This is a genomic window from Halalkalibacter sp. HAAS-P014 (assembly GCF_056619965.1).
In genome coordinates, this window is record NZ_JBWQTV010000013.1 from 1 (window position 1) to 57,671 (window position 57,671).

Sequence of the window (57,671 nt, forward strand, 5' to 3'; positions counted from 1 at the left end):
TACGACCGTTTTAGAAGTCGAATTCTCCTTCATCATCAATTCAAGAATATCGGAAAAGGAATTGGGTGAGGTCGGCAGACTCATCGTCGGCCAACCCCAACATTTGACTTAGAACCTTTTTTTGTTGGGATGGGGGTCAGACACTCCTTTAGTACGGTAAAGTTAAGAAGGTGGGGTGGTTCCATTTTGTGTTTGCTCATTTGCTTGGAGCCAACGTTTCTGCTCAAGTTGGACATATTGCTGGTAATTGGAATTGGGATTGTTGTTGAAGTACTTGAGGATGCTCTCAGTAGTGATATGTTTGCTTGCCTTGTTTGAAACAAAGGCAAGGTAAGAGCTCCACCGGTATTGTTCGGGAGATTCAACCATAAAAGCTTTAACGGGGTTTAAGTGAATGTAGCGACTTACCTCTAACATGTGCGTTACAGATTTGATATGTTCTGCAAAATAACGCCCTTGGAAAAGGTGGCCAGTAAGGTTGTATTTGCGATTAAAATACATGGCGTAACGGGAGTTTAATGATTTCATGAAATGTTTAGGTGGGTCGTCGATCGTTTCGAGGAGCAGATGAACATGATTTGTCATGAGGCAATAAGAATGCAGGGTAAAGGGGTACTTCTGTTTCGTCTCTTCTAGGATTGTGAGGTACATCAAATAATCTCTTGTATCAAGAAACAGGTTATCCTTACGATTCCCACGACTTGTAATGTGGAAAATGTCACCTGGAGACCAGTGACGGTTCTTTCGAGGCATATGTTCACCTCCTTTGCTATTAGGTGACTATAATATTCGAGGCTACAGGAGGAAATTCCTGCTGGGGTCAGACACCTCTTTAGTATAGTAAAGGAGTGTCTGACCCCTCATGCTGTTCTACATTGTGTTACACTTGAGAGGGCCGAACGTAATAGGCCCTTTTTCTAATTGCATAAATTCATTTACATATTGGAGTGTTAAAGATGAGAAACAGAATGATTTGGATGCTTGCAATGCTCGCGATAATTGTAGGCTGCCAGCAGGAACAGGCAGATGAAATGACTATTGAACAACAAGATGAAGAAATTGAGTCAGAAATCATCCAACAAGAAGCTCAAGAACCTGCACCTGAACCCGAGCCAATTGAAACAACAATTACGATCGGATCTGTTGGCGATGTACTTCTTCATGAGCGTGTATACGTACCGGCAGAAGTTGAAGATGGAAAATATGATTTTATGCCGATGTTAGAAAAAGTCGGGCCACTGCTTAAAGCACCTGATTTTTTAATGGCGAATCAAGAGTCGATGCCAGGTGGGGTCGAGATTGGTTTATCAACATATCCATCATTTAACAGTCCACAAGAAATCGTAACAGACCTACAAACACTAGGGGTGGATATGGTGATAGGCGCTAACAATCATACGATTGACCGAGGCGTAGCAGCTGTGGAGAGCGCATTGAATTTTTATGATGAGATTGATATGGATTATGTAGGAGTGTATCGTGATACAGCTGATCGCGAAACGGATCGAATTGTCACAGTTGATGATATCGATTTAGGCGTTTTAGCGTATACATACGGAACAAATGGGATCCCAATTCCTGAAGGCCATGAAGACATCGTTGCGTTGATTGATCCTGAGAGAATGATTAAGGATGTAGAGAGCCTTCGCGAAAAGGTGGATATCGTCATTGTTCATATGCATTGGGGCGATGAATACAGTCAAGAACCCAATGAACAGCAGAAGGAACTGGCCCAGCTGCTATCAGAAGCTGGAACAGACATTATCTTCGGCCACCACCCTCATGTACTTCAACCAATTGAACTATTAGAACAAGAGGATGGACAAGAGACGGTGGTGTTCTATTCTTTAGGGAATTTCTTCTCAGGGCAAAATTTTGAGTATACCGATATAGGCGGAGTAGGGACTGTTGAAGTTACAAAAACTATTGATGGAGAGAAAACGACGATCGAAATACACTCGCCAGAAATTGAGCCGACCTTAGTGGTGCTAGAAGACGGCGTTTACAGTGTTATGCCAATGGAAGAATCAGAAGGCTCGCTTATCAATGATGTAACCGTCGATGAAACACGCGAACACATTTCGCAATACCTACAGTAAGCTAATGGGGGGTCAGACACCTCGCTGTTCCTTTACAGCGTTAAAGAGGTGTCTGACCCCAAATGAAAGGAAGCTAACATATGGAAGTTGCCATTTACTTATTCATCCTTTTTATTGGCATTTTTGGTGGCCTCATTCTGAACATAATCACAAGTATATGGTGTTATCGAGATTCAATCCGACGAGGGAATAGTAAGGAGTATAGCTTGCTTTGGTTGATAGCAACATTATTCTTTCCTTTCGTTGGCTTTATTGTCTACTTGTTTCTCCGTAAGTAGAAAGTGGAGGTGTCTGACCCCACTGCGCTGCTTTATAGAATAAAAGGAGGGACAGTCCCCTCTGTAATGCACTGCCTTACTAAAGAGGGGACTGTCCCCATATAAGAACTCCAATCAAAAAAAAGCGCTTGTCCTATAGACAATGCGCTTAAAATTCCGTGAAAATCACTTAACCTTTTTTAGTTCACTGTTAAATATTTTTATATAATACGTCCCGTGATCATCTTTCAGAAGCTTAATCCCTAGCAATGCAAATGGTGTCCAAATTGTTTTTAACTTGATTATTGGCAAAGTACTCACTCCTTCATTTAGATATGAAAATGGACTAGTCAATATCAGCAAAAAGGTAATAGACCGGTAAAACAATGAACGCCAATAACATATAAATTGTAACACTATATAGGTAGTTTATTTCGTCAAAAATCAACGAAAACCTTCTAAAACGAACAAATAGCTCTACATGATTCAATAGTAAAATTTCATATTTTCACAATGTTTTAAGAAACGGGTACTGATCCCGACTTTATCCAGCCGAAAATGAAGCTTAATGTGAGGTGGTAGAAGCACCCTTAGCGTTTCTTTTATAATGTTGTCTTCGATTTCCATATCAACAGTAAAGAGACCCTACCATTTCCGGCAGAGTCGCTAAGCTTCAACCTTTTTTCTCCTATCAAACAAATAAACAATAACCAATACTAAAAAAGCTCCTACCGAATCAATCAGCACATCCGAAACTAACCCAGAGCGTTCCGGTATAAATGATTGGTGCCACTCATCAATTGCACCATAAAAAGTTGCTAACCCCCACGCGATGATGTACCGATATTTCCTTCCTTCCAAAGCAAGCCAAAAAAACAATGCCAACACACCAAACGCAACTAAGTGGACTGATTTCCGTACGTAATAATTTAAAAGTTCAGAGTCGAATAAGGGGTTCTGCAGTATTTCTTCGGTTGAATCACCAGTAAAAAAAGGTTGGCGTGTTGCAATGGCAATCCCGATGCACCATGCAATGGCAATCCACCACCAGAATGTCGTTTTTTTCATGTTATCACCCAAAACCGATTATACATGATTCTGGTTGATCCGGAATTAATAAATTGGCCAAGTACAGAATACGATGGTTATAAAGCTTGTTTAAAGGGGGGATTTTTCTGTATAAAAGAGGGCCCTCAAAACAGCTGCTCCTGTTAATTGGGGTTGTGGTTGGAATTGGATTGCTTTTCTTATTGCTTAGTCCATCTGATTCAAAAAAAGCCCAAAAGGTAGTAGACCAATTTTACAGCTACGAACAAAATGCCCAATTCTCATCGGCATGGGAATTGTTTCATCCACAAATGCAGGAGAGGGTTGCAAGAGGGAGGTACATTGAAAACCGTGGGAGGTTCATTGGAACAGATGGATACGCATACACAGTCAGCAAGGCAAGTAGAGTACAGGACTGGAAAATGACAGAGGATTCGGAACCATTTGAAGATGTCTACAAAGTCACCGTGAATAAAGAGATTCGCGACATGCAAAACGGCAACTATCGCCTCGAACAAGACATCTACGTAGCCGAAGAAGACGAAACAGGAGAACTGAAAATCCTCTGGGACTTTACAGAGTAACTGAGGGACAGTCCCTCCTTTATCACAGCACAGCGCCAGTGAGGTGTCAGACCCCTCTTTATTACAGCACAGCACCACAGAGGTGTCAGACCCTGCCATTGACCTCGCCATAAGTATTTTCCTCCTATATGTGGTAACCTATGACAAGAGCTCCATTTGACCACGGATAACGTATGGTAAGGAGGATACTTATGCAAGTTCTGAAGTCTTCAACGTTCTGGAAAATGTATTTGAATTTATTTATCATTTTCATGCTATTATTCATATCCATTTTTACTATTTCGCAGCAAGCTCTGCCGGAAATATCGCGCGCCCATTTTCAAGAAGTAACCGATGCTGAGACTGAGGCCACAGCTGATAAGCTTATGAGTTTGGCCGGTGAATATATAAAAAGGGGACATGAACTGCAAAGTGTACTAGAGGGCCGTGACATGGAGACGATCATTGATACAATTCAAAGTCATGTATCGATATCGCCTTTAGTTGATGCCGGTCTCCTTGTCGATCAAGAGGGCTCAGTCACTTATATGTACCCGTTTGACACGAATGAAGTGGACCCTAATTATATTCGCGAGAACCTACCAGAAATTCTAACGATAACGGATGTATCAATCGCCTCCGGTGTGACTGTCGAAACTCAAAGCCCTTATTTTGGAGTTGCGATCCCACTATTGGATGAACAAGGCGAGGTGGAAAGCACCTTATACCTTGGAAGTTTTACAAAAGAAAACATGGTTATGTCGGCAATTCTTAATAGCAATGACCTCGGTGTTGGTGGTTATTCGTCAGTGATTGGCGAAAGTGGGGTTATCATCGCTCATCGCAATCCGGAGCGAATCGGAGAGTTAGCTGCTCCGGCTATAGTAGAAAAATTTTTAAAAGAAGAATCAGGATACGATGAATATATAAATAACGAAAACATTCCAGCATATGTCTCGTACCAGTATCTACCAGACCTAGAATGGGGAGTTCTCGCTCAAGTCCCTGTAAGCAGTACATTTGAACAACTGCATGCATTTGAAAAATCGATCTTCAAAATGGCGATATTCACTTGGCTCGCACTAACAGTTGCGACGTACTTCTATGCAAAGCGTGCCTTTAAGCCGTTAAAACGTCTATATTACACGGTTGATCAAATCGCAAGCGGGAACTATCAGGAAAAATTAGACGTCAATATAAAAGGGCATCCAGAGATGACTAGATTACTGGTTCGTTTTAATGAGATGATTGAACATCTCCAACAATCAAGGGAAAAAATTGAGTACCAAGCTTATCATGATGCGTTAACTGGTCTAGTGAACCGTTATAAAATTGAGGAAGAGTTGAAAACAGCAATTGGAAACGCTGAAAATATGAATCAGCCGTTAGCATTGATGTTTCTCGATTTGGACCGATTCAAAGTCATCAATGATACAGTAGGACATCAAATTGGGGACCTTCTTTTAAAAGAAACGGCTAATAGGCTAAAGCAATGCGTTCGAAAAAATGATATCGTTGCGCGCCAAGGTGGAGATGAATTTATGATCTTGCTTGAAGGAGCAGGTGAAGAAGAGGCAGCCAAAGTAGCTCAAAAGATTATCGATTGTCTCACGCCACCATTTCTTATTGCTGACCAAGAATTTTTCACTTCGCCAAGCATTGGGATTAGCATGTATCCAAAAGATGGTGAAACAATGGAGAGTATTATCAAACATGCTGATACGGCGATGTACCTTGCTAAAGAGCGAGGGAAAAACAATTACCAATTTTATAAGATGAATCCGACTGAAATTTTAAACCGAAAATACAAACTCGAAAACGGGTTGCGCCGTGCGATCGAAAAAAAGGAATTTCTTCTTCATTACCAGCCACAAATCGATTTGAATACTGGGCACTTGCTGGGATTGGAAGCGCTCATTCGTTGGGAGCATCCCGAATTAGGAATGGTTTCACCGATTGAGTTTATCCCACTTGCTGAAGAGACGGGCATGATTAATGAAATGGGAAAATGGGCGATAGCAGAGGCATGTTCTCAAAATAAAAAATGGCAACAGATGGGTTTGCCAAAAGTTACTGTTGCGGTCAATATATCACCCGTGCAATTCCGGGATCCAAATTTAGTTGAAAATTTAATGAAAATAGTGCAAAAAACGGGGCTAGAACCGGAGTATCTTGAGTTAGAAATTACCGAAAGTACTGTGCATAGCTTTATAGACACAATGGAAAAACTGCGCACAATCAAGGAATATGGAGTTAAAGTATCGATTGATGACTTTGGGACAGGCTATTCATCGCTAAGCGCAATCGATAATATGCCGGTTGATACGATCAAAATTGACCGGTCCTTCATTGCTCATATTATGTCAAACCCGAATAAAGCAGCGATTGTCAAAACGATCATTGATTTGGGACGTAACTTAAACTTTGAAATCGTGGCTGAAGGAATTGAGAGCCAAGAGCAAGTCGAATTCTTAAAAGCACACCGTTGTCACATCGGCCAAGGCTACTATTTCAATCCACCGATCTCACCTGAAGACATCCAAAAGATCTATACCATTTGAGGCTGTCTCTCTCGCGTAAGAGGGGGGCAGTGTATTAAGTAGACACAACAGCCTCCTAACCGTTGGAAGGAGGCTGTTGTCTTGTAATAACTACTCTATAATCCCCATAAACGCAGCTGACAAAATGAAAATATACATTAAAAATCCAAATACCGTTATTTTGAAAATCCCTCTAGTGAATGTAGATTTACTTCTAAGGAAATTCTTCAGGAAAATAGAATTCTTGAATATGTAATCCCTAATGATAAGTGAAGTGATGGCTATCAAAAAGAAAATAAAGTATTGAGCCATGAATCTCACCTCCAAGTTTCTAAAATAGTAAGTTGTATTTGGGGAAATTCCATTATTCCCCGAGAAATATGTCGAAGAAAGCGAGTTAAATAAAACCACAAGCCTTACGCTTTAACGCAGTAAAGAGGGGACTGTCCCCCCTTTACTGCGTTAAATTACGAAACGTTCTGTGATAGATGGTGAAAAGTATAAGTGTTCTTTCCTTGTTCTTTCGCGTTGTACATGGCGAGATCTGCTTTCTTGATTATCTCATCAACATCCTCACTGTCGGTTGGAAATAAACTTATTCCTATGCTTGCTGTAACGGTAAGTTTATGGGATTCGATATAAATCGGCTCTGAGGTTTCGTCGATGATGCGTTGGGCTATTTTGGATGCGCTCTCAGATGATGTATTCTCCAGTATAATGATAAATTCATCGCCACCAAGTCTCCCAACAATATCCTCTTCACGAACACTTTGTTTCAGTTTAGATGCGACTTCTTGTAATAATAGATCTCCACAATCGTGTCCAACTGTATCATTTACATCTTTGAACCCATCTAAATCAATAAACATGACGGCTCCTTGCTTCTCGTTGTGGTGTGATTGAGTCAGGGCTCTGTTTACATATTCAGTAATCATGTACCTGTTTGGTAGCCCTGTTAAATTATCATGATATGCTATATATTTGATTTTATCTTCCAGTTGCTTGCGCTCTGAAATATCATTAAATATTGTTAAAACAGCTTCCTGTCCTTCGAATACAATCGCAATTCCAGTTGCTTCAACCATTAAAACGGATCCATCTAACCGTATAATTCTTTTTTCTAAATACTTCGGGTTTGTAGAATTTGTATGAGGAATATCGTGATGTATGTAAAGGTCTTTAAGAGCAGTTTTGGCAGCTTCTATAACTCTCATCTGATCATCTGGATGAATCAGATCTAACGCTGATTTTTTAAGTAATTCTTCGGTATATTTTGCACCACAAACATTTACTGCAGCTTTATTAACGTAAAGAATTTTGTTTTCTCTATGAATGACGATCGGTTCTGGAAAGAAGTCTAGTATTTGGCGATATCCCTCGCGATCTTTGTTGATTTCACACTCAATTGCTTTCAGTTCAGAAATGTCATAGACTACTCCAATGAGCTTAACAACTTGTCCAACTTCATTAAATATTGGTTTTCCTTTACTTTGAATCCATTTGGTTTCCCCATCAGGATGAATCGTTCGCCATTCATGCATGCCAGCTTCTCCAGTTACTAACTTATTCCAAAAAGTTATAACACTTTCTTTATCCTCTGGATGAGCAGACTCTATCCATAAGTGGTAATTTTCCGAAAAATCGTCAACGCCATATCCAAAAGAATTCTCAATCCCTTTTGATACGGTTACTTGCTTAGTGATGAGATCATTAGACCAAAGCATAATATCAGCATGATTAAAAATGTCTTCTATCATTTGATAGTTATGAGTTAACGTTTGTTCTTTCTGTTTTAGCTCGTTTTTTAAGAAATGAGCTTTGTCATACTGTTTCCCAGCCCAAAAAGCAATGGCCAGTATGATCGGCAGACCGATAATCTCAATCGAACTGATATAACCATCCTTTACGAAATAATAGGTGATGTAGATAGAATTGATCATGAGAACAATAAAACATGTTGCGATTCTTCCTGTATACTTCATAGCTGCCCAGCACCCTTTACATGAAGATTTGAAATATTTTAATTGTAGGTAAATTTTACCACAAGCAAGAATAATAGAACAGAAAAATGATAGGGAGGGGTCAGACACTCCGTTATTACTGCAACGTCCTAAAGAGGTGGCAGTCCCCCTATCAATGCAGTGAAGCGCCAAAGGAGTGTCAGTCCCCTCATCAACACAATAAAGCGCCAAAGCGGTGCCCACCCCCATCAATGTGATTTTCCTCTGAAAATATGATACTCTCTATATAGAGAGAGTACATGCAATTCATGGGGAGGATTTAGTATGCGTGCGTTTTTAATGATCTTACTGCTTTCGATCTTCGTTGTCGGTTGTTCGCAGAACACATCAGAAGAAATTGATGAACCGGTAGAAACTCCTGATAATGAAGACATAACAGAGGAAGATACAAATGGTGACTCTGATGAAGAAACGACTGATACCAAACCAGGGGACGAAACCAATAACAATGAAACGAATAGCGACGAAACAAATAACGATGAGCCTGTAGAAGCACCTGCAGACGATTCTGCAGAAAAACCTAGTAATGGAGCTGGTGAAGACAGCAACAGTAACCCAGGGAACAACTCTGATTCCACAAAATCAGACGATGAGCCAAATCCAGCCGATGAGCTACCAGCGAATCTATCATTAAATGAAGAAGAAGCAATTGCTAGAGTGATAGACTATCTGAACGTCTATAATGAAGAAGAAGTGAGAGTTGTCGTGGACCGTGAAGAAAATGGCAAATACATTGTACAAGTCTTTGATGTAGTCGGAGGAAACGGAACAGGCCACTCAGCAACAAGAGGCTGGTATTCAGTAGATAAATCAACAGGCGAAGTAAAAGAACTCTTCTAATAAAGCAAAAGGTAATTCCATAAAAAAGTAGTTTCAAATAGCCACAGTGGATCTTCGAGATCACTGTGGCTATTTAACATGAAAAATCCTTCTCCACACCACCAACCACTCCATAACCCCTCTCATTCTCCTAGGAAAAAATAACTCCAATCTCCAATCCCGAATTGACCCAACTCGCATTACACCGTAAACACCGTCATAAATATGTAAAAATCTATAACAAAGTCTTGAAATTAACTGGTAATAGTAATAATATACTAGGGGCAAGTAACCATATTTTGGAGTCTATAAAAAGAGGTGGAAGGAGCTTAACAGATGGGGAAGAAATTTTATTTATTCTTCATTCTTCTAGTTGCATTGGTTGGTTGTACAAACCAAACGAGCGCTGATGATATCGATGAAAAACTAGCATTAGCTGAAAATTACCTACTAGAAGAAAATTATGAAGAAGCAATCCTTGTTTACCAAGAAATTATTGAGATCGACCCTAAAATCGAGCAAGCTTATTTAGGGTTATCCGATGCCTATGTACATATCGGTAACGGAGAATTAGCAGAAGAAACATTATTAAACGGGATACAAGCAGTAGATAACAAAAATAACTTACGAGTACATTTATCTACATACTACATTACTACTGAAAGATTCATAGAAGCTGAAGAAGTCTTGCTTGCTGTCTTAGAGGAAGATGAGGACTATGAGCAGGCTTATGAAAATTTAATTACGATTTACCGAGTGCAAGATGATACAGACAAACTAATTAATATTTTAGAAGTCCTTGTCGAAAAAGAAACAGACAAGCCAAATCATTATACGCTCCTTGCAGATGCCTATGTAAAAACGGATCAAACTGATCGAGTGCTTCCATTAGTTGTGACGTCTCTAGAATTAGATGTCAATCATTTTGATGCGTTTGATTTACTAGAAGCAGTCTATGACGATGACTGGGAATCACTGCTTGCTGAAGGGGAATTACTTCTTGAAGAGGACCCAGAAAGTACAGTTGGGTTAATGCTAAGCTTCTACGGCTTGTATCAAACAGGCGAACTAGAGGAAGCTGTCGCACTTTATGAGCAAATTGCTGGTGAAACAAACAGTGAAAAAATAACAGCATTAACAGCGCTCGCTTATCTAGATTTAGGAGATGAGGAGAAAGCAGCAGAATTAATTGCGACGATTGATCTTGATCAAGCTGAACATCCAAATCTACTAAAAGATTTAGTTGTTTACTTTAAAGAAACAGGCGATATCGAGCAAGCAACTCTATTAGCGGAAAGAGCACTTGAATACGATGAGAATGCTTATGTTTTCTATGAGCTTTTATATGAATTAACAGGTGACGAAGTCTATTTGGACAGACTTAGAGCGATGAACATTGATGTGTCACACTTGTTTGCTACTGAAGAGGAAGAGGCTGCTGAACCAGCAGTACCAGCTGAACCACAAGAAGAAGCTGCGCCTGTAGTGACTGCTCAATCTAGCACAACGATTACTGAACAGCTGACTACACAGCCAGAAACGAGTACACCGGCAGCACAACCAGCATCGCAACCGACACCAAGCGCACCGACAACGAACGAGTCAGCAACACCATCTGAACCGGCTCCGCAGCCAGCACCAAGTTCGTCAGCACCATCAGAGCCAGTGCCGAGTCAACCAGCACCACAACCGCAACCGACTCAGCCGGCACCAACGCCACAGCCTGAGCCTGAGCCTGAAAATAACGAAACGGCTGTTCAATTTAATGATTCAAGGCTTGAGCAACAAGTACGAGCAAGCTTAAATAAACCTCAAGGTACGATTACGGAGGAAGATTTAACACAGTTAACGAGCCTAAATCTGAACAACCAACAAATCACGGATTTAAAAGGGCTTGAGCACGCGACGCAATTGGAGACGTTAATTGTCACCTCTAATCACATTAGCGACGTTAGTCCGATAGCGAATTTACAAAACTTGAAGACGGTCGATTTAACGAATAACCAGACAAATAACATTAAAGGGTTGGAGTCACTAACATTGGCCTCGCAAGTACTGTTAGTTAATGTCGAAATGAACAGCGCCCTGATGGCATCCGTTGACACATTAAAAGATGCCGGAGTGACCGTATTTCACGAGCCTTATTCCGAGTTAGGCCCGTTTCCAAACGCAATTGATCTATCAAAAGCTGAGAGTATTACGATCTATGAAAATACCGGCACAATCTATGAAAGAACATACACGATTTCTGAATTAGTAAAAGGCGTAACGTTTAGAGTACCGTCTGGAATCGGGGAAACGTACAAATTCCATGTTGATTTAACTAACAACACCTTTACTTCTACTGCCATTAGCAGTTACGACAGCCACCCACTGAACAATATTTCGGCTGTACGATTAAACGGTTTAACAGGCTATGTTGGCGATGAGTTTTGGGCAACAAAAGTTGTATATAAAACGGAGGGCTATAATGCTTCGACACCTCCGGAAAATATGTTAGGTTCTGATCCAACCACGTTCCCTAGTTATTACACAATGACAGAGGACAAAGACACGGTCATCACCGTCATCTTTGAAGCACCAAAAGTCAAAGAAGAAGACGCTCCTGAAGAACCGGAAGATACAGAATCTGAAGAATCAGTTGAAGAACCAGCCGACGAAGAATCTAAGGAAGAGCCGGTAAAAGACGACACTGATGAACCAGCAAAAGAGGAAGACGAAACAAAGGCAGAAGAACCAGCAACTGAGGAAGAAGACACAACAACAGACGAATCAGCAAAAGAACAAGACTCTGATGAACTAGTAAAAGAAGAGTCCGAAGAAGAATCTGTTAAAGAAAGTGATGAATCTCAAGCTGAAGAGACAACACCAGAAGCTGACAAAGATGAAACAGAATCCACGAAAAAAGAAGAAGATGACATGGACATAGATGACGCTCCTGAATCTTTAGAACCAACAGAAGACGAAGATCTTGAAGAACCAACCGAGGAATTGATCGAAGAAGATGAATTGGAAGAATAATTCAGGATCCAAGTAAATACAGGTAACAATGGCTCCATTTACTACGTGCCTTGAGAGGATAAGCTAGACCTCTCAAGGCTCTAACAAATTTTACAGCGAATAAGACCATTAATTACGAGGGGTGGAACTATGGAAAAAATCAGCATCGTACTAGCAGATCAGGATACGGATTATATTGAACTGCTTAGTAATTACATAAAAAGCTCTGAATACGAAGAAAAAGTAAATGTACATACATTTTCTCAAAAGGAACCATTACAGAAGAATGTCTCCAGCCAGGAACGTACCAATATTTTGCTTGCCTCAACGAGCATGCTCCCTCAAGACATAGATGATGACAAAATTGATATTGTGATCGAGTTGAGCGAGGATGCTGATGCCAGTAAAGAAACATCCACGCAGAAGATCTTCAAGTATCAACCACTCAATCAATTCTTTTCCCAAGTGTTAACGATGTACGATGAGCGCCCGATTAAAAAGTCCACAAAAGTGATCTCCGTCTACTCCGCTGCAGGAGGTACTGGAAAAACAACATTTGCCTACAATCTTGCAAGAGAAATGGCTGACGAGATGGATATCTTTTATGTAAACTTAGAGTTGGTTAATTCAGCGCGTTTGTTCCTGAAAGAGAAGAAAGAAGGCCGTTTAGCCGATTACATAAAATCGGAAGAGAAATTGGAAACGTTAGCAATCAAAGATCAAAAAACAGGGTTCTCCTACTTACCTGTACACCCTAGCGCAGCCGAAATGAGAGATGTTTCCGGCGAAGAGGTAGAAGCATTACTGACGAAGGTGAAAAAGACGGGAACATTCGATTACATTATTGTTGATTTGGAAAGTTCGCTTGATGAGAGAATTGTCACGACATTAAAAAATAGTGAGCGCGTGTTTTGGCTTGTGAACAATGATGTACAGAGCTTCCATAAAACAAGCTACCTGCTCAAGGAACTTGGATCCTTGTTAGAAGATAAGAGTTTTTCAGAAAGAGTTAGCATTTTGTTAAATCGCTTTACAGGCGAAGGTGGAGAACTGATTGATGAGTATAAGTTGGATGTAAAAGCGTTCTTGCCGTATGTGCCTGAGTGGAAGCAAGTGAAAAGCGCTAGTGAACTAGATTCGGTACCTGTTTTCAATAAGTATATTGTCAGTATTTACAAAGCTCATTTTGCTAAATAGAGCATCTACGAAAGAATTCATTTAGGAGGGACTTACTTTGACTACAATCTATGATCTTCGCTGCGATTTTGAAAATAAAGATGGTATGGCCTTAACACGTGCTGGTGAAAGTGCGCTAAAAAGCAGTGATTTAGCACCAATTCAAGTAAATATGCTAAAGGCCAATACGATTGAAAATCTTCTTCCATTAAAAGTAGAGGAAGCTGATCAACAAGTGAAGCTTTCCTATACAACATCAGCAAAAAAACCTCTTACAAAGGCGTTAAAAGAGAAAAAGCTAACCCTTGAAGAGTACTTTGCCCTTTTAGAAACGGTTGTATCAGTAGTGGAAAGCAGCAACATTTACATGTTAAAAGAGAAAAATTATATTCTTCATGAAGATTTTATTTTTATCGGAAACGGTTATAACGATGTTTCGTTAGCATATGTACCAGTGAAGGAACTAGCTAAGAAGCCTTCGGTAAAAAGTGAATTGCGCGAATTGATTGTGAAGCTCGTCGGCCATATTACCGAATTAAAAGGCAATGGCATTCAGCTATTATTCACATACATTCACGGTCCTGAATTTGATTTAGGCCAGTTAAAAAAAATTCTTGGAACACTAACAGCGCCAAAAGCGACACAAAAGCAAGCACCACAGGCATCGCAGCAGCCGAAACAGCCAATTATACAAAAAACACCGGTGCAACCAAAACAGCCAAGCGTACAACCAACTCCGGCAAAAAATGTCGTGCCACCGAAGCCAGAAGCAAAAAAGCCATTGCCAAAGCAGCCTAGTCAAGCACCGGCAGAAACGATTAAAATTACACCAAACCATGTTGACCAAAACGAGGCAGCATCAAAAAAGGGCAAAGAAGATTCAAATCCTTTGCAAAGCGCTACCTCTTTGCCCTCAAGCGAGCGAAACACGCCGTCAAAGCCCAAAGAGGCGACGAACAACCAATCGCCGAAACAGCCGTATTTAGAAATAAAACGTGAGGACCGAGTCGAACAAATTAAACTTGCTCATTTCCCATTTGTAATTGGCCGCATCCCGAAAAATGTACAGTATGTGGAAGATACATACGGCGTATCGCGACAGCATTTGGAAATTTCAAAGGCGAAAGAGGGTTATGGCATTAGGGATTTAGGGTCTCGAAACGGCACAAGGCTGAACCAACAACTTATTAAAGAAAACACCGTTCAACCTGTTAAAGCAGGAGACACGATCAAAATCGGAAAAGCGATTTACACGTTTAAACTAGGGTAAGGCATGGAGAACAATTGGGAGTATGGATTATCTACCCATACAGGATCAGTCAAAAAAGTGAATGAGGACCACTCCTTTCTAAGGTTTGCCCGTGATGATGATGGATATGAAGCGGCGCTCGTCATTGTTGCCGATGGAATGGGAGGGTACCAAGCAGGAGACGTTGCAAGCCAGCTTGTCGTTGACCGTCTCGATCAGTGGTGGGGCGAAAGAATCGGGACAATTTTAAAGCTGCGCTACCCATTCAAGAATATGGCAGCTGAGGTCGAGCAGATTTTACATGAAACGAACAAAGAATTAATTGAGCATGGTACTGATGACAAGAGCAAAATGGGCACAACCGTATCGCTGCTCATTTTGTATAAAAGTCACTACCTCATTTGCCATATTGGGGACAGCCGTATTTACCGACTTGCTCGCAAAACGACTCTCGAACAGCTAACGGAAGATCATTCGTGGGTGGAGCAGCAGGTCAAGCTTGGACTTCTAACAAAGGAGCAAGCAGCAACACACCCACGCAGGCATATGTTGCTACAATGTCTTGGCATTGAAAATGGCATCACTCCATTTATTAAAGAAGGCACATATGAAAAAGGTGACTTGTTTTTGCTCTGCAGTGACGGATTTTACACGCTATTTGAGGAACAGGAAGTCGTCTCACAGCTTGCTGATTTGAAAAATACGTACGGCGAACTGCAACAGGTGAGTGATCAATTAGTCACACTAGCGAACGCAAGAGGTGCAGTCGATAACATTACCTTAACGTTGATCGAGCCGAAACAGCTGGTCCGAGCGAAAGGTTGGCGGGTGTTATGGACCAACTTGTTTAAAAAGTAAATACGATTTTAGAAGAAAACGTAGAGGTTGCCATCGCACTTGATTTACTGACTAGGAGAAGCCCGGTCAGTAATGTAAGAGGCAGCCTCTTTTTCTTCTTAGACCACTGAAAAAGGGTGCTAGATTCAGGAAGGCCATGGTTCCACACGCCGTGCGCTTTTTGAGAAGTTCGTTCAAAAAGCTTAAAAGAAACGGCGGCTTCACACATGGCTTAGTTGCCTCTTTTCTCCTAGTCTTATCGACCGTATTATAGTAAAATTTTATGTGCTACTGAATAAAAATGTAAAAAATTATGGTGTCGGTTTGCTGTGAATTGGAGGTAAACGATGTGGATAAAACGAAAAAAACATGGATGACGATGTATGCAGTAATCCTGTCTATTTCAATAGGATTAATAGCATTCGGTATTTATTTAATGCAAAAGGAATATTTTATTATTACGGAGGCGCAAGCAAGTGGCGCAACGGTTGCAATCACCCAAGCCGATAGTCATACATATAAACCGATTCTGAATGAAAGTAGTTCGATTGATTCAATGATTAACAGTGGAAAAAAGCTCTATTACATAGCAAGAGACAGCGATTACATTGAGCTTATCTCAGCTGATTTGAGTGAACAGCAAGTAAACGTCGAGCTCAGTATGACAGAAAGATCTCTTAACATCGATCAACTTATTCCACTGAATGAACAAAAAGTCGCGTTGCTTGAGCACCTTGCTAAAATCAGCGCGAGTGATGTGGATCAAGTTTCACTCTTAGATCTCCATGAAAGCTCACAGCAATTGCTCATCACGCGTGGTTCCTATGTCGAATGGCACGACCCCAAAGGCGAAAGACAGCAGCAATTTGTTCCTGGTGTTATCGTGGATGGTGCCATTGACGCTGAAAAAGAGCGATTCTATACACTTGTAAGGAGAGACGGACATTATTTTCTTTATCATTCAACAAGTGAGGAGCCGTTTGAACTAGCACTAAGAGGAACGCTGAAAAAGGCGTTTTATTTAGCTGATTTACAGTTATATTTTGTTTGGACGGAAGAAGAAGTGGTTACCGTTGATGTTCATACAGCTACCGTCACCCCTGTTGAACAGTTGAACGGAGTTGATAGCATCGAACAAGTGTTAACGAGCTCGCTTTTGTTACTAAACCGAGGACGAGAAATTGCAATCTATGACGTGTCTTCACGAGCTTTCTTTGAAATCGGAACATTTTCAGATGTGACGAAGATTGATGCGTCTGGCCATAATCAAATTGCGATTGCATCAAAAGACGGATCAGGTGAGACGGTTCTGACGATTTTTGATCTGAGCCATATGTTTGTCAGCCATGAAGAGAAAATCGATGGAGACATTACCTCAATGTCTTGGCACGATCGCAATAAATTGATAGTAACGGTTCAAGAAAAGGATGAGATGTACCGCGCCTACCAGCTACATATCAAAGAGGATTTCAGTTTTGAACCAATCTTTGAAAGTCCAAATGAAATTAGAGCATTTTCACCATAGATTGTAAATCAAAACGTAAAGGAGAGTAACCGAAATGAATTACCTTTGGCTGTATTCTAATGGATTGTACGTCTTTGGAGTCGGTATCTTATTGTTTTTGATTTGCAATCTAGTTTTAGTATGGGTGATTGCTAGATCATTAAAAAAGAAAAAAGAAGACGTCCAACCAGAAGAACAAACGAATCAAATAAACGAACACGCAGCTCCAACCGAGGCCGAAGCTGCGCCCAGGGAATTTGAACAAACAAACCAAACGCAAGAATGGCAGTCGGAAACGGAGCTTATAAATGGGGAACAAATTCTGGCTGAAGAAAAAGTAACAGCAGAAACGGTGCTCTTAGGTAAGGAGCAACCTCCGTCTGAAGCAGAAAGACCTGCAGAAACAGTACTCTTAGACCAAAAACAACCTCAGACTAAAACAAAAACCACCGAAGAAACCGTGCTCCTAAACACAAGCAAGCAGCACCCAGCCACACAATCAGACATGGCCGAAACGCAACTGCTTGGTACGGAAAAAGAAGACAGCGCGACTGAGTTGCTAGATGTTGAAAATATCACTCAGCCTCTTCAAGACGACACCGAGCTTTTAATAAACGCTGGAGAGCAAACAGAGCTTTTATCAAACAACGAAGAGACGGAGCTTCTCGTGAAAAAACAAGATCGCCATATCACCAAACGGAGGAAAGAGAACGATGATTAATGTTAATGAAGTGTTAGATAACAAGTACAAAATCCTTCAGGTGTTAGGGAAGGGAGGAATGGGGAGCGTCTTCCTTGCTGAAAACTTGAAAGTCGGAAACCTCTGGGCGATTAAGGCGATTGATTTGACGATTAATACCGAAATCAATCTCTTGGCTGAGCCGGAAATGCTCAAACGCTTAAAACACCCGAATCTCCCGCGCATCGTTGATATTATTCAACAGGACGATATTTTGTATATCGTTGAGGACTATTTTGAGGGTGACACGCTACAAACGCTAATTAGTGCTACCGATTATTGTACAGAAGAGAACGTGATTAAGTGGGCAAAGCAGCTTTGTGATATTTTAATCTACCTTCATACCTTGTCGCCGAAAATTATTTACCGTGATATGAAGCCGGGCAATATCATCATTGACCGCAATTTGGATGCGAAGCTAATTGACTTCGGGGTTGCACGTGAGTACAAGGAGGGGCAAAGTACCGATACAACAATGATCGGAACAAAAGGCTATGCCGCACCGGAGCAATACGGCACGAACCAAACCGATGAGCGCACCGATATTTATTCATTAGGGGTCACACTCTACCATGCGATCACAGGTAAAGGGCCGAACGAACCTCCGTATGAACTCGTGCCGGTACGACAGTTGAGCCCGTCTCTTTCAGAAGGAATTGAAACGATTCTATTAAAATGTACGCGCAACGAACCAGAGGATCGCTATCAATCAGGAGAAGAGTTGCTTGATGCGCTAGAAAACATTCATAAGCTGAACAAAGCTTATCGGCAAAAGCGCAGAAACCGTCGATTGTTGATGGCCGGGGTTACAGTGGCCATTTTAGGTGGGGGCTTTGCAGCGAATGAAGTGATCCAGCTGCAAGCGTCTGAACGAGAAGGACGCTATTTAGGGTATTTAGAGGAAGGGTTCGATTACTACAACGAGGAAAACTATGATGCTGCCGAAGAGGCGTTTCTTATGGCACAAGAAATCAACGAAACGGAAGAGCTCTACATCAATCAAGCGAAGGTCTTTCTTGCTAGAGGAGAAGATGAGCAAGTGATTGAGTACCTTCAGGAAAAAGTGATCAATGAGGGGATTCTTCAAAACAATAATGAAGTCCACTATTTAATGGGGACGGCGTTTTTTAACGATGAAGATTATGAGAAGGCGATTTGGAATTTTACCGAGGCTTTAAAAGGCAACACCGAAAGTCTCGGTACCAACTTGCAAAATGTGTACCGTGATCTCGCCGTCAGCTACGGACGGGTCGGCGATTATGAACAAGCTGAAAGCATTTTAGCAGACCTAACAGCAGGAAGCCATGATGATCAAGCTGCCCATTATGTAAAAGGTGAGCTGATGTTCGTTCAACAACGCTACGACGAGGCGCTTCATGAGCTGGCAAGAGCGTACCAATTAGAGCCAGATAATACGAGGTTTATGATGAGTTTAGCCGATACCTATTTGCGTCTGGTACGCCAAGGTGTTGGTGAAGAGACGGAAGCCTATTATGAGCAGGCCATTGAGTTACTGGATGAAGCTGAGCAGCATGATCCGAATAACATCACCGTTTTAAATGCAGCCGGGCAAACGTACTATGATTTCGGACTTTACTATGAAAATCGTAATCAAATGAATCAGGCTGAAAGAATGTTTGAAGGGGCCGTGACCTCTTTCCGGAAGCTGCTTGACTTAGGAGTTCAAGATATTAATGTCCTGATTAACCAAGGGATTCTCTATGATAAGCTCGGCGACATGACTGAAGCAGAAGACTACTACTTACGCGCACTTGAGCAAAATGAACAGCATTCCCGGGGAAATCTCGTATATGGCCTCTTCCTTTTAAAGAAGCAAAACTATGAAACGGCCTATCAACATTTCCAAAAAACCGTCGAAGCAGATGACAACCCAGGAGAAGTAAGTGTCGCACAAGAACGCATGAACGAACTACGTCAAAAAGGCTGGATAGTGCACTGAAAAAGGTGCGACTTTCACCTTTTTCAGTGCACTAAAAGCCATGAGCGCAGCCGCCGTATCTTTTAAGCTTTTTGAGCGACCTTCTCAAAAAGCGCACGGCGAGAGGAGCCATGGCCATCCTGAGATTACCCGAATCTTCCTGGAGACTTCAGAAGAAGGGTTTTCGAGACCACTGAAAAAGGTACGATTTTCACCTTTTTCAGTTAGCTAAAAGCCATGTGCGCAGCCGCCGTAATCTTTTAAGCTTTTTTGAGCGAACTTCTCAAAAAGCGCACGGCGAGAGGAGCCATGGCCATCCTGAGATTACTTAGATCTTCGAAAGTAAACTCATAGAAGTGCAATGGCTTCGCACGTTACGCGCCTTTCTATGAGAAAACCATTCATAGAAAGGCTTTCAAAAGAGGGTAACGGCTACGCTCATTGCCTAAGACCACTGAAAAAGGGAAAAGCGTCCTTTTTCAGTGAACTAAAAGGAGGGGCTATATGAAAATCGCCAGAAAATGGCTTGTGCTTGCTAGTGTTTTGCTACTGGCAGCTTGTAAATCTGTTGCTTCAAGTGAAGTGATCGCTGATCAGTTGGCGCTTGGGGCGAAGTATTTATTAGAGGAAAACTATGAAGAAGCGATTTTAGCGTATCAAGACTTGATCGAAATTGATGAGAATATTACAGAGGCCTATATCGGGATGTCGCGTGCTTACGTGCTGCAAGGCGACTACGATCGTTCAGAAGAAACAGTTCGGCAAGGGATTGAAGCAATTGAGGACGACGCCTCGCTAAAGATTCAATTAGCAGAAATTTATGAGGTTCAGGAAAAGTATGAAGAAGCAAAAGACGTCTACATGGCGTTGATTGAAGAAGATCAGTACGGCAGCGCTTATAATCAATTAGCTGGCTTGTATAGGAAACAAGGCGAGATTGAGGAAATTTATACATTTTTAGAATCAGAAAGTCAAAGCGGTGAGCTGACGGCTGGGTCATATGCAGCCTTAGCAGATACGTATTTAAAAATTGGCGAGCGTAACCAAGCGCGCACGTACGCAACCGAAGCGATTGCACAAGACCCCGATTTGTATGACCTTTACCCACTGCTCGATGCAACGTATGCCGGAATGTGGTGGCAGCTTGTGGCAGAAGGAAAGGCTTTGACAGAAGAAGGAAAGACTGAACTTGGTGACATTCTTCGGATGTACGCCTTGTATGAACTAGAATACTACAATGAGTTAATCGAAATTTTCGAAAATAGAGAACTGAGTGATAATAAAAAATTGCTAATTCGCGCTGCGATTTCGTATCAGCGTCTAGGAGACGAGGAGGCAGCAACCGAGTTGTTTCGCAAGCTTAACCTAGAAGAAGAGGAAAAAGCGTTGCTGCTTGATGAACTGATCACGTATTTCGTAGAAGTGGAAGCTATTGGGCAAGCAATCCGAACAGCCGATGATGTGCGTCTTAGCAATCCACAGTTAGACTCTGCTTACATCTATCTTCATGAACTAACAGGTGATCAAACGTACTTGCAAACATTGATTGACCTTTATCAAGTTGGGCAATTAGTTAGGGAAGTGCCCGGTGATATTGAGGGAGATCTTGTAGCCTTTTTCCCGGAGTGGGAGGAGATTGAAGGCCATCACATTGCCCATGAATTTGGCGACTTTTATGTTACAGCATTAAAGAAGGGATCAAGTGAAAATACGGCAGAAAACATGATTCAATTAGTCGTCTTCAAGCATGACGTTCAAGTTGATGGTTGGGTGCAGCAGTGGATTTCAGATGAAACAGAGAGCCTTTATTTTGATGAAAGTGGTATTTTTGAATTGAAAGAAGAAACAGAAATGGAGACACTGATGGCGACAAAAGGGGGACGTTACGAATTCTCGTTTTCCTACGGCTACGTAAACGTGAGCGAAACTCCGCGCAGCCAGTTGAGCCATGAAGATGCCACACAAGCCGTCTTTCAGTTGACAGGCGATGGTCAAGTTAAAGCAGCAGAAAAAGAGGTAATCCAAATTGAGCCAGGAGAAATGGTTGCCTTTGTCCCGTCTGATGCGCGTTCAGAAAGAGCGTTCGACAGTGGCAAGCTTCGTACTTATTACGGCACGAACGCTGATAACTTAGAAAACATGTTTCACTTCAAATACGTCAATACAATAAGGTACTCGCAGCCTGGACGCTATTATGTCGTCTTTGAAAATAGCAAAAAGCCGACTGCTGCAACAGAGCCAGCATTTGTGATAGAGGTTCTCCCAGACTTAGTAGGAGAATGGTCGTACTCCTTCGCACAAGGTGGAGGGTTGCTTGACATTACTGACGCTGACTTTGACAGCTTTACGTTTGAGCTTGATGTCAACAGTGGTGCTCACACCGGCTACATTGACGGAACGGCGAGAATCGAGGGCGAAACTGCAGTATACACAGACAGTGAAGGCTGCCGTGTCGACTTTCAGCTCCTCGGTGACCACATCAATGTGAGCACGAACTATGAATGCCAAATCTATGCCGGGCTTGGCGCGCATTTTGCTGGCGATTATTATCGTGACGGATTAGAAATGACGACGGATCTCGTTGAAATAGGAATTTTTGAAACAAAAGAGCAAGATTCACAGTTTCAAACACTCGTTGGCGATGACTACCCATTATACGTCGAACGGATGCAATTAATCTATGACAATGAAGACCTTGACGGGTTCGGGGCGACTGTCCACAGCGGGGGCGTACGCGGACTGTTTACGATTATGGAAGCGATCATTATGTACAACAGCCAAGGTGAGTTTTGGGCAGCGGCCCTTGATGAAGGCCGGATTGTCTACCATACGAATGTAGAGAATTACAAACAACAACTGCCGGTCACGATCGAAGACTGGCGAGAGCGGTTCAGTGATGTTCCGATAGAATATCGAAACGCGCAGTAAATAATAGAAGAAAGAGAGAGGACTGGAGACGCGAATGAAAAGAGGAATGATTGTACTGATCACCTTGCTGTTTTTCCTTGCAGGGTGCAGCAAGCAAGCATCAACGGAGCAGATTCAAGAACATCTTGCTCTTGGTGCGAAATATTTATTAGAAGAAAATTATGAAGAAGCAATCCTTGCTTACCAAGAGTTAATTGAAATTGATGAAAAAGTAGAAGATGCTTACAAAGGTCTCGCAAATGCCTATGTTCTTCAAGACAATCATCAGGAAGCAGAAGAAATTTTAGCAAGAGGGATTGAAGCAGCTGATAAAAAGAACAGCCTGCGTATCCATTTAGCAGAAGTCTATGAAGTACAAAATAAAGAAGCTGAAGCCATTGAAGTCTATGAACAACTGATCAGCGAAGAGGACTTTTATGCAGATGCCTACCGTGGCTTAGCGAATATTCATTATCAAAACGGCGAACACGAGAAGGTTATGGAGGTCTACCAAGAAGCGTTTAACAAACATCATCCGGAAATAGCTGAAGCTGTTTTATTAATGGCAGAAGCCAATGAAAAACAAGGCCAGCCTGAAGCTGCCTTTCAATTCGCTCAAGGGGCACTTAAAGTTGACCCTGCTCATTACCAGGCTTATGAAGTGATTGAGCGCATCTATCGTGGCAACTGGGAGGAGTTGTTAGAGAGGGTCGAGCGTCTCGAGAAAACGGGTGAAGAAAGTGATGAGGAGAACGAGTCAGGCTATGTTCTTCAACAAATCGCCCTCTACCACTTAGAGAAATACGAGGAAGTTGTCGCTCTATTTGAACAAAACGATACGCAAGAAAACAAAAAAGCGATCACGGTCACAGCATTAGCGATGCAGCGCCTAGGTCAAGAGGAAGAAGCGCGCGAGCTACTAGAAGATGCCCTCAATCTAGCGACAGTCGGAGAGCTTTCGATTTTAAAAGACTTAGTCTATTTCTACCAAGGAGCGGATGAAACAGAGGGTGCGATTCAACTAGCAGAAAGAGCATTAGCAATCGACGAATCAGCGTATACGTTCTATCTACTTATCTATGATTTAACAGGCGATGAACAGTACCTTGAAGAACTTACTGCTTTAGTTCGCTTAGACAATATCCTCTATGAAGAAGCAGGGACGTTAACAGCAGGTGATGTTGCTGAGTTATACCCACAGGCTGAACTTCTTGAGCAGCAAGAACTATCCTTTGGGTTTGTCGATTACCAAGTGGTCGCGCTAGCAACACCATTGGATGATTGGGAGGCTGATTTAGAAATCGCTGTTCTAACGTTTGATCAGCGCAGCCAATCATGGATGGAAGTATGGAAATCAGGGACGTTTGAATTGTATAACGAGTTTGGTTCGCATTTGTTCATGAATCTATACGTGACAGAGCCAGATCCGATCAATGCTTTTATCGCTTTTAATTACAATTTTGGTGGAACGAGTGGCCATCATTACATTGAGGTATTCTCGCTTGATTACACAGGAAAAGGAACGCTGCGTGCGTCGCTCGAGAACTTTAGAGACGGGGCAGTGGAAGCAAGTGAGGGCCAAATAATGGTCGTCAATCATGAAGGCCAATTTAACTATTATGTTGAAAACAACCAATTCCAGACACGTCACAAACCAAGAAGTGAGCTCGCACCAGAAGGATCGGTTGAACTTCGATTTACGCTTGGGAACGATGGAAGAGTTAGAGCTACAGATGAACAACGCGTGACGGTTCAAGCAGGGGAAACGGTCGCCGTGATTCCGGCAGATAGGCAAACGAAACAAAAATTTGATGATAGAGAGATCTCCTTGTATATGGGAGAAGCTCAGCACATGAGCTTAGCACATGTGAATTACTGGTATACGTGGAACAGTGCGACATTTGAGAATCCAGGTCTATATCACATTGGCCTTGTTGGCGATGATGACCCATCATTTGGCACACCGGAGCCGACATTTATCATTGAAGTGGTAGGCGCAGGGCAAGAACAGGAACGTGAGCCTGAAGAAGCTGAGCCTGCAGCAGACAACACAACGAGTGAGTCACAGTATAAGAGTGAGATGCTTGGTTTCAGCATTGATCTTCCAGCAGAGTTCTTTGAAGATGTTGTTGTGGAAGAGACGATTAATAACTATTCCGAGATCGAATTTGAAACAGTGATCTTTTATTATGACGACAAAACAAGAATGCAAGATCTCGTCTTTTTAACGGCGATCGACCGGTTTTCACAATATGCATGGGAAAATTATTATAGCCATGGCATGCATTCAAAATTAGCCGAGGTGGATGGCTGGGTCTATGCAAAAAATGAACCGGGTGAAAGCCCTTATCTCTATGACGAGAGTCCGGAAGAAGACCATTACTTTGAGCTCTTTGAACAGCTAGGGGATGCGATAACCAATACATTCACCCTTGAGTAAATGCATACGCCAGCCGTAACACTTGCGGCTGGCTCATTCCTAAATAGAAAGGAACGCGTGTATGAAAAAGTTATCTTGTATGTTGATCTTATTCGTTTTCGTCCTTATCGGTTGTTCTAGTAGTGATTCAACAGAAGAAGGATCTGGACTGAAAATCTTTAACGGCACGCCATTAGAAGCGTGGTTTGGCACTAAAACAGAAGAGAAAGAGGCTGTTACGAGTGATGAGGAAAAAGAAGACACGAAGACACTTTCCGAGCCTAGTGGCCCAGTTTTAAGGTCGAGTGATGCCCAGTACCTTGATGCGAGTACGTCGACTTCAACAGGAAGTGATGCGCAAGGTTCAGGGAGCGAGGGCACAAACGGGAGCGGCTCAGTTGCAGGGAGTGGAGGATCAAGTGGAAGTAGCTCAGCAGAGAGTGGTGGAAGCAGCCCAAATGCAGGAGGCACCACACAACCTAACTCTAGTGAACCGAACACGGAAAGTTCCCAACAAGCCGGATCAAATGGCTCGAACCAAGCAAGTGACACCAGCCTCAATACAGAAGAAGACCTCCAAGCAAACATCTACTACGCTGTAGAACGCTATGAGCACGCCTTAATCGAAGCGATCAATACTGGTGATTTTCAGCGAGTCGCGCCAACGCTGACACCAAATAGTCCACTGTACAATGACCAGCGTGGGTTAGTGGAGCGCTTATCTGAGCGTGGGATTACTGAGAAGCTCCACGGCTTTACGATTCGCTCGTATGACCTGCATACAGGAACAAATGAGCACCAAGTCAATGTCGATGTAACAGTCGAAATCATCCAACCAGACCAAACAAGCGAAGTGAACGACTACAACTGGACGTATACCGTTAATGAAAGAGACGGACAGATGACACTGAGCAAACTCGAATAACACAGACCGGGGTCAGACACCTCTTTAGTTTACTAAAGAGGTGTCTGACCCCTATATCTTGAATTATAGTTAAGTGCTACTACTGTTTAGGGGTGAAGCCAGTGAAGGTCGATAACTTTGTGAGGGGTTTTTTAGAGAATGGCAATACGGATTTTATCGGTTGTAATGCTTTAGGAATTTCGCGTAAGGACCTAGTAGGTGTACTTGGATTGGAAAGAGCGAGAGGTTTTTTGTTGAGATTTAGTTATGATTGTGGCGTTAATGACGCTAAATACTTTGAGGACAATTTCGAATGGGAACATGAATCACAAATATTGGAGACTGGATATAAAATTAATCATATCAAAGGTTATGCAAAACTGATACCAGCCGACATTAGAATGGACCGTAAAAAAGGCGAGTTTAATTTTGAGGCACGGTGGTTTCATTCCTATGAAGCGGCGCAACATATTCAGGATTTTGGTCTCCATGTTGACCCTGTATGCTACACTCTCAGTGGATATGCTAGTGGTTTTTCTAGCCAGCTTATGGGCGAGGAAGTTATTTTTAAAGAGGTCAACTGTATAGCCAAAGGAGATTCACATTGTAAGTTTATAGGGAAAACGAAGCGAGAGTGGGGCGATGAAATAGAAGATTTGCTTCTTCTCTATAAGGCAGAAAATTTAGGGGATGAATTAGATCGAGCTTATAAACGAATAGAAAAACAAAAAAAGATGTTAAGTAATGTAATGGAGATAAATGAAAAGCTATCGAAAATATTGATTAAAGGTGGAGATATCTTTACTGTCATAAACATGTTAGCTGAAAATCTTTCAAGTACAGTATTACTTGAAGATCGTAATTTTAATTTAATTGAAGCGTGTGGTATGTATACTCCTTATCGTTTAATAGAGGTTGCAGAAAAATACAAAACGAAGGAAAAGCCAACGTGGGTTAATACGTTATTCCAAGAGAAGCGAACGGTTCAGTTAACAGTTAGTAAAGAGATTAGTGGGCTCAAACATGAACGCCTTATCTCTCCGGTACTTTTAAACAACGAAGTGTGGGGGTACATTTCTTTACTTAAAGAAGAAGGTACATTTGATGAAATGGAAAGAGTTTTACTAGAACGAGCCAACACGATTTGTGCCCTTCATTTCTCTAATGAGCGAACAGCAATAGAAACAGAGAAGCGAATAGTAGGTGGATTTTTAAATGAATTATTGATGCCAAGTCCTGATATGAAAAACCTTTCTTATCGAATGAAAATAATGGGCTATGATTTAAATCAAGCGCATTATATTAATATTTTAGATCTCAATGATTCAAGTATTGAAGACGTTAACATCATTCATTATAAAAATGAGGCCTTGGATTTTATCAATTATTATTTGCAATCCTTTGAAAAGAACATTTTAATTTCGACCCTTTCAGATAAAATTATCTTTCTTGTATCTGAAGATTTAATGAAAAGAATAAAGAGTAGTAACAAACGTTTTGGTGAACAAATTGTACAGCTGCTTTCTAATAAAGTTAGTTCCGATGTTAGTCTTGGGATTAGTTCGGTATTTAAGGGGATTGAAAATTTTCAAAAAAGCTATAACGAAGCAAGTAAAGCTCTTGAAATTGCAAAGAGAAAAGGAAACTCGTTAAATGTGATGTCCTTTGACGACTTGGGGTATTTAGAGTTTTTGCTTAACACCAGCAATGTTGACGATCTTGAAAGATTTGCTATTAGTTATTTAAAAGATCTTATGGAATACGACAAGGAAGGCAATGGAGAACTTTTGAAAACGCTTTATTTTTTATTAGAGTTTCAGGGTAATATTATGAAGACGTCACGTGAAATGATGATATCTGAAGGTGCTGTTAGATATCGTTTAAAGAGAATTGGTGAAATCACAAATATTGATTTAACAAATGCGAAGGAGTTCGTAAATGCCCATTTAGCCATTCAAATTCTTCTACTATTTGGCTTATGGGAGTTAAATGAGAAAGTATAGACTTCTAGAAACGCATCGAAAAGGGGTATTACAAAGAATTGTTTATTCTTGTAATATCCTTTTTTATATTGAAAAAAGTAGTCCATAGTTCCAATCTGAAGAAAACCTTCAAAATAGATAATATTATTTGTAGGTTTTCGTTAATCGATTTCTTCAATAAGAGCAGCTTATTTTAACGGTTAATTGTATATAATTTTTAAAATATTTAAAATACAATGAAAATAGTTAAGCAGCTTTTTAAAACGTTGCGAAGGTGTAGAAATTTCAAAGAGATTTATGTAAGCGTTTTAAATGATCTTAGCTACTTGTTGTTTTGTTCTAGCACTTTTTTAAATCGGAGGAGGAATATGAATGGTACGCAGTTATTATTCGGTAAGTAATAAGATTAATAGGAATTCACTACCGTATCGATTATTTGAAAAGGCGAAAAGATACGGTATTTGGAATCCAGCGGATATTGATTTTAGTCAAGATAAAGAAGACTGGAAGACATTAACCGATGATCAACGTGATGAAGTAACGACATTACTTTCCTATTTCGCTGGTGGTGAAGAAGCGGTTACTAAGGATATCCTCCCACTTATTATGACTTGTGCAAACAAAGGCTGGATTGAAGAGGAAATGTATTTAACAACTTTCCTATTTGAAGAAGCAAAACATCTAGACTTTTTTAATAAGGTTTTCGAAAACCTCGGAATAAATAGGGACCTTTCATCTCTTGTAGGAGAGGGACATCATATGTTATTTAATGCAACTGAAACGACGATGGGGCGATTACGGCATGACCAATCACCAGAGGCGATTGTAGATGCTTGTGTTGCTTACAATATGTATGCAGAAGGTGTTTCTGCTGAATCGTCCTATTGGTATTTTGAACAAGCGTTAGGATCAGTTAACAAAATGCCAGGATTGCTACAAGGGATTAATAAATTGAAGCATGACGAATCACGGCACATCGCATTTGGGACATTTATGTTACAACGATTGATTAGTGAACAACCAGAGTTATTAGATAGAGCATTAAAACAACTTCAGTCCTATGAACCAATAACTGCAGTCATATCATCTGAGTTTATTAAAAAAGTTTCGTTTGGTGTTACGCCAGAAGCGGTTACGAAATATGCTGAAAAACAATTGAATGCTCGATTAAGCATACTAGAAAGAGCAAAAACGCAAACATTAGAAGAAGTTTTTAACACAGATGAGAAAGACATCGTTATATAGGTTTAATATGTACGGTTTTATAGCATTTTGAAAGCGCTATCTTTTTAGGTGCATCAAATTACTAGATAAAAAGGAGGGTGTTTATAGATGAACGTACTAACCGAGCAAGTGAAAATGTGGATTAACAATCAACCGGTTGATTCTACTAATATGTTTGAAGTTAAAGACCCGGGTCGTCTCACAGATACAGTTGCGAATGTGGCAAAAGGTACCGAAGCAGATGCTATCCAGGCTATTGAGGCAGCCCATCAAGCGTTTAAAACTTGGCGAACGATTTCAGTAAGTGAAAGAGTTCAATTGGTATTAAAAGCAATCGGAGAATTGGAGAAGTCAATTCCTGAATTATCTCCTTTAGAAGCGAGAGAACACGGGGGCTTATTATCGGAAGCACAAATTGATATGGGGTATGGTGTAGGTGGTACCCAAGCTACAGCCGGAATTGCCGAGGCATTTCTAGCATCGCAAATCCTTGACGATGAGAACGGTACAGTTGAGATTCATAAAAAACCTCGAGGCGTTTTTTCGGCTATTGTACCTTGGAATTATCCCGTTTCGATTACGATGATGAAACTGGCCCCAGGATTAATGTCAGGTAATACGGTAGTGCTTAAGCCTTCTCCAAATGCACCAGCAGCGCTAACGCTTGTTTTACAACGAATGGCAAAAGTTCTACCTCCAGGTGTCATTAATGTTGTGAATGGTGATGCTGATGTTGGGAAAGTACTGACTTCTCATCCACTAATAACAAAGGTTTCTTTTACTGGTGGTACGGAAACAGCAAAGCATATCATTCAAGCGGCATCAGACACGATCAAAAATATGACACTAGAGCTAGGTGGAAATGATGCAGCTATTATTTTAGATGATGTGAATGCGTCAGAGATCATGCCTGACTTAGTAAAGGGAATTTTCACTAGAGCAGGTCAAGTCTGTTTTGCAGTAAAAAGAGTTTATGTACCTCAAACGATTTACTCTAGTTTTGTTAATACATTATGTGAGTTTGTAAATGAATTTAAAGTTGGGCATGGCTTGGATGAACGCGCGACGATGGGAGCACTTAATAATCGCGCTCAATATCAAAAAGTTAAAGACCTAATTGCGAAATCGAAACAAAGCAATGCGACTGTCAGAGAATTAGGTTCAAAGCTAGACCCAGAAGAATGGAATAATGGCTACTATATTTTACCTCATGTCGTAAGTGATATCAGTCATACGGCTGATTTATCTTGTACGGAGCAGTTTGGTCCAGTTATTCCTATCATTCCATATCAAACAGAAGAGCAGGCACTAGAAATGGCAAATGACAGTATTTACGGCTTAAGTTCTTCGGTGTGGTCCTCTAACAGAGAGCGCGCAACTGAGGTTGCTCGTCAAGTGGAAGCTGGATTTACGTTTCTTAATGGCCATAGTATTGACAAAATTGATCCGAGAATGCCGTTTGGTGGGATTAAGCAAAGTGGTATGGGACGTGAATTTACAGAGTACGGAATAGCTGAATTTGTAGAAGTGCATGCAATACGAACTAGATAGGCTTGATAGCCTTAAGGAGGGATAATATTGAAAATCAAAGCAGCAGTAACGCATGGATTAAGTGAAAAGTTTGTATTAGAAGAAGTAGATTTAGTCGACCCCAAGGCAAATGAGGTATTAATAAAAATTGTAGCTTCTGGTGTGTGTCACACAGACGCGGTTGCGCGGGATGCTGGAATGTCTCCTTTCCCAGCCGTTTTAGGTCATGAAGGGTCGGGGATTGTTGAAAAAATAGGTTCAAATGTTACTAGTTTCGAAGTTGGAGATCATGTAATTATCTCGTATGCATCATGTGGCAACTGTGAGAATTGTTCAACGGGGAATCCCTCCTACTGCTATGGATTTATGGAGCTTAACTTTAGTGGCACAATGGAAGATGGTACACATCGCTTACATCAACATAATCATGGTATATCTACATTTTTTGGGCAATCTTCCTTTGGAACGTATGCCATTGCCAATGAACGAAATGTGGTCAAAGTAGATAAAGATGTTGATCTAGCACTATTAGGTCCATTAGGATGTGGAATTCAAACAGGTAGTGGTGCTGTATTCAACGCGTTAAAACCAGAGTTTGGAACATCGATTGCCGTCTACGGGTGTGGGGCAGTAGGGTTAAGCGCAGTGATGGCTGCGAAAATTAGTGGGTGTAAAACGATTGTTGCAGTTGATATTCACGAGAATCGGTTAGATTTAGCAAGAGAGCTAGGGGCTACGCATGTATTAAATGGCAATGAGGTCAATGTTGTCGAAGAAATACAGGCCATTACAAACGGTGGTACACATTACGCAGTAGAAGCAACAGGTGTCCCAGTTGTCGTGAACCAAAGCATTGAAGCTAGTCGGATGTTAGGGAAAATTGCTAGTGTCGGCATTACACCAGAAATGCAAGTTAATTTTCCTGCTCTATCACAAGGAAAAACGTTAATGGGAGTAATTGAAGGCAATGCGATCCCACGTTTATTTATACCTAAATTAATCGAATACTATAAAGCAGGCCAATTTCCATTTGATAAACTTGTAAAGTTCTATGAATTTGACGAAATCAATCAAGCATTTGAGGATTCTGAAAAAGGAATTTCAATTAAACCAATCTTAAAAATTCAATAAGGTGATATTGGGGTCAGACACCTCTTTAGTAAACTAAAGAGGTGTCTGACCCCTTTCTAGGCATATTCCCTCTCTTTTCTCATAGGCTGTTGGTAGTGGGTGATTTAGAAATATTACACATTTATTGATAATGTTACAAAAAGATGTCAAAATTTTATTGTTTTCCTAGATTGATAATGTTAGAATTAACACCTGTGAAAGCCAGTTTGCACAAGGTATAAGCAGTAATGAATCAGATGTATTGGAATGAAAAAATGTTTCAATATAAGATGACAAATAAACAAGACCTGACGAAAATGTTTAGGTCTTTTTTCCTTGAAGGGGCAAAAAGGGGTCGCTTCTAATAGTAGCGACTCCTTTTTAGTTTTGGGGTCAGACACCTCTTTAGCACGCTAAAGAGGTGTCTGACCCCAAAACACATTACACAACAGAAAGGGGCGAAAACGCTTGGATATGACGAAAACACAGCTGCATATAGGTGCCGTACTTTATGAGCGCTACAAGGTCACGTCATTCCTTGGTCAAGGTGGGATGGGGACGGTTTACTTAGCAGAAGACCTGCGCCTTGAAGGGAAATACTGGGCCATTAAAGAAACGCGCATTGACCAAGAATACTCCGACCACTTCATCGCAGAAGCGCAAATGCTCGTTCAACTCAACCACCCGAATCTCCCTCAGATCGTTGATTACTATTCACGCGATGAGAATGGCTTTATTTACCTTGTGATGGATTATATAGATGGAGAAACGTTGCTTGAGAAGTTTCAGCGCGAAAATCTCTCCTACGCACAAATCGTAGACTATGCGATTCAGATTTGTGATTTGCTTGACTACTTACACAGCCAAAAGCCTCCGATTATTTACCGCGACCTAAAGCCAGGCAATATTATGATCGACGGACAAAACCGGGTCAAACTGATTGACTTTGGGATCGCACGTAAGTTTAAAGAAGGAAGTGACTCTGATACGGAGTTAATTGGCTCAAGTGGCTTTGCCGCTCCTGAACAATTTGAAGAAGGCATGCAAACGGATGGACGCACGGACATTTTCTCATTAGGTGCGACGATGTATTACTTATTAAGTGGTGGAAAATACCTTCTTGCAACACAAAAGCCACTCAACAAATTACGAAAAGATCTGCCTTCTGAGCTCGTACAATTTGTCAATAAAGCAACAATGCTAAACCGAAAAGACAGACACAAGAACGCTGCAGCAGTAAAAAAGGAGCTTCTCTACATACAAGAATTGATCAACAGCGAGCTAACGTTTATGGACCGATTGAAACGAAAAGCAATCACCGTTACAAAATACAGTCTCTCCATCCTACTTTTACTCGGAGTCCTTTCCTATATCGGCTATGACCAATGGAACAAACGCGTCTCACAAGAGCCGGTCACAGTCGCTGTCGAGAAAGAAGTCGCAAGTGAGGAGATGAGTGAGCTTGGCGATGTTTCCGTAACGGCTCATACGATAAGCCCGCAACCACTTGGCACAGAACTGATATGGACAGTTGAGCATGACTCTGAAAATGGACCGTATGAGTATCAATGGAACGTCTACCAAGACGGTGCCATGGTCGAAGAGACAACACTTACAAATGAACAACAATTTTCATGGACACCAGCAGAAGAAGGGGTGTATGAAGCCGAGGTTGTCATCAACATTTCAGGCGAAGCAGTCCCATTTAGAGCAGAAGCATTTGTCATAGCTGCTGAAGAGAGCGAAGAAGAGCTAGAGCTCACACAAGAAGAGGACATCATCCAATTTTTACGTTCGGATCGCTTAGGGCCACAAATGCCTGGAGCTGACATTACATGGACGGTTGATGTAAATACAGAAGACGCGCTCGACTATGAATGGAGCATTCACCTCGGCGGTGAGGTGATCGAGCAAATCACAACAGAAGACAATTCGTTTGTGTGGACGCCTGAAGACGAAGGCGAATATGAAATCGAAGTGGCTGTCTATCAAGCAAAATCAGAAATTGGCGCGATCTCAGAAACGTTTACGATCGAGCAATGGGAAAAAGACGTCACGATTGAAGAGCTCGATAACCCGATTCAAGTTAACTTCTGGGAAGAAGGCATTTACGCTTCATACGGAAGTTGGAGTAGAGGAACAAGATCGCATCTTGATACGTATCAATCCGTTTATACAACAAGTGGGAAAAACAACGAGAGCGTCACCTTCGATCTGTCCGAATACAAGCTCCACAGTGGAACGTTCTCAGCCTATATCGAAAAGCAAAGTGGCCTAGATGCGACGATCGAATTTTACATTGATTCCGAGCTCATTCACGAAAGCAAAACAAATTCGAGCGTTGAATTTGATGTACCAGCTGGGACGCTACTAACGATGAAAATTGATAGTGACAGCGTAACAGGAGACAGCTCGAGTGTAACCGACCTTCTCATCAAAGACCCGACTTTACGGGTTGAGGAGCAAGCGATTGGGGCGACACCAGATGAGAAAGTAAGCTTCTGGGAAAATGATGTGTACGGAGCGCGAGGCAGTTGGTCAAGAGGAACGAGGTCCCATCTAGATGAGTACCGCAATGTGTATGCGACAACTGGCGAGAACCACAACTTTGTCACCTTTGATATAAGCTCCTACCAGATGCAATGGGGCGAGTTGAAAGGCCGTGTGATCGCAGAAAGAGGAATTGACTTCCAGCTTGAGTTTTACATTGATTCAAGTATTGTTCATAAAACGGAAGTGATGACACCACAAGACGATGTACCGATCCCATTTAGCGTACCAGTTTCAAGAGGGTCGCTCGTGACGGTAAAAGTTGTGAACGAAAGCGTTAGTGGCGACAGCGATCAAACATCGGGCATCTACTTGAAAGACTTTATTCTTGATATCCATGAAAAAGTCGACAGAGACAGCACGATTGAACGAGTAAGTCTCTGGACGGAAGGGATTTATGCCAACAGAGGAAGCTGGAGCAGAGGAACAAGATCACATCTTGATGACTATCGAACGCTTGAAAACTCATCAGCATCCAACCATGACTTTGCGACGTTTGATCTGAAATCAGCCCAGCTTGCAAAAGGCAGGGTGAGTGGGAAAGTGTTGCCGATCAAAGGAATTGATTATCAGCTTGCATTCTACATTGATGATAGGCTCGTCCATCAAACGGCAGAAATTGTCTCAAACAGCAGCATCCCTGAACCGTTTGAAGTCGCGGTCGGTTCCGGTGACATATTAACAGTCAAAGTGATCAATGAGAGCGTCAGTGGTGATGCCGATGCAACCTCTCATTTCCAAATAAAAGACTTCATCCTAGATGTAACCGAACAAAGCGAACAGCGCCAAGCAACAAACCGAATTGCCTTATGGGAGCAAAACTTCGCAAGCACGACCGGCACATGGGAGAGAGGAACATCATCAAACAATGATGATTACCGAAAGATCTCGACGAAATCAGGATCAAACCATGACTCGTTCATCTTTGACATTAACCCGTACAACGAAGACGAAGGCCGACTATTCGGAACGATTATCCCAAGCGGAGGCATTCCGTTCCAACTCGAGATCTCACTAGATGACGAGATCATTTACACAACAGAACAAATCACAGCAACAAACGACATCCCAATCTACATCGACATCCCAGTCGAACAAGGGAAACTACTAAAAATAGAAATAAAAAATGAAAGCGTCGAAGGTGACAGTGCAAAACAATCAAGCTTTGAGATAAAAGGACTGATTTACGAGAGTTAACCCAAAGGCCCGAACTTGGCCTTGGGGTTAACGAAGCAATGAGCGAAACCGTTGCAATCTTTTAAAGCCAGCTATGAGTGGGTTTCTCATAGCTGGCGCGCAACGAGAGAAGCCATTGCCCTTCCTCGAGAAAGCATGCAAAAGGTTTTCATCTCTGAAGGCGCGCAACGAGAGAAGCCATTGCCCTTCCTCGAAGAAGCATACAAAAAGCTCTTCATCTCTGAAAACACATAACAAACAAAGCCATTTACATAAACAAACAAAACCAAAATCCAGGAGGCAAAAACCGTGCAAAAAAAACTAGTAGGACTCATAATACTGCTCGCAGCACTGTTAGCAGGCTGTGGCTCATTACATGTCGACCTCAACCAAGACGGATCGGCGATGTTCACGTATGAAGTGGAAATGGATGGTTTCGTAACAGAGCAAGAAATCGAAAGAGAGATTAACGATGGAGTCGCACAAGCGAATAGTTACGCAGGCGAAGAAGTGGCGAATGTGCGAAGAATTCAATCAAGAAACGGAGTAGTAAGAGCAGAAGTAGAATTCCATAATCTCTTCTTTGACTCTAATTCACTTTTTGTACCAGTAGAAGATATGTTACGTTACCGCCCGGATTTGGTTACATCACTCTATCCTGTTGAAGGAGTCGATGAACTGGATATTACAGAAGGCTCTGTTGATAGCCTGCCAATCGTAGTTCTGAATAACCTTGATAACTCACTTGAAACGACGATTACGGTACCAGGTAACGTGCAGTACCTGTCTGGTGGGAGTTTAGTAGATGGAACGCAGGATACAATTGCTGTCGACAGTTCCAACGTATCAGTTATCTATCAACCAAGTGGAGGATCTTCTGGAATTCTCTTAACAATCTTAATCGTAGCAGGACTTGGAGTTGCTGGATATTTTGGCTTTAAGAAATACAAAAATGGAACATTGCCATTTCTAGCAAAAAAAGAGCAAGGTGGTGTAAGCAATGACAATTGGTAAAAAAATAATGAAACCTTTGTTCGTTCTCGTACCAGCTTTAGCATTGGTAGGCTGTGGTGGACCAGATGCGACCTATGAAAACTTGATGAGTCAAGCTGATCACCACAGTGCAGAACTAGAGATGGATGAAGCAGTTGCCGTATATCAAGAAATCTTGGAAATGGATCCAAATCAACTATCATACGGACACAGCCGACTTCTCATCGTTGAAAACTTACTTGCAAATGCTGAACACTTAAAAACAAGAATCGGCGACTTGCAATCAGCAACGGATCTCTTAAAAGAAGAAGTCGAGAACATCGAGATCAATCTTGATCATGCTTCTCATGTTGCCATGGTAAAAAGCCAAATGGACGACTTGTATTATCAACTAGAAGAGTTTGCAAACACCGGGCTTTATGCTGAAGTCTTAGATATGAGAACAGAATTTGATCAAGCAGTACAAGAAAACATTATCGCTGTCTTCACAGAAGAAGTTGAAAGTGACTTAGAAGAAATGCTGTTTGAAGAAGCAAGCCAAAAAATTGATGCGATCTCAAGCCTTGAATATGCCTTCCCAGAAGTAGCAGGCGATGTTGAGAGATACCAAGAAAAAATCAGAGAAGAAGAAGAGCGTTTTATTGCATTCCCGTTAAATATTGATGCGATCAACGAGGTCGTGTATGACGAAGATTACGGAACCATTACACTAGTTGGTACCGGCGTCCGTGACGGTAGCCTAAAAGCATTCTTTAAGTTTGAAGGTGAACTAAAGGATGCAGCAGAAAACCTAGGCTTAACGACTAGATCGATTTTCGAAAATGGTGACTACAGTGATTCTGGCAATGTAAGATGGTTAGCGTACGAAGACTATATGATCGGAGAACAAACCCTTACATCAAATCTAGAATTGAACTTGCAACGTCTTGATTATCAATTTAACTTCATGGAAGACATGGAATCTCTTTCTATTGAGGCAGAAGGAACAGAGCGAATTGAAGCTGTATTGAGATTGGGCCATGATACCTTTACGGGCCCGCTGACATTCTCACAAAATGATACAACAGTATCGATTTCATCACTTGCAGTAGAAAACAACTCGATTTCGTATGAAGGAAATGTGAGTGCAACAGAAGATACTGACTTCTCAGAACGCCTATTCATTTGGCGTCCAGGAGATCGTAATCTGAATACATGGGGTTTAAATGAAACATTGTTTGCCGATATCGAGAAATCAATTGCTGGTGTCGCGAACTATGGAAGTAGCCCGTTGTTAGACATAGAAGACAAAATCTACATTGGACTCATGGATTCAGTGAAGGTGATCAACCTTCATACTGGTGAAGAAGTAACAGGTGAAACGGTGAACCTAGTCAATACCCCACACGAAACATCAGGATCTGTAACGCTTAACTATGATGGCAGTCAAAACTCGTTCTATCGTGACGCTGAAGGCGAGACATTCGTGAATGTCTTTGCGATGCAAGAAAGCCGTGGATGGGGATCCTCAGCTGGGCATGTTACCTTCCACTTAGGCGAAGCGTTTGAAACGTTCAACGCCCAACTCGCTATTGACGCACGCTACGCAAGCTCAGACTACGGAGCAAGCGACGTGATCATACTCGCTGACGGTGAAGAGATCGAGAAAATCACACTCGGATCAGAAGCAGAAACAAGAGAAATAGAACTAGACGTAAGTGATGTCGCAACACTCGAAATCACAGTAGAACAAGAACAAGGCGACGAAGGCCGCCAAATCGTCCTACTAGGAAACGGCACACTGCAAATGAAGTAACTGAAAAAGGTTGTTTTTTACCTTTTTCAGTTGCTAATGCCATGTGCGAAGCCGCCGTATTCCTTTAAGCTTTTTGAGTGGTTTCCTCAAAAAGCGCACGGCGAGAGAAGCCATGGCCCTTCTTTGAACCTACCCGAGCGTCCTTGCCTTTAGATCATTTGTCTCTTGCTTAAATCTTCAAAAGGTACGGCTTTAATAAAGAAGGGCCAGTCCCCGCTGCACTGCTGCACAGCAGCGTCGGGACTGGCCCACTAGCATTACAGCATTCCGAATTACACGGTCTATGATTTAATTGAAACTTGGATCAGCCAACCGATGACAGAAGACTACGATCAGTAGGTTAATAATAGTTTTATATAGCAGGGGGAGAACAGGAGGGTGTTCTCTCTTTTTTTGTGCTGTTTTTTTGGACAAAAATGATTCTCCTGATTAAAAAAAGTATATCTGCATCCCAGCATAATCAGCAATCTCCTCTGATCCTGGCAGGTAGGCACTTGCCTCTTGAAAAGCGGGATAATTTATTATGTTTTCGAAATAGTCTGTCAGAAATGCTGACAGGATAGCTGAAAAAGTGTTTAAGGTCCTTTAATATGATCTTTGTAAGAGAAAGACATGATTAGTAGAAATTTAATTGTGATCACAAATCACGAATCACACAAACGTCTCGCAAAATCTTACACTTCTAATTGAATAATAAACTTTTAATTGTGATCACAAATCTGTTATCACAACAAAATAGGTGGGGTGTCCATGGAAAAAGAATATATTTCATTATCAACGGTAAGTACGGAGGTGTATGACCGGCTTCGCTATCAGATTGCAATTGGGAAAATACAGCCGGGAGAACGGATTACGATTAGGCAAGTTTCTGAGAAATTTGGCGTAAGTACCATGCCGGTCAGGGAGGCGTTAAGGAGACTGCAAGCGGAAGGATTTGTTTTCTATGAGAAGCGCAGCGTGATCGTTCGCAGCTTATCATTGGACGAAGTTGTACAGTTATTTGCAATCCGTAAGCGACTAGAGACGCTTGCGATCGAATGGGCAATGCCGAAGATCGCACCTGACCAATTGGAGGAGTTAAAAGATCTTGTCACTCAAATGGATGATGCAAGGCGATCTAATAGCGATTGGCAGCAGTTAAACCGTACGTTTCATCTAGCCATCTATGAATGTGCAAATTCTCCTTCCCTTATTCAGTTGGTCACAAATGTCTGGGATAAAGTGACACCGTATATGTACATTTACAGTCAGTTTGTTCCATCGCTTGAGTCTTCTCAGGACCAGCATTATTTAATTGTAAAATACATCGAACAACAAAAGATTGAAGAGTTAATAGGTGTTATCATTGAGCACTTGGATGATACCTGTCAAGCGATTATCAAAGGCTTTCCTGCAAAATGAAAAGATTGAATATTCGGTCTATTTATAGAGAGTAATAAAGGAGGAAGAAAAAATGGGACTAATTGAAAAAGTGAAAAGCGCACAAACCGAAGAGTATGCACACGGCCCGGTGCCGACAGACAGAAGGAGACATTGGATCCAAATCGCTGTCATTTGGATGGGCTTTACGATGGCTGCCTCACTGGCAGCGCTTGGAGGAGTTGTTGGGCAAGGAGTCGGAATTCAAAAAGGGTTAATTGCCATTTTTATCGGAAACTTGCTGTTATTCATTTACGGGTCGCTGATCGGCTATATTTCATTTAAAACAGGATTGAATTTCCATTTAGTTATTAAGCGAAGTTTTGGTTCGAAAGGATATTTACTTGTTTCTTGTATTATGTCGTTATCGGTTCTAGGTTGGTTCGCCGTTCAAGCTGATATGTTCGGGGTGTTGCTATCAACATCGTTGCTTGAAGGCGTTCCTCGTTGGGTGATCACGCTTGGTTTTTCGCTTTTGTTCATGCAAACAGCTTTATTAGGATATAAAGCAATGGTTGTTCTAAGTTATCTCGTTGTTCCGAGTTTCTTAATTTTAGGTACATTGGCATCGTATCAAATGTTTACTGATTCGTCTGTGACATTCGCTTTTTCCGGTGGTGAAGGCGAGATGGGAATGGGCGTTGCGGTTTCGTTAGTAGCAGGTGCATTCATTGCTTCAGCAACTATGACAGGTGACTTTGTTCGTTGGGCTCGCAGCGCAAAGGATATTATCATTATTCATTTTCTCGCATTCATCGTTGGGTTAGGTTCTGCAATGGTCTTTGGACTTTTCCTTTCTGCATCAGGACACGGTACAGATATTTTTACAGCTTTGATTGCTTTAGGGTTGATCGTACCTGGGGTGCTAATGACAGCATTAAACTTATGGTCAACATGTGATAATTGCTTGTATAATGCAGGACTTGGCTTTACGAACCAATTATCCACCATTTTAAAAAGAGATGTGTCAGAGAAAAAAGTTTTGCTCGTGCTGGGGGTTGCCGGTGCTGTCATAGCATCGATCGGGGCATTTGGAAAGTTTGAGCAATGGCTTGAGCTTCTCGGAGTCGTGATTCCACCTGTGGGCGGGATTATCATCGCGGACTTTTACTTTGCTTACCGTAATAAGTTACAACGCTTTAAAACAGAAGGATCATTTATTCCAACAGTCAATCGCACAGCCTTTTTATCATGGGTCATAGCAAGTGTGGTTGCCTTTACGATCCAAACATTGTATCCATTTATCCCGTCAGCATATGTCGGAGTACTTGTCGGTGGAATGTTGTACTTTGTCTTTGAAAAAATGAAAAAACAATCAAGCAATCCATTAGACGATACAAAAATTGCGTAAATAACGAAAGGGGTATGAAATATGATTGAAGCAAAACCATACAACTGGCCTTATGATTACGAGTTAGTCCCGGAAAGAACAGCGTTAATTGTTATTGATATGCAGACAGACTTTTGTGGATACGGAGGGTATGTGGACCGGATGGGATATGACTTATCACTGACAAGAAGAGCGATTGAACCGATAAAAAATCTGTTATCAGTTGCCCGAGAAGTACCAGGTTTTACGGTGATTCATACAAGGGAGGGGCATAAACCTGATTTATCAGACTTACCCGCAAATAAAAGATGGAGAAGCAAGAAAATCGGGGCAGAAATCGGCTCTAAAGGTCCAGCTGGCCGCATCTTAATTCGCGGGGAGAAAGGCCATGAAATCATTGATGAACTTGCTCCAGAAGAAGGGGAGATCATCATTGATAAGCCAGGTAAAGGAAGCTTTTATGCAACTGATTTAGATTTGATTTTACGAACGAAAGGAATTACGCATCTTATTTTAACGGGAATTACAACAGATGTGTGCGTTCATACAACGATGCGTGAAGCAAATGACCGCGGGTATGAGTGTTTACTATTAGAGGACTGCACAGGAGCAACAGATCATGATAATCACCTAGCGGCCCTTAAAATGGTGCAAATGCAAGGCGGGGTATTTGGAAGTGTCAGTTCCTCAGAAAAAGTCATTCAAGCTCTGGCTTCAAGTACGGTGAAGGCATAACTTTATTTTTAAGGGAAAAGTAGGTGTGAAAAAATGAAAACAACGATGTTACCTGAAAAACTAACGGTCGAATGGCTACGTGAAAAGTATCTATCAGATGAATTAACACCAGAAGAGGTGGTAGCCGAGATTATTGAACGGGCAACTGCTGATGCCTCGATGAATATTTGGATTACAGCGCCGGCACAAGAACTTGTGAAGCCGTATCTTGAAAAGTTGGAGGCTCTGCCAAAAGATAGTTTCCCACTATGGGGCATTCCATTTGCGGTGAAGGATAATATAGATGTTGCAGGAATACCGACAACAGCAGGCTGTCCCGATTTTTCCTATACACCGGCCGACCATGCTTACGTGGTTGAGCGCCTTATTGCAGCAGGGGCCATTCCGATTGGAAAAACGAATTTAGACCAGTTTGCAACAGGGTTAGTCGGAACGAGAAGCCCTTATGGCGAGACACATAACGCTTTGCGCGAGGAACTGATCAGCGGCGGCTCTAGCTCAGGTTCTGCCGTCGCTGTGGCAAGGGGGCAAGCCGTGTTTTCCCTTGGAACAGATACAGCCGGGTCAGGGCGTATACCAGCGCTGTTAAATGGACTCGTCGGCTATAAACCGAGTGTCGGCGCCTGGTCAACAAAAGGAGTCGTTCCGGCCTGTGAAAGTCTTGATTGCATAAATGTCTTCAGCCATAGTTTAGAGGAAGCCCTGCTGGTTGATAAAGTAGCAAGAGGCGTCAACGACGAAGATCCATGGTCGCGTAAATTTCCGGTTCCGGGAATGAAACTCCCAAATGTGTTTTTCATCCCGAAAGAACCAATCCATTTTTATGGACCTTATGCAAAAGAGTACCGTCAAGCGTGGCATAAATCATTGGAGCACTTAAAAGGGTTGAACGTTCCAATTAAATATATTGATACGGATCTGTTTAAAGAAGCTGCAGTTTTATTGTACAACGGCCCATGGGTGGCAGAAAGATGGGCTGCTTTGGGAGAGTTTATTGAAGCGAATCCAAACAAAACATTTCCAGTGACAGAAGAAATCATCCGTACGGGTGAAAACAAAGGTTACACGGCTGCTTCTTTGTTTAAGGCTCAGTATAAGTTGCAAGAGCTTAAACTGAAAGCACGCAGGTTACTTGAAAATGGCGTTCTCGTCATGCCGACAGCAGGAGGAACGTGGACACGTGAACAAGTGAGGGAAAACCCGGTTGCGACAAACAGTTATATGGGGCAGTATACCAATCATTGCAATTTATTAGATTTATGTGCTGTCGCTATACCGGCCGGGGAGGCAGCAGAGAGGGTCCCGTTTGGCCTTACGTTGTTTGCACTTAGTGAAAATGAGGATTTCATTTGCGGAGGGGCAGATCGTTTCTTGAAGCGGCAGGCAAATGAAACAACGCTTGTGGCTGTTTGCGGCCTGCATATGACGGGGTATCCTCTTGAAAAGCAAATGCTGGAGTTTGGCGCGCGTTTTGTGAAGGAGACGAAAACGGCGGCAGCTTATCAAATGGTTAAACTACCAACAGTTCCTGCCAAACCGGGCTTAATTAAGCAGCAAAATGGAGGACAATCGATTGAAATCGAATTATGGGAAATGCCACTTGAGCAGTTTGGCGCCTTTACTGCTACGATAATGGCCCCACTAGGGATCGGCAAAGTCGAGCTTTCAGATGGCACAGAAGTACCCGGCTTTGTTTGTGAAGCTTACGCAGCAAAAGGCGCCGAGGATATCTCAGCAGCAGGGGGCTGGAGACGCCACCTGGAAAGCACTAGGGTCTGTCCCGCTGGGCTTGCGTGACTATAAATTACTAGTATTTGCAGGCCACTGAAAAAGGGTGCTATTCCCTTTTTCAGTGGCCTGCAAGCAATGCGCGGAGCCGTTACCCTCTTTTGAAAGCCTTTCTATGAGTGGGTTTCTCATAGAAAGGCGCGTAACGTGCGAAGCCATTGCGCTTCCATGAAACTACCCGAGAGCCCTTGCCTTAAGATCTTGTTCCTTCTGCATATAAAATGTATACTAGCAAACTCCCGAACTCACTCAATCTACAAAATGACTATACTCTATTACGACCTGAAAAAAACAGAAAAAGTCAAAGCCAACAGGACAAACACATTAGGATTTCTAGAAGCCAGTGAAAAAGGTGTTTTTACCTTTTTCACTGGCTTTAATGCCATGTGCGAAGCCGCCGTATCTTTAAGCTTTTTTGAGTGGTTTTCTCAAAAAGCGCACGGCGAGTGAAGCCATGGCCCTTCCTGGATTTACACGAGTGTCCTTGCCTTTAGATCTTGTTCCTTCTATATATAAAAGCGTGTACTAGCAAACTCCCCAACTCACTCAACCACAAAATTCTACAATCTATTACGACCCGAAAAAAACACCGAAAAAGTCAAAGCCAACAGGACAAACACATTAGGATTTCTAAGCCTTTTATTCGCCATAAGGACTCCTCCCACAACTTAGTAGACACATATAAAATCTATATATGGAATGTACCTTAAACCTAACCCATCAACCACCTCACCCTATCACTCAAGAAAAAAACACCGAAACAGCAAGCACCAACAACGTCAAAACCCCTGGATTCTTCAACTTTCTCCTTCTCATATACACTCCTCCTCCTCATTCATTTGTTACACTAATCATACCAACAAGCCCCGCACCTGTATCGAATCTCGTCAGCATATCTAACAAACAAAATACACATATAAAATACATCTTTATCAGACTAAAGAAGTGTCTGTCCCTGCTTTCCTACTGCACAGCACCAACGCGGTGTCTGACCCCAATCCCGAGAATCTAGTAACCCCATACTCTCGCGCGAAATTTGTAACATAAAAGTAACTAGTAAATTTGTCCATTAAATAGTAAAATTAACTAAAAATTATAGATTATGTTGAAAGAGGAGGTTATCTGTAGATGAAACAAGTATCAGCGCTACGCAAAGTAGTTCTTTCGTCTACATTTGCTACGGGTATTTTGCTAGCAACCCCACATGTAGCAGATGCAGCTCTTGGCGACCAAACACTGCGCCAAGGTATGAGCGATCCAGACGTTAAGGACTTGCAAGACGCATTAAAGAAAAAAGGATTTTTCGGTCATCCTGAATCAACAGGGTATTACGGCACGATTACTGCAAGTGCTGTCCGTGAATTCCAAAGATCACATAATTTGCAAGTAGACGGCATTGCCGGCCCACAAACATTAGGGAAGCTATTAGATTTAATGGGTGATAAAGCTCCATCGTCGAGCTCATCAAACTCATCTTCAACTGCATCATCTTCTTCATCTTCTTCGTCAACATCTGCATCCATCACAGGCCTATTACGTGTGGGCTCAAGTGGTGCACAAGTTGAAGAACTGCAACGCAAGATGAAAGAGCAAGGCTTCTATTCTGCGAAAATTACAGGGCAGTTCGGACGCCAAACAGAACAAGCTGTTCGCGATTTCCAACGTGCGGCAAGAATTACGGTAGACGGCATTGTCGGCCCACAAACACTATCTCATTTAATCAATGAGCCAACAGCGAACCAAGCAAGCTACGACACGAGCCAAACGGTAGATCGCAATCAACAAACTGCAACATCAACAACATCAACAATCCTGCGTGAAGGCAGCGGTGGACAAGCAGTTACTAACTTACAACAACAGTTACGCTCAGTCGGCGTATTTGATAGAGAGCCGACAGGCTACTATGGAAGTATCACGACAACAGCAATACGTAACTTCCAACGATTACATAACTTACGAGTAGATGGAATCGCAGGCCCACAAACAATCGGCAAGCTAAGCGAAGTTGCAACAAACAAGTCATCGTCATCAAGTGCGTCTAGTAGTTCATCTAGTAGCTCGTCAACAGTGCAACAAACATCACGCTCTAGTAACTCATCTGCACTAGTGACAAACCTAGTCGCAGAAGCAGCTAACCACATCGGCGTACCATACTTATGGGGGGGCACGACAGTATCTGGGTTCGACTGCAGTGGGTTCACTCAATACGTCTTTAGACAACAAGGCATCTCGATACCACGTACAGTCGCGCAGCAATGGAATGCAGGAACGACTGTTTCAAAACCACAAGTAGGAGATATGGTTTTCTTTGAAACATACACAAGTGGCCCGTCTCATAACGGCATTTATATTGGCAACAACCAATTCGTACATAGTGGATCTTCAACAGGTGTTACGATTACGAGTATGAATAATAGTTATTGGAAAGAGCGGTATCTTGGAGCGAAGAGAATGCATTAGAAAAAAAGACTTGTTTTCTTTTAATTTAAGAAAACAAGTCTTTTATAATACAAATGAAGTAACCATACGAGGCCCACGTGGAACATAAGTAATTGATTTATATAGAGGTAACTTTTTTAATTCTCTCCAATCACAGCTTCTGCAATATTAACTGAGTGATCACCAATACGTTCTAAATTACTAACAATATCTACAAATATTATACCGGCAGAACCTGAACACTTACCTTCGTTAATTCGCTGAATATGTTGCTTACGGAGTTTTCGTTCCATCTTATCAATCTTTTCTTCCTTTTCCAGAACAGAACGCGCCATATCCCCGTCTATAAGCTCTAATGATTGAATAGCTTCTTTCAAAGTGGAAAGTGTTAACTCCGACATCTCACGTAAGTCTTCAAGCGCTTTGTCTGAGATATCGACTTTATTAGTTTTTTGGTAATCTTTTAACTCAACTATATTTTCAATATGGTCACCAATTCGCTCTATATCACGGATCGTATTCATTAACATCGAGTGCAACTTTGAATCGTGGGCAGATAATGAACGAGATGAGATTTGGATTAAGTAATCGGTAATTTTCCTGTCAAGATTATTTATTGCTTCTTCGAACTGAATAGACATTTCTGCATGTCGCTTTTGTCCAGTTTCCAAGTATTGGCTGACCTCATGCAAACCTCTTTCAGAGAACTCAGCCATACGTAAAACCTCTTGCTTAGCTTGTCCAAGGGCAATGGCTGGAGAACTTTTGATAAAGCTAGGGTCCAAATGCTTTGCTTTATATTCAATACTGTAATCATCACCTGGAACCATCTTAGTTACAATTAACGCTAATAAAGCAACAAATGGCAATTGAATTAACGTGTTAGACACATTAAAAATACCATGAGCAAAGGCAATAGTCATTGGGTGATTAAGATTTAATTCTAATGCTATAAAACTAACTAGACTTAAGAAGACTGGGAAAATAATTATAACAATAATTGTTCCTATTAAGTTAAAAATAACATGTGTTAAAGCAGCTCTTTTCGCTGCTACAGATGCTCCTATTGAAGCAAGAATAGCTGTAATGGTTGTACCAATATTATCTCCAAAAAGTACAGGTAGTGCTGCATCAAGTGTCATAGCGCCTTGTTCATATAATTGCTGTAACAATCCAATTGAGGCACTGGAGCTTTGAACAGCAACTGTGAAAATAGTACCAATTAAGACACCTAAAAGAGGGTTTTCACTCATGCTCACTGTTAGCTCAGCAAATGCTTCTAAATCACGAAGAGGCTTTAATCCTTCTCCCATAAGGTCTAGACCATAAAAAAGGGCACCAAATCCGAAAACAACCTGCCCGATATTATTGATTTTCTTAGCTTTTATAAAGAAAATTAATGCAGCACCAATTGCAATAATTGGTAAGGCATAGGCAGAAATTTTAATACCGATGATAAAAGCCGTAACCGTTGTTCCAATATTGGCTCCCATAATGACACCAATTGCTTGTTTTAAAGTCATAAATCCGGCGTTTACAAGTCCAATAGTAAGAACAGTTGTCCCTGTGCTAGTTTGCAGAAGTACCGTTACAAATATACCGGCAAATACTCCCATAACAGGGTTAGTTGTAAACTTATCGAGGACATCACGAAGACCTTCACCGGCCACTTTTTGTAGGCCATCTCCCATGTATTTAATACCGAATAGGAAGATACCTAAGCCTCCAAAAAACATGAACAAGAGCGTTTGTAAATCCAAAAATCTCATCCCTTCGTATCTTGATGTTATAGATTTTATTTTTAAAACAGATTAACTTGTAACGCGTCTAGTCTATTGTTAGATTCATGCATCTAAGTAACTAAACAAATATAATAATAGATTCTTGGTAATTATAATGAAAGAAAGTTACATGGGCAACCAATTTACGACAGTAAGTTTTTACAATTTATTACATAGGCAATCATAATCTAAGAATAAAAACATACAAATATCAAAAAAAGAGGGTTAGAGTATGGTCTTTCCTCTATCCCGAATTGTTTGTGATGTTCCTTCCTTTAATTGTTTTGCATAAAGTATTGCATCATATAACTTGCCCAAATACGGTGACCATCTTCATTCGGGCGCCCGTTCTCAATAAAGTCGTTGAGTGTCTCGTCAGTTATAGTAGGCCAAGCCTCCCAATGATTGGCGTACGGATAACCATGGTTTTCTGAGAACTCTTTTAATTTATTAATTTGCTCAGAGTAAAAATTCGCACCATATATAGGATTGGATGGAACGATAATAATCGTTGTATTTGGTAGCGCTGTTTGAATCTCCTCTAATCGTAATTCTAGTAGCTCAAGTGACTGTTCAATCCTAATATTAGAATTGTCGTTTAAAAGTAGAGGTTCATAGATTAGTATGTCTGGTTCAGTCGAAAAAATCTGTTGGATATTTTCATCTGTTACTTCTAAAGAAGTTGCTCGACCTAGGTTAATAGTTGTTTTATTAATTTGTGAGTCTGGCAATAATTCTGAAATTTCATTTGAGACAAGTACAGGCCAGGCTTCATCTGGGTTATCAGGATTTGCGATTGATAATGAACCAAAGAAAGTTATATTAACTTCTTTATTGTATTTAAGGTTGCCAATGACACCTTCTATATCTTCACTGGCTAGGAACTCGTTTTGTTCAGCTTGTGTAGCATTAACTTCGTATGTATGTTCATAATAAAAATAATGACCAGCCATTAAAAGAAGGATCAACCCTGGAAGTAAGACAAATGTTACAAAGTGTTTCATAATTAATATCGTATCCTTTCAAAAAAGTTAAAGTGACCTAAGTAAAAGGAAGAGCCTAAGACCCCTCCTTGCTTCCTACTCAGTTTTTTCATCATCATTTTCTTTAATAGTTTCAGCTTCCTTCTTGCTCTCTTCAACTTCAACCTTTTCAAAGACGGCTTTAATTGACATATTAGAATGGATGGAAATGTTCATTGTCTTTGAATTGCCCGTTGCGTCGCCTTGCCAACCTACAAAACTCCAACCGTCATTAGGCTCTGCTGTTAACCTGATTTCATTGCCTTCTTTAAAGGAATTCCCACTTTTATTTTTAGAAACTATTCCATTACCTTCTGTTGATGTTATTAAGGAGTATTCAACTGGTTTGGGATCCTCAATAAATATAGCTTTTACGTTTTTATTACTATTCATAGTTAAAGTTATAGTTGATGAGTTCCCGGAAGCATCTCCTTCCCAATGACTAAATGACCAGTTATTTTTTGGTGAAGCTGTAAGAGTTAGTCTCTTACCTTCGTTATATTTATTTTCATTTGAGCTTCTACTGAGGCTACCTTCACCTGAAGTTGAAGTTGTAAGGGCATAACTTTTGGGTTCAGGCTCTCGTTCAGGTTTCACTTCTAATTCTGGGTCTTCATGGCTGTCTTTTTTATTTACTTCTGGTGTAGATGAAGTTTCCTTTTTAACAAAAATAGCTTGGATACTTTTATTATCATCCATTCGGACAGTAATATTTGAGTTAGTGCTAGAAACGGCACCTGACCACCTCACGAACTCCCAGCCTGCATCGGCTTGTGCAGTTAGTGCAACTGTTTCATCAGTATTAAAATGAGTGGAGTTAGAACTGCGTATAATAGTTCCTTGTCCATTTGTTGAGGTCGCAAGTTGAAACCCCTGTTCGTGTTGTTGCTTTTCTTCAAAAATTGCTTGGATGTTTATGCTTTTATCCATAATAACCGTTTTCGGATTTTCAGTACCGGAAAGGTCACCAGTCCATCCAGCAAACTCCCAACCTTCTTGAGGGACTGCTTCTATTATAACTTCGCTATTAGGTTCAAAAGAGTGAGTGTTAGGGTTAGTAAAAATGGTTCCATGGCCAATTACTTCAGAAAAAATTGATTTATTTTCACCATCAATCCGTAAGGAGATCGTCTCTTCCAGCCCTTGAAATGAAACGGTAAGTTCTTCAGTTCCTTCTTCAAGTGGAATAAAACTAGCACTTGTTTGACCTTCGTGAACATTTAAGGAGCCCAACTTTTTTGTTAATGACCACTCTGGAGTGATAGGCATTATATCACCATTGAAATCTCTGCCTTCAAGAAAAATATCAATATGTTCATTTACAGAATATGTGCTTTTTTCACTATAAGAAATAGTGATCTCCTTAACTACTTGATCTAGCACATCGATTTCTAGCTCCCTTGTTAAGGTTCCTGCATTGGCATAAACTTGAAGACTACCAGTTTTTAATGCAGAAAGTCTAGCTTCTGAGTTTTCACTAACAGAAAAGGTAACAATCTCATTGTTATTTATACTCCAATCAGCTTTAAGTGGAATATGACGGCCTTGCTCATCAATCCAAACAAGAGTAAGTTCTACGTCAAATCCTGACTGTATGTACGCTCGATTAGGGTGAATAACAATATTTTCATTAATAGACTTAAATTGATTCTTTAACTCGGTATCACCAGTAACTTCAATGCCCATTTGCATAATAGAAAAAGCAGAAAAAACATCTGACTGACTCATATAGAGTTGACCTAAGAAAGAGTAGAAGATAGGTTCAGTCTCAAGTAGATCTATACCTTCCAGTATTATAGATTCTGCATTCTCAAGCTGAGCTAACTCAACGTAACTGTTAGCGGCTCCGATTCTTGCTTCAACGTTAAGAGGATCAATGTCTAAAGCCTTTAGATATTCATCAAGACTTTTATCAAAAGCCTCTTGTTCATACCAACTCTTTGCATCCTCTAGTACCTCCGGCAAGGAACTTGCTTGTACAGAAAAAATAATAAGGATACTAACCAAAAATGCTACCGTCGAAGTACTTACAATAAATAGCCTCTTATTAAGCATAGCAAACCCTTTCCTTATAAAATATGAATTTCACTAACCTGATTATAGTAGCAATATAAAAAGAGTGGAAGGAAAAATGTAAAAAAAGCACATCTGTTACCTAATTTTGTCGTTTTTTCATCTACGAAAGTTGTGTTATGATTATTTTTATGCATTACGTTGTAACTAAAAATGTTTAGGGAAATAAAAAAAGTATAAAAAAATATGGTACAATACAATCTGGAAATTAATTTGAAAAGAAATCCCTCATTTACTTTTATAATGAGAGTAAAAATCACTAAGTAGAGGCTATTCATGCGAAAACTAGATTTTTCAGTTTTATTAGTTGTAAAGAATGAGAAAAATTATATAAGCCGTCTTTTGCGCTCCTTTTGTGGTCAGAATTACCCTAGGGAAAAGTATGAAATTATTGTAATAGATGGCGAATCAACAGATGGTACACTAGATATTGTTAAGCATTATGTTGACAATAACCCTGGTTTCATAAGATTGTATAATAATCCGGGTAAAACTCTGCCGGTTGGTTGGAATATTGGAATTAATAAGGCTAAGGGTGCCTACGTTCTAAGGGTTGATGGACATGCTAATGTACCAAACAACTTCTTGAGAAATTATAAAGAAGTTATCTTAAAGAAACCTGAAGCTTCGTGCGTCGGTGGTATTATTGTTTCAAAGGGATTAGGTTTTCAAGGTGAAGTAAATGAATATGTATACTCTCATCCCTTTGGAGTTGGTAATTCAAAGTTTAGGACATTGACTAATCAATGTCATTGGGAAGGCTTTGTTGATACAGTTCCTTACGGCGCATATAAGGCTGAGATCTTTAAACAGTGCGGGCTTTTTAACGAAAAATTAAAACGTAATGAAGATTTAGAGATGCACCGTAGAATGCAAAAAAAAGGTGCAACCTTTTTCTTGTCGACAAAAATTAAGTCAACCTATTATGTTAGGGACACATTCAAAGGACTAACTATGAAATCCTTGGGAGACGGGATATGGACAATGATTGCTAACCAAATCTCACCAGGTTCTTTAAAAATAAGACATCAGGTTCCATTATTTGCGTTTCTGGCTGGCTTGTTCTTATTTGTGGGCTCTTTTTTTCATTGGTTTTTTCTTTCTATTTTAATTATGACGTTTGTTTTGTATTCTGCTTTGAATCTTATAAGTAGTTTCCCAATAGTCAAAAAAAAGGGATGGAAATTTCTTGTTCCTTGTATGATTAACTTTTTTACTACTCATTTCTTAAGAGGGTTGGGCTCATTTTTAGCTTTTTTCAAACCAGAGTATTGGTTTTTTAAATGGAGTTTATATAAAGAGGCGCCGTCAAGATTTGCAAATAAATAGATAACATTAAGGTTGAGATAAATGCGAGAAATTTTTAAATATAAGCAACTTTTATACTATCTAGTACACAAAGAATTAAAAGTTAAGTATCGTAATACAATGTTTGGGTATTTTTGGTCCTTGCTTGAACCACTTGGACTGATGATTATTTATACAATTGTTTTCTCTTTGATTTTGAGATTTGGTATAGAGAATTACTCACTCTTTCTACTATCAGGGTTAATTCCGTGGATGTTTATGAGTCAATCTGTTTTAATAGGTACGAAATCTTTAACAGCGAATAGAGCGCTGATTAAAAAGGTGTACTTCCCGAGACAGCTTTTTCCTCTAACAACAGTCACGACAAATTTAATTAACTTAGGCGTTTCGTTATTATTAGTAACTACTTACGGGATATATTTAGGGGTGACTCCTGATTTCACATCATTACTTTTATTGCCTGCTGTTATCATTATTCAATTCATTTTGGTATTAAGTGTCACACTACTGTTTTCCTGTTTAAATGTATTTTATCGAGATGTTGAATTTATGAGTAACTTAGGCATGAGAGGGTGGATGTATTTATCACCAATTATCTATCCGATCTCTGTTATTCCTGAACAATACTTAAGTCTTTATATGTTAAATCCGATGGCAACAATAATCTCAATGTATCATTACATTTTTTATGGTGGAGAACTAATACCTATGGCATCGATTATTTATTGCGTATTAATAACTTTTTTACTCTTTATTCTTTCTTGGAGATTGTTTAATGTCATGAGTAGAGATATGGGAGAAGTGATTTAGTGATGAACGCGATTGAGGTAAAGAATGTTTATAAGGCGTTTAAAAAGTCTTATGACAAAACAATAAAAGGCAGTTTTTTATCTTTGGTACGAAAAGAAAAAAGGTATGAGAAATTCCAAGCTCTGGATGATATTTCATTTGATGTGAAAAAAGGTGAAGCATTTGCGATTGTCGGTAAAAACGGGGCTGGTAAGAGTACCCTTTTTAAAGTAATATCTGGAATCGTAACACCTAATAATGGGACTATAAATTTGAACGGCACATTAATTCCTTTAATTGAATTAGGTGCGGGGTTAAGTAGAGATTTATCCGGTGTAGAAAATATTAAGTTGAACTGTGCAATCTACGGTAAAAATAAAACTGAAATAAATGAGATGATCCCAAAGATTATTGAGTTTGCAGAATTAGGAAAAGATATCGAAGGGCCCGTTAAATTTTACTCCTCAGGTATGAAAGCGAGATTAGGTTTTGCAATTGCTGTTCATATTGATACAGATATCATCTTAGTTGATGAGGTTTTAGCTGTAGGTGATAAAGATTTCAGAATGAAATGTTATAAAAAGATAATTGAACTAAAGAAAAATGGTAAAACAATTGTAATCGTCTCTCATAGTCTTAGACCTTTAAGGAAGATTTGTGATAGAGCAATGATTCTGCAAACAGGCAAAGTAGCAGCTATTGGAGAGGTTAATGAAATTATCGACGATTATGAAGCTAATTATTAAAAGTATTTTAGTGTTGATTATCAAATAACCTCTCTAGTAATCTAGAGAGGTTATTTTTTAGTATCGATAAATCCATAAGGAGGAAATATGAAGCAGACATTATCAATAGTACTTGGATTATTTATTTTGGTTTCTGGTTATTTTATCTATGAAACGGTTGTTAAAAAACAAGATCTCGAAATTCATTTTATTGATGTTGGGCAGGGTGATAGTACGTTTATAATCTTACCGAATAGTAAAAATTTGTTGATTGACGCCGGACTTCCAGAATCCGGAGAGAAAGTGGTGTCTTACTTAAAAGGGCTAGGAATAGGTTCTATTGATAAGTTAGTTATGACACATCCACATTACGATCATATCGGTGGAGCAGTTGAAGTGATGAGTCAATTTGATGTGATTGAACTAATTGACAGTGGTGCGGAGCATACAACAGAGACATTTGCCAATTATATTGACTATGTAATTGAGAATGATGTATCTATAACTTTTGCCGAAGTGGGTGGCGAAATAGAGTTGGATAGAGATGTTTCAATAAAAATTATTAACAGTTTTGCTGAGGGGGATAGCTTAAATGATGGATCTATTGGATTTCACCTCACGTACAAAGATTTTACCTTTCTAACTGCGGGAGACGCAGAGGAAAAGGCCGAAGATCGCATTATTACGAACTTTCATGTTGAATCCGATGTTCTTAGGGTGAACCATCATGGTTCTAGAACGAGTACAACTGAGAAGTATCTAGAAGCAGTCCAACCAAAAGATGCGATAGTTAGTGCTGGTTTAGATAATGAATATGGTCATCCACATCAGAGCGTGGTAGAAAGGTTATTCAACCATGGTATTGCCGTGTATAATACAGCTGAATTTGGCGATATAGTATTAACATCGGATGGTCACTCCTATGGAATTAAATTCAATTCCGATAAAATATTAAGAGATTTAACAACAAATTAATAAAAAACTGGTCGTGTTTGGCGTTCTATTATGCCAGTGACCAGTTTTTTCTTTCAAAAAAGGCATTTCAAAGTTTTTGCACTTTAATACTCAAGTTACCATGTTGTGTAAAATAGAGCTGTATTTTACTGCCTTTAAAAGTGAGTGCGGTATGGTCGAGCTTAATCAAATTTTTTTCTTTTTGTTTCCCAATTCGAATAAATTTATGGGAGTTTCCGTTGCTATAACTAACAAAAAAGTCCCAAATATCTTTTTCGTTTTTCTGTAGTGAGTAATCGATAATTTCTTTAAATGAGATATTAACCTCAAATGAAAGCGTACTATTGTTTATCCATTGAAAAAATGTATTGAATTTGATCAAACCTTCAGCATTTCTTTTTTTTGTTAGAAGAGCTAAATGGCTGTTTCCTTTAAATATTATTTCCTTATCAAATGTTAATGAACCCTTTACTGTAAAGTTAGGGTAAGATCCGTTCTCAATTTCAATCGCCATTAAATTAGGAGATATTTTAAGGAAAGGAATTCGGTTCTTTTTTTGAAAAGTCGCGCTTTTTATTACTTTAAACCACTCTAAAAGAAATTTATCTTCATTAAACTTTTGAGTACTGGTATAACAGTTTTTGCTTAATCGTTTTCGTTCATCTGAATTCGAGAGAAGTTTAACCATTGATTGTTCTAAAGCGTTAATATTATGCTTTTCGATAAGGTAACCGTTCTCGTTATGATTTATCATGTCTCTTGGGCCGTATTTTATATCGTAAGAGATTACGGGTGTACCAACAGATAAGCTTTCTAAAATGACCAAACCAAATGCTTCAGAAGACGATGCTACAACTGAGAATGCAGAACGGCTAAAAATGTGACGTGGGTTAAACGTGTAGCCTTTAATAGTAACCTGTTGCTCAAGTTTTAGTTCTTTTATTAGCTGTTTAAGAGCTTCTTCTTGTGGCCCGAAACCCCAAAGATCTAGCTTGGCTTGAGGGAAACGTTGTACAACTCCTTTAAATGCTTTGATAATATGATCAACATTTTTGCTTTGGACAAACCGAGAAATTGAAACGATCTTCCAGGGGTCTTTAACTACTTCGCCTATAGGCTTTGATTGGGTTGAGTGTGGAACCACATGGTAAGTTGTTCGGTAGCCATATTGTTTTTCTATGTCAATTTTTTGCTCCTCCGTCAACAAAACGATTGCGTCGTAGTCGTTCATATTATTAAGTGTTCTCTCATTTTCAAATGGTTCTATTAAATGAGAACTATGGATTACAACAATCTTTGTAACTAAATAATTGGGTATCGACTTAAGTACGCTATCTGTAGCCCTTGAATCGGATATAAGAACAGGGTTTTCTTCGTCTTTAAGTAACTGTTCAACCCAATATTTGCGTAATTGTGTTTTGTTTTTGAATGAGTATATTTGTTTGTTATATAACCATTCAAATTTAATTATCTTATTAGTATCTGGATTACGAAATTGAGTTAAATAATGTTGGCCATTTGCTTTATAGTATAATGTCTTTTCTATTGTTTCCTCATCAGTATTCTCAATAGTTACAACTGAGTAATCTTTAATAGATGTAAAATTACTATCAAGAGCACAGAAATCTTTCTGAGCCAAAAAATCAAAAAGATTATGAAGGTGAATATTTTTATTAAGTAAACCTAACTGATAAAGTTGTTTCCTTATGGCATCGTAGTCTAAGTCATAATCGAATGTAATAATATGAATATTTTTTGTTGTTTGAGATAAAATTCTGCCTCTTTCTAATAAAGCTTTGGTCAACCCACCTCTTTTTAATTTAATTGAACCCATCATTAAGTAAATTGTTTCATTCAAACTAATCCAGCCTCTCAGATTGCGATATTTCATAAAAAATATAACATAAGCGATAATACTTAGCGAAAGATGTAGAACATAAGCTGTAATTTAATGGATGTGTCAAAATTTTGTAGTTCTTCTTATAAAAGTATGTTATTATTACATTTGTCCTAGTAAAGTGAACTTATTTAGGGCGTTTTTTGTTTTTTTTTGGCAAATTACTATCTATTATTTTACCAAAGGCAAAGCTGCTAAGATATAAACTAGTTACTGAAATAGGGGGTAACGTGATGAAAAAGGTAACTATAATTATTACGGTTTATAATAAAGAAGATTATATTGAAAAGTGTTTAACATCTGTTGTTAATCAAACTTATAAAAATTTGGAAGTTCTTATTATTGACGATGCTTCTAAGGATAAAAGCAAAGAAATAAGTAAAGGGTTCTCAGATCAATTCGATCGGGTGAACTTTTTTGAGTTTAAGCAAAATGCAGGAGTAGCTAAAGCTAGAAACTTTGGTTTGACTAAAGCAACTGGCCACTATGTTTATTTTCTTGATGGCGATGATTATTTAGCTGTTAATGCAATTGAACAACTAATAAGCCAGTCTAAAAGTTATAATATAACTGCAGGTTCGATAACTAAAAGTATTGACTTTCAAGAGTATGATCCAGGAGAAGAAGTGAATGTTAATTTATTAACAAAAGAGAAAAAAACGAAAGCTTTAAGAAGAAGAACAGTAACGAATATTCTAATTAAGCGTAGTTTCATTGAAAAACATGATTTGAAATTTGACGAATCTATGACGTTTTTCTCTGACTTAACATTCTTGATTCCTGCCATTGTTCGTGTTAAGAACATTCCGTACATCACAGCACGCACATATTATAAAGGGGAGTGCTATGATCCGATCGACAATCCTGCACTTATGTTAAAGAGCGATGATGAAAAGGTGAAGGATTTTCTTTACTTCTATAACCTTCTTAAGGAAACTGAAGGTCATTACGTAAGTATTGATCGTTATCTAGATCGGCAACTAGTTACTTTTTATCTGAAGAATATTAATAAAATTATTAACGCACCAAAT

At 40.3% G+C, this 57,671-nt stretch carries 41 protein-coding genes (1 of these 41 running past the window's edge); 33 read left to right on the top strand and 8 right to left on the bottom strand.

Annotated features, from left to right (window positions below):
* Window positions 1-162: 162 nt before the first annotated feature.
* Window positions 163-753, bottom strand: a complete 591-nt coding sequence (locus AC1FXZ_RS10185; protein ID WP_480053180.1) for a transposase — start codon at window positions 751-753, stop codon at window positions 163-165.
* Between the two features lie 203 nt (window positions 754-956).
* Here AC1FXZ_RS10185 and AC1FXZ_RS10190 point away from each other — a divergent pair, with 203 nt between their 5' ends.
* Together AC1FXZ_RS10190 and AC1FXZ_RS10195 are read left to right on the top strand one after the other, a co-directional pair.
* Window positions 957-2,099: a CapA family protein gene (locus AC1FXZ_RS10190; protein ID WP_480053182.1), complete on the top strand. Its 1,143-nt coding sequence runs from the start codon at window positions 957-959 to the stop codon at window positions 2,097-2,099.
* A gap of 80 nt (window positions 2,100-2,179) precedes the next feature.
* Window positions 2,180-2,377 carry a PLDc N-terminal domain-containing protein gene (locus AC1FXZ_RS10195; protein ID WP_480053184.1) on the top strand — a complete coding sequence of 66 codons (198 nt, stop codon included), beginning with the start codon at window positions 2,180-2,182 and terminating at the stop codon, window positions 2,375-2,377.
* Window positions 2,378-2,542: 165 nt separating this feature from the next.
* Here AC1FXZ_RS10195 and AC1FXZ_RS10200 read toward each other — a convergent pair whose 3' ends face one another.
* Together AC1FXZ_RS10200 and AC1FXZ_RS10205 are read right to left on the bottom strand one after the other, a co-directional pair.
* Entirely contained in the window at window positions 2,543-2,668 is a 126-nt protein-coding gene (locus AC1FXZ_RS10200; protein ID WP_480053186.1) for a hypothetical protein, read from the bottom strand.
* A 354-nt stretch (window positions 2,669-3,022) separates the two neighbouring features.
* On the bottom strand, window positions 3,023-3,424 hold the full coding sequence (locus tag AC1FXZ_RS10205; protein WP_480053188.1) for a VanZ family protein: 402 nt from the start codon (window positions 3,422-3,424) through the stop codon (window positions 3,023-3,025).
* Between the two features lie 155 nt (window positions 3,425-3,579).
* On the opposite strand from AC1FXZ_RS10205, the gene AC1FXZ_RS10210 reads away from it, so the two are divergent.
* Window positions 3,580-3,987, top strand: a complete 408-nt coding sequence (locus AC1FXZ_RS10210) for a hypothetical protein (protein WP_480053190.1) — start codon at window positions 3,580-3,582, stop codon at window positions 3,985-3,987.
* A 191-nt stretch (window positions 3,988-4,178) separates the two neighbouring features.
* A complete protein-coding gene (locus AC1FXZ_RS10215; RefSeq protein WP_480053192.1) occupies window positions 4,179-6,527 on the top strand; it encodes a bifunctional diguanylate cyclase/phosphodiesterase in 2,349 nt (782 codons plus the stop codon).
* A gap of 446 nt (window positions 6,528-6,973) precedes the next feature.
* Here the strand turns inward: AC1FXZ_RS10215 and AC1FXZ_RS10220 are convergent, their stop codons facing one another.
* Window positions 6,974-8,488: a diguanylate cyclase domain-containing protein gene (locus tag AC1FXZ_RS10220; RefSeq protein WP_480053194.1), complete on the bottom strand. Its 1,515-nt coding sequence runs from the start codon at window positions 8,486-8,488 to the stop codon at window positions 6,974-6,976.
* 303 nt (window positions 8,489-8,791) lie between these two features.
* On the opposite strand from AC1FXZ_RS10220, the gene AC1FXZ_RS10225 reads away from it, so the two are divergent.
* The 24 genes from AC1FXZ_RS10225 to AC1FXZ_RS10340 all read left to right on the top strand — a co-directional run bounded on the left by AC1FXZ_RS10225 (window position 8,792) and on the right by AC1FXZ_RS10340 (window position 46,112).
* On the top strand, window positions 8,792-9,367 hold the full coding sequence (locus tag AC1FXZ_RS10225; RefSeq protein ID WP_480053196.1) for a hypothetical protein: 576 nt from the start codon (window positions 8,792-8,794) through the stop codon (window positions 9,365-9,367).
* A 315-nt stretch (window positions 9,368-9,682) separates the two neighbouring features.
* Entirely contained in the window at window positions 9,683-12,367 is a 2,685-nt protein-coding gene (locus AC1FXZ_RS10230; protein WP_480053198.1) for a tetratricopeptide repeat protein, read from the top strand.
* Window positions 12,368-12,496: 129 nt separating this feature from the next.
* Window positions 12,497-13,543 (top strand): AAA family ATPase, encoded by a 1,047-nt coding sequence (locus AC1FXZ_RS10235; RefSeq protein WP_480053200.1) that lies wholly within the window; start codon window positions 12,497-12,499, stop codon window positions 13,541-13,543.
* A gap of 37 nt (window positions 13,544-13,580) precedes the next feature.
* Entirely contained in the window at window positions 13,581-14,792 is a 1,212-nt protein-coding gene (locus AC1FXZ_RS10240) for a DUF6382 domain-containing protein (protein ID WP_480053202.1), read from the top strand.
* A 3-nt stretch (window positions 14,793-14,795) separates the two neighbouring features.
* The gene (locus AC1FXZ_RS10245) at window positions 14,796-15,629 is read left to right on the top strand and encodes a PP2C family protein-serine/threonine phosphatase (protein WP_480053204.1); all 834 of its coding nucleotides are present in this window, start codon (window positions 14,796-14,798) and stop codon (window positions 15,627-15,629) included.
* Between the two features lie 328 nt (window positions 15,630-15,957).
* Window positions 15,958-17,133: a hypothetical protein gene (locus tag AC1FXZ_RS10250; RefSeq protein WP_480053206.1), complete on the top strand. Its 1,176-nt coding sequence runs from the start codon at window positions 15,958-15,960 to the stop codon at window positions 17,131-17,133.
* Window positions 17,134-17,167: 34 nt separating this feature from the next.
* Window positions 17,168-17,833 carry a hypothetical protein gene (locus AC1FXZ_RS10255; RefSeq protein WP_480053208.1) on the top strand — a complete coding sequence of 222 codons (666 nt, stop codon included), beginning with the start codon at window positions 17,168-17,170 and terminating at the stop codon, window positions 17,831-17,833.
* The gene (locus AC1FXZ_RS10260) at window positions 17,826-19,811 is read left to right on the top strand and encodes a protein kinase domain-containing protein (protein ID WP_480053210.1); all 1,986 of its coding nucleotides are present in this window, start codon (window positions 17,826-17,828) and stop codon (window positions 19,809-19,811) included. The genes AC1FXZ_RS10255 and AC1FXZ_RS10260 overlap by 8 nt, the downstream gene beginning before the upstream one ends.
* Before the next feature lie 483 nt (window positions 19,812-20,294).
* Window positions 20,295-22,718 (top strand): tetratricopeptide repeat protein, encoded by a 2,424-nt coding sequence (locus tag AC1FXZ_RS10265; RefSeq protein WP_480053212.1) that lies wholly within the window; start codon window positions 20,295-20,297, stop codon window positions 22,716-22,718.
* A gap of 34 nt (window positions 22,719-22,752) precedes the next feature.
* Window positions 22,753-25,137 carry a tetratricopeptide repeat protein gene (locus AC1FXZ_RS10270; RefSeq protein WP_480053214.1) on the top strand — a complete coding sequence of 795 codons (2,385 nt, stop codon included), beginning with the start codon at window positions 22,753-22,755 and terminating at the stop codon, window positions 25,135-25,137.
* A 61-nt stretch (window positions 25,138-25,198) separates the two neighbouring features.
* Complete coding sequence (locus tag AC1FXZ_RS10275) at window positions 25,199-26,041, top strand: TcaA NTF2-like domain-containing protein (RefSeq protein ID WP_480053216.1); 843 nt, start codon at window positions 25,199-25,201, stop codon at window positions 26,039-26,041.
* Window positions 26,042-26,142: 101 nt separating this feature from the next.
* On the top strand, window positions 26,143-28,023 hold the full coding sequence (locus AC1FXZ_RS10280) for a XylR N-terminal domain-containing protein (RefSeq protein WP_480053218.1): 1,881 nt from the start codon (window positions 26,143-26,145) through the stop codon (window positions 28,021-28,023).
* 351 nt (window positions 28,024-28,374) lie between these two features.
* A complete protein-coding gene (locus AC1FXZ_RS10285; protein ID WP_480053220.1) occupies window positions 28,375-29,247 on the top strand; it encodes a R2-like ligand-binding oxidase in 873 nt (290 codons plus the stop codon).
* A gap of 87 nt (window positions 29,248-29,334) precedes the next feature.
* The gene (locus tag AC1FXZ_RS10290; protein ID WP_480053221.1) at window positions 29,335-30,777 is read left to right on the top strand and encodes an aldehyde dehydrogenase family protein; all 1,443 of its coding nucleotides are present in this window, start codon (window positions 29,335-29,337) and stop codon (window positions 30,775-30,777) included.
* 27 nt (window positions 30,778-30,804) lie between these two features.
* Window positions 30,805-31,887, top strand: coding sequence for an NAD(P)-dependent alcohol dehydrogenase (locus AC1FXZ_RS10295; RefSeq protein ID WP_480053223.1), 1,083 nt, complete (start codon window positions 30,805-30,807; stop codon window positions 31,885-31,887).
* A 453-nt stretch (window positions 31,888-32,340) separates the two neighbouring features.
* A complete protein-coding gene (locus AC1FXZ_RS10300) occupies window positions 32,341-35,613 on the top strand; it encodes a serine/threonine protein kinase (RefSeq protein WP_480053682.1) in 3,273 nt (1,090 codons plus the stop codon).
* Window positions 35,614-35,664: 51 nt separating this feature from the next.
* Window positions 35,665-35,847, top strand: coding sequence for a hypothetical protein (locus tag AC1FXZ_RS10305; protein ID WP_480053225.1), 183 nt, complete (start codon window positions 35,665-35,667; stop codon window positions 35,845-35,847).
* A gap of 54 nt (window positions 35,848-35,901) precedes the next feature.
* Complete coding sequence (locus AC1FXZ_RS10310) at window positions 35,902-36,606, top strand: hypothetical protein (RefSeq protein WP_480053227.1); 705 nt, start codon at window positions 35,902-35,904, stop codon at window positions 36,604-36,606.
* Window positions 36,593-38,380: an NPCBM/NEW2 domain-containing protein gene (locus tag AC1FXZ_RS10315; protein WP_480053229.1), complete on the top strand. Its 1,788-nt coding sequence runs from the start codon at window positions 36,593-36,595 to the stop codon at window positions 38,378-38,380. The genes AC1FXZ_RS10310 and AC1FXZ_RS10315 overlap by 14 nt, the downstream gene beginning before the upstream one ends.
* 750 nt (window positions 38,381-39,130) lie before the next feature.
* On the top strand, window positions 39,131-39,781 hold the full coding sequence (locus AC1FXZ_RS10320) for a GntR family transcriptional regulator (protein ID WP_480053231.1): 651 nt from the start codon (window positions 39,131-39,133) through the stop codon (window positions 39,779-39,781).
* 52 nt (window positions 39,782-39,833) lie between these two features.
* Window positions 39,834-41,150, top strand: coding sequence for a cytosine permease (locus AC1FXZ_RS10325; protein WP_480053233.1), 1,317 nt, complete (start codon window positions 39,834-39,836; stop codon window positions 41,148-41,150).
* A gap of 21 nt (window positions 41,151-41,171) precedes the next feature.
* Window positions 41,172-41,864, top strand: a complete 693-nt coding sequence (biuH, locus tag AC1FXZ_RS10330; RefSeq protein ID WP_480053235.1) for a biuret amidohydrolase — start codon at window positions 41,172-41,174, stop codon at window positions 41,862-41,864.
* Between the two features lie 33 nt (window positions 41,865-41,897).
* Window positions 41,898-43,661: an allophanate hydrolase gene (atzF, locus tag AC1FXZ_RS10335; protein ID WP_480053237.1), complete on the top strand. Its 1,764-nt coding sequence runs from the start codon at window positions 41,898-41,900 to the stop codon at window positions 43,659-43,661.
* Window positions 43,662-44,780: 1,119 nt separating this feature from the next.
* Window positions 44,781-46,112 (top strand): C40 family peptidase, encoded by a 1,332-nt coding sequence (locus AC1FXZ_RS10340; RefSeq protein WP_480053239.1) that lies wholly within the window; start codon window positions 44,781-44,783, stop codon window positions 46,110-46,112.
* A gap of 116 nt (window positions 46,113-46,228) precedes the next feature.
* Here the strand turns inward: AC1FXZ_RS10340 and AC1FXZ_RS10345 are convergent, their stop codons facing one another.
* The 3 genes from AC1FXZ_RS10345 to AC1FXZ_RS10355 form a co-directional block, all read right to left on the bottom strand.
* Window positions 46,229-47,860: a Na/Pi cotransporter family protein gene (locus AC1FXZ_RS10345; protein ID WP_480053241.1), complete on the bottom strand. Its 1,632-nt coding sequence runs from the start codon at window positions 47,858-47,860 to the stop codon at window positions 46,229-46,231.
* A gap of 287 nt (window positions 47,861-48,147) precedes the next feature.
* Window positions 48,148-48,876: an SGNH/GDSL hydrolase family protein gene (locus tag AC1FXZ_RS10350; RefSeq protein WP_480053243.1), complete on the bottom strand. Its 729-nt coding sequence runs from the start codon at window positions 48,874-48,876 to the stop codon at window positions 48,148-48,150.
* 75 nt (window positions 48,877-48,951) lie between these two features.
* A complete protein-coding gene (locus AC1FXZ_RS10355; protein ID WP_480053245.1) occupies window positions 48,952-50,949 on the bottom strand; it encodes an InlB B-repeat-containing protein in 1,998 nt (665 codons plus the stop codon).
* A 294-nt stretch (window positions 50,950-51,243) separates the two neighbouring features.
* Between AC1FXZ_RS10355 and AC1FXZ_RS10360 the strand changes: the two genes are divergently transcribed.
* The 4 genes from AC1FXZ_RS10360 (at window position 51,244) to AC1FXZ_RS10375 (ending at window position 54,764) form a co-directional block, all read left to right on the top strand.
* Complete coding sequence (locus AC1FXZ_RS10360; RefSeq protein ID WP_480053247.1) at window positions 51,244-52,296, top strand: glycosyltransferase family 2 protein; 1,053 nt, start codon at window positions 51,244-51,246, stop codon at window positions 52,294-52,296.
* Window positions 52,297-52,317: 21 nt separating this feature from the next.
* Window positions 52,318-53,085, top strand: a complete 768-nt coding sequence (locus tag AC1FXZ_RS10365) for an ABC transporter permease (protein ID WP_480053249.1) — start codon at window positions 52,318-52,320, stop codon at window positions 53,083-53,085.
* A gap of 2 nt (window positions 53,086-53,087) precedes the next feature.
* A complete protein-coding gene (locus AC1FXZ_RS10370; RefSeq protein ID WP_480053684.1) occupies window positions 53,088-53,810 on the top strand; it encodes an ABC transporter ATP-binding protein in 723 nt (240 codons plus the stop codon).
* Between the two features lie 87 nt (window positions 53,811-53,897).
* Window positions 53,898-54,764 (top strand): ComEC/Rec2 family competence protein, encoded by an 867-nt coding sequence (locus AC1FXZ_RS10375; protein ID WP_480053251.1) that lies wholly within the window; start codon window positions 53,898-53,900, stop codon window positions 54,762-54,764.
* A gap of 67 nt (window positions 54,765-54,831) precedes the next feature.
* Here the strand turns inward: AC1FXZ_RS10375 and AC1FXZ_RS10380 are convergent, their stop codons facing one another.
* Window positions 54,832-56,601 (bottom strand): glycosyltransferase, encoded by a 1,770-nt coding sequence (locus AC1FXZ_RS10380; protein ID WP_480053253.1) that lies wholly within the window; start codon window positions 56,599-56,601, stop codon window positions 54,832-54,834.
* Between the two features lie 272 nt (window positions 56,602-56,873).
* On the opposite strand from AC1FXZ_RS10380, the gene AC1FXZ_RS10385 reads away from it, so the two are divergent.
* Window positions 56,874-57,671, top strand: partial view of a bifunctional glycosyltransferase/CDP-glycerol:glycerophosphate glycerophosphotransferase gene (locus AC1FXZ_RS10385; protein ID WP_480053255.1) — the beginning only. The gene runs 1,377 nt beyond the window's last position; 798 of the gene's 2,175 nt are visible here — the first part of the coding sequence; its start codon is at window positions 56,874-56,876; its stop codon lies beyond the right edge, outside the window.

What these genes read in the sequence shown, in the direction of transcription:
- AC1FXZ_RS10230 (WP_480053198.1), top strand. Translation starts at nt 9,683, where the DNA reads ATGGGGAAGAAATTTTATTTATTCTTCATTCTTCTAGTTGCATTGGTT.
- AC1FXZ_RS10315 (WP_480053229.1), top strand. Translation starts at nt 36,593, where the DNA reads ATGACAATTGGTAAAAAAATAATGAAACCTTTGTTCGTTCTCGTACCA.
- AC1FXZ_RS10190 (WP_480053182.1), top strand. Translation starts at nt 957, where the DNA reads ATGAGAAACAGAATGATTTGGATGCTTGCAATGCTCGCGATAATTGTA.
- AC1FXZ_RS10365 (WP_480053249.1), top strand. Translation starts at nt 52,318, where the DNA reads ATGCGAGAAATTTTTAAATATAAGCAACTTTTATACTATCTAGTACAC.
- AC1FXZ_RS10265 (WP_480053212.1), top strand. Translation starts at nt 20,295, where the DNA reads ATGAAAATCGCCAGAAAATGGCTTGTGCTTGCTAGTGTTTTGCTACTG.
- AC1FXZ_RS10185 (WP_480053180.1), bottom strand. Translation starts at nt 753, where the DNA reads ATGCCTCGAAAGAACCGTCACTGGTCTCCAGGTGACATTTTCCACATT.
- AC1FXZ_RS10260 (WP_480053210.1), top strand. Translation starts at nt 17,826, where the DNA reads ATGATTAATGTTAATGAAGTGTTAGATAACAAGTACAAAATCCTTCAG.
- AC1FXZ_RS10350 (WP_480053243.1), bottom strand. Translation starts at nt 48,876, where the DNA reads ATGAAACACTTTGTAACATTTGTCTTACTTCCAGGGTTGATCCTTCTT.
- AC1FXZ_RS10285 (WP_480053220.1), top strand. Translation starts at nt 28,375, where the DNA reads ATGGTACGCAGTTATTATTCGGTAAGTAATAAGATTAATAGGAATTCA.
- AC1FXZ_RS10225 (WP_480053196.1), top strand. Translation starts at nt 8,792, where the DNA reads ATGCGTGCGTTTTTAATGATCTTACTGCTTTCGATCTTCGTTGTCGGT.
- AC1FXZ_RS10340 (WP_480053239.1), top strand. Translation starts at nt 44,781, where the DNA reads ATGAAACAAGTATCAGCGCTACGCAAAGTAGTTCTTTCGTCTACATTT.
- AC1FXZ_RS10375 (WP_480053251.1), top strand. Translation starts at nt 53,898, where the DNA reads ATGAAGCAGACATTATCAATAGTACTTGGATTATTTATTTTGGTTTCT.
- AC1FXZ_RS10255 (WP_480053208.1), top strand. Translation starts at nt 17,168, where the DNA reads ATGAATTACCTTTGGCTGTATTCTAATGGATTGTACGTCTTTGGAGTC.
- AC1FXZ_RS10370 (WP_480053684.1), top strand. Translation starts at nt 53,088, where the DNA reads ATGAACGCGATTGAGGTAAAGAATGTTTATAAGGCGTTTAAAAAGTCT.
- AC1FXZ_RS10235 (WP_480053200.1), top strand. Translation starts at nt 12,497, where the DNA reads ATGGAAAAAATCAGCATCGTACTAGCAGATCAGGATACGGATTATATT.
- AC1FXZ_RS10300 (WP_480053682.1), top strand. Translation starts at nt 32,341, where the DNA reads ATGACGAAAACACAGCTGCATATAGGTGCCGTACTTTATGAGCGCTAC.
- AC1FXZ_RS10270 (WP_480053214.1), top strand. Translation starts at nt 22,753, where the DNA reads ATGAAAAGAGGAATGATTGTACTGATCACCTTGCTGTTTTTCCTTGCA.
- AC1FXZ_RS10325 (WP_480053233.1), top strand. Translation starts at nt 39,834, where the DNA reads ATGGGACTAATTGAAAAAGTGAAAAGCGCACAAACCGAAGAGTATGCA.
- AC1FXZ_RS10205 (WP_480053188.1), bottom strand. Translation starts at nt 3,424, where the DNA reads ATGAAAAAAACGACATTCTGGTGGTGGATTGCCATTGCATGGTGCATC.
- AC1FXZ_RS10215 (WP_480053192.1), top strand. Translation starts at nt 4,179, where the DNA reads ATGCAAGTTCTGAAGTCTTCAACGTTCTGGAAAATGTATTTGAATTTA.
- AC1FXZ_RS10360 (WP_480053247.1), top strand. Translation starts at nt 51,244, where the DNA reads ATGCGAAAACTAGATTTTTCAGTTTTATTAGTTGTAAAGAATGAGAAA.
- AC1FXZ_RS10195 (WP_480053184.1), top strand. Translation starts at nt 2,180, where the DNA reads ATGGAAGTTGCCATTTACTTATTCATCCTTTTTATTGGCATTTTTGGT.
- AC1FXZ_RS10320 (WP_480053231.1), top strand. Translation starts at nt 39,131, where the DNA reads ATGGAAAAAGAATATATTTCATTATCAACGGTAAGTACGGAGGTGTAT.
- AC1FXZ_RS10355 (WP_480053245.1), bottom strand. Translation starts at nt 50,949, where the DNA reads ATGCTTAATAAGAGGCTATTTATTGTAAGTACTTCGACGGTAGCATTT.
- AC1FXZ_RS10245 (WP_480053204.1), top strand. Translation starts at nt 14,796, where the DNA reads ATGGAGAACAATTGGGAGTATGGATTATCTACCCATACAGGATCAGTC.
- AC1FXZ_RS10220 (WP_480053194.1), bottom strand. Translation starts at nt 8,488, where the DNA reads ATGAAGTATACAGGAAGAATCGCAACATGTTTTATTGTTCTCATGATC.
- AC1FXZ_RS10275 (WP_480053216.1), top strand. Translation starts at nt 25,199, where the DNA reads ATGAAAAAGTTATCTTGTATGTTGATCTTATTCGTTTTCGTCCTTATC.
- AC1FXZ_RS10345 (WP_480053241.1), bottom strand. Translation starts at nt 47,860, where the DNA reads ATGAGATTTTTGGATTTACAAACGCTCTTGTTCATGTTTTTTGGAGGC.
- atzF (WP_480053237.1), top strand. Translation starts at nt 41,898, where the DNA reads ATGAAAACAACGATGTTACCTGAAAAACTAACGGTCGAATGGCTACGT.
- AC1FXZ_RS10290 (WP_480053221.1), top strand. Translation starts at nt 29,335, where the DNA reads ATGAACGTACTAACCGAGCAAGTGAAAATGTGGATTAACAATCAACCG.
- biuH (WP_480053235.1), top strand. Translation starts at nt 41,172, where the DNA reads ATGATTGAAGCAAAACCATACAACTGGCCTTATGATTACGAGTTAGTC.